The 56,648-nt window shown below is 64.2% G+C and carries 52 protein-coding genes and 1 pseudogene (1 of these 53 running past the window's edge); 25 read left to right on the plus strand and 28 right to left on the minus strand.

Features of this window, described 5'->3' with window-relative positions:
- The 6 genes and pseudogenes from AC1DX0_RS00005 to AC1DX0_RS00030 all read left to right on the plus strand — a co-directional run.
- A pseudogene (locus AC1DX0_RS00005) lies at positions 1 to 225 on the plus strand (hydroxymethylbilane synthase); the annotation flags it as partial.
- Between the two features lie 2 nt (positions 226 to 227).
- Positions 228 to 944: a uroporphyrinogen-III synthase gene (locus AC1DX0_RS00010; protein ID WP_477221518.1), complete on the plus strand. Its 717-nt coding sequence runs from the start codon at positions 228 to 230 to the stop codon at positions 942 to 944.
- Positions 945 to 1,055: 111 nt separating this feature from the next.
- A complete protein-coding gene (locus tag AC1DX0_RS00015) occupies positions 1,056 to 2,516 on the plus strand; it encodes a COG4223 family protein (RefSeq protein ID WP_477221519.1) in 1,461 nt (486 codons plus the stop codon).
- Between the two features lie 10 nt (positions 2,517 to 2,526).
- Positions 2,527 to 4,128, plus strand: a complete 1,602-nt coding sequence (locus AC1DX0_RS00020; protein ID WP_477221520.1) for a heme biosynthesis HemY N-terminal domain-containing protein — start codon at positions 2,527 to 2,529, stop codon at positions 4,126 to 4,128.
- A 37-nt stretch (positions 4,129 to 4,165) separates the two neighbouring features.
- A complete protein-coding gene (locus AC1DX0_RS00025; RefSeq protein WP_477221521.1) occupies positions 4,166 to 4,645 on the plus strand; it encodes a tellurite resistance TerB family protein in 480 nt (159 codons plus the stop codon).
- An 18-nt stretch (positions 4,646 to 4,663) separates the two neighbouring features.
- Positions 4,664 to 5,380, plus strand: a complete 717-nt coding sequence (locus AC1DX0_RS00030; RefSeq protein WP_477221522.1) for a glutamine amidotransferase — start codon at positions 4,664 to 4,666, stop codon at positions 5,378 to 5,380.
- 41 nt (positions 5,381 to 5,421) lie between these two features.
- Here the strand turns inward: AC1DX0_RS00030 and AC1DX0_RS00035 are convergent, their stop codons facing one another.
- From AC1DX0_RS00035 to AC1DX0_RS00070, 8 genes are all read right to left on the minus strand, one after another.
- Complete coding sequence (locus tag AC1DX0_RS00035; RefSeq protein ID WP_477221523.1) at positions 5,422 to 5,730, minus strand: NIPSNAP family protein; 309 nt, start codon at positions 5,728 to 5,730, stop codon at positions 5,422 to 5,424.
- Between the two features lie 44 nt (positions 5,731 to 5,774).
- Positions 5,775 to 7,013, minus strand: coding sequence for an MFS transporter (locus AC1DX0_RS00040; RefSeq protein WP_477221524.1), 1,239 nt, complete (start codon positions 7,011 to 7,013; stop codon positions 5,775 to 5,777).
- 161 nt (positions 7,014 to 7,174) lie between these two features.
- Positions 7,175 to 8,275 carry an aminotransferase class I/II-fold pyridoxal phosphate-dependent enzyme gene (locus tag AC1DX0_RS00045; protein ID WP_477221525.1) on the minus strand — a complete coding sequence of 367 codons (1,101 nt, stop codon included), beginning with the start codon at positions 8,273 to 8,275 and terminating at the stop codon, positions 7,175 to 7,177.
- A gap of 125 nt (positions 8,276 to 8,400) precedes the next feature.
- On the minus strand, positions 8,401 to 8,859 hold the full coding sequence (locus AC1DX0_RS00050; protein WP_477221526.1) for a Ros/MucR family transcriptional regulator: 459 nt from the start codon (positions 8,857 to 8,859) through the stop codon (positions 8,401 to 8,403).
- Between the two features lie 213 nt (positions 8,860 to 9,072).
- Positions 9,073 to 9,777 carry an ROK family protein gene (locus tag AC1DX0_RS00055; RefSeq protein ID WP_477221811.1) on the minus strand — a complete coding sequence of 235 codons (705 nt, stop codon included), beginning with the start codon at positions 9,775 to 9,777 and terminating at the stop codon, positions 9,073 to 9,075.
- A gap of 14 nt (positions 9,778 to 9,791) precedes the next feature.
- Entirely contained in the window at positions 9,792 to 11,168 is a 1,377-nt protein-coding gene (gene zwf, locus AC1DX0_RS00060; RefSeq protein WP_477221527.1) for a glucose-6-phosphate dehydrogenase, read from the minus strand.
- Between the two features lie 22 nt (positions 11,169 to 11,190).
- Positions 11,191 to 12,210 (minus strand): phosphogluconate dehydrogenase (NAD(+)-dependent, decarboxylating), encoded by a 1,020-nt coding sequence (gene gnd, locus AC1DX0_RS00065; protein ID WP_477221528.1) that lies wholly within the window; start codon positions 12,208 to 12,210, stop codon positions 11,191 to 11,193.
- A gap of 55 nt (positions 12,211 to 12,265) precedes the next feature.
- Positions 12,266 to 14,674, minus strand: a complete 2,409-nt coding sequence (locus AC1DX0_RS00070; RefSeq protein ID WP_477221529.1) for a glucan 1,4-alpha-glucosidase — start codon at positions 14,672 to 14,674, stop codon at positions 12,266 to 12,268.
- Between the two features lie 197 nt (positions 14,675 to 14,871).
- Here AC1DX0_RS00070 and AC1DX0_RS00075 point away from each other — a divergent pair, with 197 nt between their 5' ends.
- From AC1DX0_RS00075 to AC1DX0_RS00095, 5 genes are all read left to right on the plus strand, one after another.
- Positions 14,872 to 15,885 (plus strand): substrate-binding domain-containing protein, encoded by a 1,014-nt coding sequence (locus tag AC1DX0_RS00075; RefSeq protein WP_477221530.1) that lies wholly within the window; start codon positions 14,872 to 14,874, stop codon positions 15,883 to 15,885.
- Positions 15,886 to 15,934: 49 nt separating this feature from the next.
- The gene (locus tag AC1DX0_RS00080) at positions 15,935 to 17,404 is read left to right on the plus strand and encodes a sugar ABC transporter ATP-binding protein (protein WP_477221531.1); all 1,470 of its coding nucleotides are present in this window, start codon (positions 15,935 to 15,937) and stop codon (positions 17,402 to 17,404) included.
- A gap of 1 nt (position 17,405) precedes the next feature.
- Positions 17,406 to 18,386 (plus strand): ABC transporter permease, encoded by a 981-nt coding sequence (locus AC1DX0_RS00085; RefSeq protein WP_477221532.1) that lies wholly within the window; start codon positions 17,406 to 17,408, stop codon positions 18,384 to 18,386.
- Positions 18,387 to 18,389: 3 nt separating this feature from the next.
- On the plus strand, positions 18,390 to 19,337 hold the full coding sequence (locus AC1DX0_RS00090; protein WP_477221533.1) for an ABC transporter permease: 948 nt from the start codon (positions 18,390 to 18,392) through the stop codon (positions 19,335 to 19,337).
- Positions 19,338 to 19,503: 166 nt separating this feature from the next.
- Positions 19,504 to 21,573, plus strand: coding sequence for a 3-hydroxyacyl-CoA dehydrogenase NAD-binding domain-containing protein (locus tag AC1DX0_RS00095; RefSeq protein WP_477221534.1), 2,070 nt, complete (start codon positions 19,504 to 19,506; stop codon positions 21,571 to 21,573).
- A gap of 26 nt (positions 21,574 to 21,599) precedes the next feature.
- Here the strand turns inward: AC1DX0_RS00095 and AC1DX0_RS00100 are convergent, their stop codons facing one another.
- The 5 genes from AC1DX0_RS00100 to AC1DX0_RS00120 form a co-directional block, all read right to left on the minus strand.
- Positions 21,600 to 22,001: a Fur family transcriptional regulator gene (locus tag AC1DX0_RS00100; protein ID WP_477221535.1), complete on the minus strand. Its 402-nt coding sequence runs from the start codon at positions 21,999 to 22,001 to the stop codon at positions 21,600 to 21,602.
- Positions 21,988 to 22,827 carry a metal ABC transporter permease gene (locus AC1DX0_RS00105; protein WP_477221536.1) on the minus strand — a complete coding sequence of 280 codons (840 nt, stop codon included), beginning with the start codon at positions 22,825 to 22,827 and terminating at the stop codon, positions 21,988 to 21,990. The genes AC1DX0_RS00100 and AC1DX0_RS00105 overlap by 14 nt, the downstream gene beginning before the upstream one ends.
- On the minus strand, positions 22,811 to 23,605 hold the full coding sequence (locus AC1DX0_RS00110) for a metal ABC transporter ATP-binding protein (RefSeq protein ID WP_477221537.1): 795 nt from the start codon (positions 23,603 to 23,605) through the stop codon (positions 22,811 to 22,813). Before AC1DX0_RS00110 ends, AC1DX0_RS00105 begins: the two co-directional genes overlap by 17 nt.
- Positions 23,602 to 24,483 (minus strand): metal ABC transporter solute-binding protein, Zn/Mn family, encoded by an 882-nt coding sequence (locus AC1DX0_RS00115; RefSeq protein WP_477221538.1) that lies wholly within the window; start codon positions 24,481 to 24,483, stop codon positions 23,602 to 23,604. The genes AC1DX0_RS00110 and AC1DX0_RS00115 overlap by 4 nt, the downstream gene beginning before the upstream one ends.
- Positions 24,484 to 24,767: 284 nt before the next feature.
- Positions 24,768 to 25,658 carry a LysR family transcriptional regulator gene (locus AC1DX0_RS00120; protein WP_477221539.1) on the minus strand — a complete coding sequence of 297 codons (891 nt, stop codon included), beginning with the start codon at positions 25,656 to 25,658 and terminating at the stop codon, positions 24,768 to 24,770.
- A 141-nt stretch (positions 25,659 to 25,799) separates the two neighbouring features.
- Between AC1DX0_RS00120 and bla the strand changes: the two genes are divergently transcribed.
- Entirely contained in the window at positions 25,800 to 26,657 is an 858-nt protein-coding gene (bla, locus tag AC1DX0_RS00125; protein ID WP_477221812.1) for a class A beta-lactamase, read from the plus strand.
- A 43-nt stretch (positions 26,658 to 26,700) separates the two neighbouring features.
- On the opposite strand, the gene AC1DX0_RS00130 is transcribed toward bla, so the two are convergent.
- The 9 genes from AC1DX0_RS00130 to AC1DX0_RS00170 form a co-directional block, all read right to left on the minus strand.
- On the minus strand, positions 26,701 to 28,209 hold the full coding sequence (locus tag AC1DX0_RS00130) for an aldehyde dehydrogenase family protein (protein ID WP_477221540.1): 1,509 nt from the start codon (positions 28,207 to 28,209) through the stop codon (positions 26,701 to 26,703).
- Positions 28,210 to 28,229: 20 nt separating this feature from the next.
- Positions 28,230 to 28,574: a cupin domain-containing protein gene (locus AC1DX0_RS00135; RefSeq protein ID WP_183464266.1), complete on the minus strand. Its 345-nt coding sequence runs from the start codon at positions 28,572 to 28,574 to the stop codon at positions 28,230 to 28,232.
- 22 nt (positions 28,575 to 28,596) lie between these two features.
- Entirely contained in the window at positions 28,597 to 28,938 is a 342-nt protein-coding gene (locus AC1DX0_RS00140; protein WP_477221541.1) for a cupin domain-containing protein, read from the minus strand.
- 17 nt (positions 28,939 to 28,955) lie between these two features.
- Positions 28,956 to 29,306, minus strand: coding sequence for a cupin domain-containing protein (locus AC1DX0_RS00145; protein ID WP_477221542.1), 351 nt, complete (start codon positions 29,304 to 29,306; stop codon positions 28,956 to 28,958).
- Positions 29,303 to 30,577, minus strand: a complete 1,275-nt coding sequence (locus tag AC1DX0_RS00150; protein ID WP_477221543.1) for a glycosyltransferase — start codon at positions 30,575 to 30,577, stop codon at positions 29,303 to 29,305. Before AC1DX0_RS00150 ends, AC1DX0_RS00145 begins: the two co-directional genes overlap by 4 nt.
- Before the next feature lie 12 nt (positions 30,578 to 30,589).
- Positions 30,590 to 31,663: an ABC transporter ATP-binding protein gene (locus tag AC1DX0_RS00155; RefSeq protein WP_477221544.1), complete on the minus strand. Its 1,074-nt coding sequence runs from the start codon at positions 31,661 to 31,663 to the stop codon at positions 30,590 to 30,592.
- Entirely contained in the window at positions 31,660 to 32,454 is a 795-nt protein-coding gene (locus tag AC1DX0_RS00160) for an ABC transporter permease (RefSeq protein WP_477221545.1), read from the minus strand. Before AC1DX0_RS00160 ends, AC1DX0_RS00155 begins: the two co-directional genes overlap by 4 nt.
- On the minus strand, positions 32,447 to 33,289 hold the full coding sequence (locus tag AC1DX0_RS00165; protein WP_477221813.1) for an ABC transporter permease: 843 nt from the start codon (positions 33,287 to 33,289) through the stop codon (positions 32,447 to 32,449). The genes AC1DX0_RS00160 and AC1DX0_RS00165 overlap by 8 nt, the downstream gene beginning before the upstream one ends.
- Positions 33,290 to 33,659: 370 nt before the next feature.
- A complete protein-coding gene (locus AC1DX0_RS00170; RefSeq protein ID WP_477221546.1) occupies positions 33,660 to 34,724 on the minus strand; it encodes a polyamine ABC transporter substrate-binding protein in 1,065 nt (354 codons plus the stop codon).
- Positions 34,725 to 34,959: 235 nt separating this feature from the next.
- On the opposite strand from AC1DX0_RS00170, the gene AC1DX0_RS00175 reads away from it, so the two are divergent.
- Genes AC1DX0_RS00175 through AC1DX0_RS00190 form a run of 4 tightly spaced genes read left to right on the plus strand, consistent with a single transcriptional unit; the run spans position 34,960 to position 39,875 of the window.
- The gene (locus AC1DX0_RS00175) at positions 34,960 to 35,898 is read left to right on the plus strand and encodes a GntR family transcriptional regulator (protein ID WP_477221547.1); all 939 of its coding nucleotides are present in this window, start codon (positions 34,960 to 34,962) and stop codon (positions 35,896 to 35,898) included.
- A 10-nt stretch (positions 35,899 to 35,908) separates the two neighbouring features.
- A complete protein-coding gene (locus AC1DX0_RS00180; RefSeq protein ID WP_477221548.1) occupies positions 35,909 to 37,192 on the plus strand; it encodes a nucleotide disphospho-sugar-binding domain-containing protein in 1,284 nt (427 codons plus the stop codon).
- Positions 37,193 to 37,197: 5 nt separating this feature from the next.
- Positions 37,198 to 38,574 carry a glutamine synthetase family protein gene (locus AC1DX0_RS00185; protein WP_477221549.1) on the plus strand — a complete coding sequence of 459 codons (1,377 nt, stop codon included), beginning with the start codon at positions 37,198 to 37,200 and terminating at the stop codon, positions 38,572 to 38,574.
- A gap of 2 nt (positions 38,575 to 38,576) precedes the next feature.
- Positions 38,577 to 39,875, plus strand: coding sequence for an NAD(P)/FAD-dependent oxidoreductase (locus AC1DX0_RS00190; RefSeq protein ID WP_477221550.1), 1,299 nt, complete (start codon positions 38,577 to 38,579; stop codon positions 39,873 to 39,875).
- Positions 39,876 to 39,882: 7 nt separating this feature from the next.
- On the opposite strand, the gene AC1DX0_RS00195 is transcribed toward AC1DX0_RS00190, so the two are convergent.
- A complete protein-coding gene (locus AC1DX0_RS00195) occupies positions 39,883 to 40,653 on the minus strand; it encodes an IclR family transcriptional regulator (protein WP_477221551.1) in 771 nt (256 codons plus the stop codon).
- 118 nt (positions 40,654 to 40,771) lie between these two features.
- On the opposite strand from AC1DX0_RS00195, the gene AC1DX0_RS00200 reads away from it, so the two are divergent.
- The 9 genes from AC1DX0_RS00200 (at position 40,772) to AC1DX0_RS00240 (ending at position 50,084) form a co-directional block, all read left to right on the plus strand.
- Positions 40,772 to 41,629 carry a CoA transferase subunit A gene (locus AC1DX0_RS00200; RefSeq protein ID WP_477221552.1) on the plus strand — a complete coding sequence of 286 codons (858 nt, stop codon included), beginning with the start codon at positions 40,772 to 40,774 and terminating at the stop codon, positions 41,627 to 41,629.
- A complete protein-coding gene (locus AC1DX0_RS00205; protein WP_477221553.1) occupies positions 41,626 to 42,426 on the plus strand; it encodes a CoA-transferase subunit beta in 801 nt (266 codons plus the stop codon). Before AC1DX0_RS00200 ends, AC1DX0_RS00205 begins: the two co-directional genes overlap by 4 nt.
- Before the next feature lies 1 nt (position 42,427).
- The gene (gene pcaF, locus AC1DX0_RS00210; protein ID WP_477221814.1) at positions 42,428 to 43,633 is read left to right on the plus strand and encodes a 3-oxoadipyl-CoA thiolase; all 1,206 of its coding nucleotides are present in this window, start codon (positions 42,428 to 42,430) and stop codon (positions 43,631 to 43,633) included.
- A gap of 119 nt (positions 43,634 to 43,752) precedes the next feature.
- Positions 43,753 to 44,784: a BMP family protein gene (locus tag AC1DX0_RS00215; RefSeq protein ID WP_477221554.1), complete on the plus strand. Its 1,032-nt coding sequence runs from the start codon at positions 43,753 to 43,755 to the stop codon at positions 44,782 to 44,784.
- Positions 44,785 to 45,032: 248 nt separating this feature from the next.
- The gene (locus tag AC1DX0_RS00220) at positions 45,033 to 46,544 is read left to right on the plus strand and encodes an ABC transporter ATP-binding protein (protein ID WP_477221555.1); all 1,512 of its coding nucleotides are present in this window, start codon (positions 45,033 to 45,035) and stop codon (positions 46,542 to 46,544) included.
- On the plus strand, positions 46,544 to 47,599 hold the full coding sequence (locus AC1DX0_RS00225) for an ABC transporter permease (RefSeq protein ID WP_477221556.1): 1,056 nt from the start codon (positions 46,544 to 46,546) through the stop codon (positions 47,597 to 47,599). Before AC1DX0_RS00220 ends, AC1DX0_RS00225 begins: the two co-directional genes overlap by 1 nt.
- Complete coding sequence (locus AC1DX0_RS00230) at positions 47,596 to 48,540, plus strand: ABC transporter permease (protein ID WP_477221557.1); 945 nt, start codon at positions 47,596 to 47,598, stop codon at positions 48,538 to 48,540. The genes AC1DX0_RS00225 and AC1DX0_RS00230 overlap by 4 nt, the downstream gene beginning before the upstream one ends.
- A 291-nt stretch (positions 48,541 to 48,831) precedes the next feature.
- On the plus strand, positions 48,832 to 48,987 hold the full coding sequence (locus AC1DX0_RS00235) for a hypothetical protein (RefSeq protein WP_010912229.1): 156 nt from the start codon (positions 48,832 to 48,834) through the stop codon (positions 48,985 to 48,987).
- Positions 48,988 to 49,142: 155 nt separating this feature from the next.
- Entirely contained in the window at positions 49,143 to 50,084 is a 942-nt protein-coding gene (locus tag AC1DX0_RS00240) for an LLM class flavin-dependent oxidoreductase (RefSeq protein ID WP_477221558.1), read from the plus strand.
- Between the two features lie 7 nt (positions 50,085 to 50,091).
- On the opposite strand, the gene AC1DX0_RS00245 is transcribed toward AC1DX0_RS00240, so the two are convergent.
- The 5 genes from AC1DX0_RS00245 to AC1DX0_RS00265 form a co-directional block, all read right to left on the minus strand.
- On the minus strand, positions 50,092 to 50,775 hold the full coding sequence (locus tag AC1DX0_RS00245) for a cysteine hydrolase family protein (RefSeq protein WP_477221559.1): 684 nt from the start codon (positions 50,773 to 50,775) through the stop codon (positions 50,092 to 50,094).
- A 33-nt stretch (positions 50,776 to 50,808) separates the two neighbouring features.
- The gene (locus AC1DX0_RS00250) at positions 50,809 to 52,533 is read right to left on the minus strand and encodes an ABC transporter ATP-binding protein (RefSeq protein WP_477221560.1); all 1,725 of its coding nucleotides are present in this window, start codon (positions 52,531 to 52,533) and stop codon (positions 50,809 to 50,811) included.
- 100 nt (positions 52,534 to 52,633) lie between these two features.
- Entirely contained in the window at positions 52,634 to 54,637 is a 2,004-nt protein-coding gene (gene fhuB / locus AC1DX0_RS00255) for a Fe(3+)-hydroxamate ABC transporter permease FhuB (RefSeq protein WP_477221561.1), read from the minus strand.
- Positions 54,634 to 55,500 (minus strand): ABC transporter substrate-binding protein, encoded by an 867-nt coding sequence (locus AC1DX0_RS00260; RefSeq protein ID WP_477221562.1) that lies wholly within the window; start codon positions 55,498 to 55,500, stop codon positions 54,634 to 54,636. Before AC1DX0_RS00260 ends, fhuB begins: the two co-directional genes overlap by 4 nt.
- A gap of 25 nt (positions 55,501 to 55,525) precedes the next feature.
- On the minus strand, positions 55,526 to 56,648 hold the 3' portion of the coding sequence (locus AC1DX0_RS00265) for a TonB-dependent siderophore receptor (RefSeq protein WP_477221563.1). Its footprint extends 1,085 nt past the window's final position; only the last 1,123 of its 2,208 coding nucleotides appear in the window; its start codon lies off the right edge, out of view; it ends in the stop codon at positions 55,526 to 55,528.

A 56,648-nucleotide genomic window follows, 5' to 3' on the forward strand; every position in this document is an offset into this window, starting at 1 on the left:
TTCCTGGCCGCACTCGACGGCTCCTGCCGCACGCCGATCGCCGGCTATGCGGCGATCGAGGCCGGAAAGCTCTCTTTCGCCGGCCTGATCATCTCGCCCGATGGCACGCAGTCGCACACGGTCGAGCTTCAGGGGCCGGCACAGGATGCCGCCCGCATCGGCGACGAGGCGGCGCGGACGGTGCGGGCCAAGGCCGGCGAAAAATTCTTCGACGGCTGGCTCTGAAGATGCTTCGCGTCCTGGTGACCAGACCGGAACCGGGCGCGTCGCGCACGGCGCGGCGGCTTCAGGACATGGGATTCCAGCCGATTCTCCTGCCGCTTACCGAAACGGTGGCGCTGCCGGTCGATGCCGGGCTTATTCCAGATGAGGCTGTCGCCGTTGCTGTCACCAGTGCCAATGCGGTGCGCCATGCGTCAAAAGAGGTGATCGCGGCGCTTGCTGCTCTGCCTTGCCATGCCGTGGGCGCGAGAACCGCCGAAGCGGCGCGCAAGATGGGCTTTTTGTCGGTCATTGAAGGTTCTGGCGATGCCGAGACGCTGGCCGGCAGCATTGCGTCCGCGCTTCCCGGCAAGGCAATCGTCTATCTCTGCGGGCGCGTGCGGTTTCCGGTGTTTGAGCAGAGGCTGGAAGCGGTTGGTGTCCAGGTCTCCGCCGTGGAGACATATGACACACTCCCGGTGCCTTATTCCGACGAGGCCATCCTTGCACTGCTGTCCGACCAACCGGTCGATGCGATGCTGCTCTATTCGGCCAAGGCGGCGGCCGCGATGCAAGCCTTGGCCAAACGTCCGGCTCTGCAGGCGACCTTTGAAAAAACACGGGTTTTCGCGCTTTCCGCCCGCATCGCCGCTGCTTTCGACGAGAGTGCCGGCAAAGCAATCGGCATTGCCGCACAGCCCGACGAGGAGGCGCTGCTGGCACTTTTGCGGGTGCTGCCCTGAGCCGCGTCATCACACCGCCCCTTTTCACCGCTTGGTGATGTGCTAGACCCTTTCTGAACCATCACGCGCCGCCAGGCGTTGAGACGAAGCGAATTTTTGCGGAGCCCCGGCATGGTCAAGACGCCGAAGATGCGACACTCGAAAAGCCGCCGCGAGCCGGTGACCATCGATCTCGAACCCGGTGCTGTTTCGCGCATCGTCGACGAGGATGCCGCCAAGCCGGAGCCTGGCGCCGAAGAAGCGCTGGTAGAGACCACTTCTCAAGCCGAGATACCTGAAGAGCCGGTGCATGCCGACCAAGCCGATCTTGAGCCTTGGGAGCATGCCGATGCCGCCGCGGTGTCGCCCGAAGCAAACACATCCGCGGCGGCCAAAGCCGCTGAGCCGGAGCTGCCCTATCCCGGTTCAGATGCGCCCCCCAGCCGCGCCAAGGCCTCCGATTACAATTTCGAGGATGCATCGGCGAAGCGCACCGACGACAGCAAGGCGAAAACTCAGACGCGGGACGAAAAGATGGCGCCGCCTCCGGCAAAGCGTGGCGGCCTCAACGGCATTGCCGCCGGCATTATCGGTGGTGTCATCGCGCTGGTCGGCGCCGGCGGCCTGCAATTTGCCGGTCTGCTCGGCGCACCGGGTTCCGGTTCGGGCGTGTCGCTCGATGGCGTCAATGGCGAGATTGCGTCGCTGAAGAGCGACATCGCCGGCCTGAAGGAGGGCGGCGGCAACAATGATGCAGAGGCCAAGGTGGTCGGGCTTTCCTCGGGCCTGGAGCAGGTAAAGGCCGATATAGCGGCGCTGAAATCGGCGGTAGGACAAGGTGGCGCCGGCGACAATGCCGGGCTTGCCGCCCTTGGCGACAAGGTCAAGCAGATCGAAACCGCGGTCGCCGCCCTCGGCAAGGCCGGCAGCGCGGCCCCGGTCGATCTTGGCCCGCTCAACGAAAAGCTGGCCGACCTCGATGCGCTGGTGAAATCGACAGGCGAGGCGGCGAAGGCGCAGGATGGTCGGCTCACCGCGCTGGAACAATCGGTGTCGCAGCTTTCCGGCAAGGTCGAGGCGGCGGCAGGACAGCCGAAGATCGCGCTCGCCATCGCCGCGTCGGCTTTGAAGTCGGCGCTCGAACGCGGCGCGCCGTTCTCGGCGGAACTCGATACGCTGGCTGCGATTTCACCCAATGCACCTGAGATCGCGACCTTGCGGCCCTATGCCGAAAAGGGCGTGCCCACCCGTACCGAGATCGCCTCGCAAATGGATGCCGCCGCCAATGCCATGGTCGCTGCCGCAACGCCGGTCGATCAGAATGCCGGCTTCCTGCAGAACCTGATGTCGAGCGCCGAATCGCTGGTCAAGGTCCGGCCGATCGGCGCCGTCGAAGGTCCTGGCGCGCCGGAAACTGTGGCGCGCATGGAGGTGGCGGTCACGCAGGGCGACTATGCCAAGGCGCTCAGCGAATATGACAAGCTGCCCGAAGCGGTGAAGGCGGCAGGCGCCGACTTTGCCGGCAAACTGAAGGCGCGCATCGAGGTCGAAACCCAGGTCGACGCACTGATCTCCGGCGCGATGAAGGCATGAGGGCAACAATATGATCCGCCTGCTCGCCTTCCTCATCGTCGTCTTCGCGCTCGGGCTGGGCTTTGCCTGGCTGGCCGACCGGCCGGGCGACATGGTCGTCACCTTCAATGGCTATCAGTACCAGGTCAGCCTGATGGTGGCTGCGGTGGCCGTTGTCACCGTCGTTGCCGCGGTGATGATCCTGTGGTGGCTGGTCAAGTCGCTGTGGAACAGCCCTTACACCATCTCGCGCTATTTCCGCGTGCGCCGCCGCGACCGTGGCTATCAGGCGCTGTCGACCGGCATGATCGCCGCCGGCGCCGGTGACGGCGCGCTGGCCCGCAAGAAGACCAAGGAAGCTGCCAAGCTGATCCGTTCCGACCAGGAGCCGCTGATCCACCTGCTCGAAGCGCAGGCGTCGCTGCTCGAAGGCGACCATGAAGGCGCGCGGCAAAAGTTCGAGAGCATGCTCGACGATCCCGAAATGCGGCTGCTCGGCCTGCGCGGGCTCTATCTCGAAGCCGAACGTCTGGGCGACCGCAACGCCGCCAGGCACTATGCCGGCCGTGCCGCCGCCGTGGCGCCGCAACTGGCCTGGGCTGCCGAATCGACGCTGGAAGAGCTGACCGCGCGCGGCGATTGGGACGGCGCGCTGAAACTCGTCGATGCGCAGAAATCGACGCGGCAGATCGAACGCGATGCCGCCAACCGCCGCCGCGCCGTGCTGTTGACCGCCAAGGCGCAGGCGCTCGCCGGCAGCGATCCCACGGCCGCCAGGACAGCGGCGCTGGAGGCGAACAAGCTGCAGCCGGATTTCGCGCCTGCCGCCGTTGCCGCCGCCGCCGCGCTGTTCAAGCAGAACGATGTGCGCAAGGGCTCGAAGATCCTCGAGGCCGCATGGAAGGCCGAGCCGCATCCGGAGATCGCTGAGCTCTATACCCATGCAAGGCCGGGCGATGCCGTGCTCGACCGGCTCAACAGAGCCAAGAAGCTGCAGGAGATGAAGAAGAACCACGCCGAATCGTCGATGACGGTGGCGCGTGCCGCGCTCGACGCCCAGGATCTTTCGACCGCCCGGCGCGAGGCTGAGGCGGCTATCCGGATGGACCGCCGCGAGGGTGCCTATTTGCTGCTGGCCGATATCGAGGAGGCCGAGACCGGCGACCAGGGCAAGGTGCGGCAGCTGCTGTCCAAGGCTGTGCGGGCGCCGCGCGATCCGGCCTGGGTGGCCGATGGCGTGGTGTCGGAGCGCTGGGCGCCGGTATCGCCGGTCAGCGGACGGCTGGACGCTTTCGAATGGCGTGCGCCGATGGAACGGCTTGGCCAGTTGATCGACAGCCGTGACGATGCGCCTGACGCCGCAGTTGTAGCTATCGAAGCGCCGGCTAGACCGGTGTCGGAAAAGCCGATCGACGCGATCGATCATGCCACGGCGGGCAGCGAGGCAACGGGCAAGGGAACCGATAGAAGCGAAGACCAGGTCACGCCGGTCACGGCGGCCGCGTTTGCGGCGGTGCCGGCCGATGCCGAGGCGGTGGAGCCGGCGGAAGAACTGGCGCGCTTGCCGGACGACCCGGGCGTCGATCCGGACGAGGAAGCGGAAAAGTCGCCGCGCCGGTTCCGGCTGTTTTGATTTTGGGCCGGCCATGGGGCCGTTTGGGAATGGATTGATGTTCGAACGCGTTCTGTCGTTTCTCAGGGATTTGCCGGCCGCGTCCAGCGCGCATGCCAGCACGGACGATCCGCGCGTCGCAGCCTCGGCGCTGCTCTACCATGTGATGAACGCCGACGGCGTGCGCCAGGATGTCGAGTGGGAGCGGTTCAAGGCGGTGCTCTCCGAGAGCTACTCGATCAGCGGCGCCGAACTCGAAGCGCTCGCCGCCGCCGGTGAGCGTGCCGACAATGAGGCGATCGATCTCTATGCCTTCACCAGCGTGCTCAAGCGCCACCTCGACGCGGACGGGCGCAAGGCCTTCATCGGCCTGATGTGGGAGATCGTCTATGCCGATGGCGAGCTGCACGAGCTCGAGGACAATACGGTGTGGCGCGTTGCCGAGCTGATCGGCGTCGAGCGTCACGACCGGGTCGAGGCGCGCCGCAAGGCGGCGGCGCAGGCGCCGGGTGCCCGTGGAACGTCGAGCGACGAATAGACGGGATCTCGCCTACCGATGCCGCGCCAAACGAGTTCGAAGCCCAAAATCCTGGTCGTGCTGCATCAGGAGAATTCAAGCCCCGGACGCGTCGGCCATATGCTGCTCGAAGAGGGGTTTGAGCTCGACATCCGCCGGCCGCCGCTCGGCGACGCCTTGCCGGAGACGCTGGATGGCCATGCCGGCACGGTGGTGTTCGGCGGGCCGATGAGCGCCAATGACGACGACGAGTTCGTCCGCCGCGAGACCAACTGGCTGGAAATTCCGCTCAGGGAAAACCGTCCATGCCTTGGCATCTGCCTCGGCGCGCAGATGCTGGTCAACCATCTCGGCGGCAAGGTCGAGGGTCACGGCGAAGGGCTGGTCGAGATCGGCTGGTATCCGCTCAAGGCGACCGAGGCCGGCAGGAAACTGATGCACTGGCCAGATATGGTCTACCAGTTCCACCGCGAAGGCTTTTCATTGCCGAGGGACGCGACGCTGCTGGCGACGGCCGATACCTATCCCAACCAAGCCTTCCGCTACGGCGACAATGCCTGGGGCATCCAGTTCCATGGCGAACTGACAAGGGTGATGATGCAGCGCTGGGTGGTGCGCGGCGAGCATCGCTTCGAATTGCCGGGCGCGCAGCCCGGCCGCGACCATCTCGGCGGCCGGCTGATCTGGGACATGCATCTGAAGCGCTGGCTGGACGAGTTTTTGCGGATGGTGTTTGGGACGCCGGCGGTGCGATAGCTTCATCACAATTCCGGAAGGAGAAGCCGTTTCGCGTCTCTCTAGGGTTCGAGCACCGGCCGCAGGAAGCTGCGCTCATAGCTGAGAATGCTGCGATTGCGCTTTTCCGTTTCGAACACCTCCTGGCATTCCGGGTCGGCAGCCATCCGCTTGCGATACTCCTCGTAATCGGCAAGGCTCGGAAAGCTGAACATGGCATAGGCGATATTGTTCGCTCCTTCGCTCGGAAGGAAATAGCCATGGTGGTTTCCGCCCAGGCGATTGACCAGACCGATCCAGCGACGGCCATAGTCTTCAAACTCGGCAAGCTTGTAAGGGTCGATGACATATTTCAGGTAACAGGTGATCATGGGAATTCCTGTGACAGGGTGATGTAGCTTGCTGACCGTCAGCGTCAGTTTCGCGAGTTGAGATGGCGAACTCTACGCAATTGTGGGAACAGATACGCCCACAGCCCGGCAACCGCGATGGCGCCGACGCCGCCGATCACCACGGCTGGCACGGTGCCGATCAGCGCCGCCATGGTGCCGGCGCGGAATTCGCCGACTTCGTTGGAGGCGCCGACGAAAACCTGGTTGACGGCGTTGACGCGGCCGCGCACCTCGTCCGGCGTCCACAGCTGGATCAGCGTTTCCCTGATATAAACGCTGAACATGTCGGTGGCGCCGAGGAGGGCCAATGCGACGATCGACAACCATGTGATCGTCGACAGGCCGAACAATACGGTGCAGGCGCCGAATGCCGCGACGAAGCCGAGCATGATCTTGCCGGCATTGTCGCGAAGCGGGTGCCCGGCCAGCCAGACCGCAACGCAGATGGCGCCGATGCCGGGCGCCGAGCGCAGCAGGCCGAGGCCCCAGGGGCCGAGTTCAAGAATATCGCGCGCATAGACCGGCAGCAGCGCCGAGGCGCCGGACAGGAGAACGGCGAAGAGATCGAGCGAGATGGCGCCCAGCACGATCTTCTCGCTCCAGATATAGCGGAAGCCGGCAAACAGCGTCTCCATCGTCGGCTTGTCGGTGGCGGTCTGCTGGGCGGGCTTGGGAATGGTGAAGATCAGCAGGCCGGCCACCAGCATCAGCACAGCGGCGACGGCATATGCGGCCTCCGGCGAAACACCGTAGAGCAGGCCGCCGGCGACGGGCCCAACGATGGTCGCCGTCTGCCAGGCGGACGAGTTCCAGGCAATCGCATTGCCGAAATCCTCCGGCGGCACGAGATTGGCGAACAGCGACGACGAGGCCGGTCCGTAGAAGGCGCGCGCCATGCCGAACAGCGCTAGAACGACGAAGATCGGCAGCGGACTGACGAGGCCGCGCAGTGTGAAGTACAGGAGAACGAGCGCACAGGCTGCCTCGACCACCGTTGCCAGCGCCATGATCAGGCGTCGGCCGAAGCGGTCGGCGACGACGCCGGTGACCAGCACCAGCAGCAGCGACGGCAGGAACTGGACGATGCCGACAATGCCGAGATCGAAGGGATCGCGCGTCAGATCATAGATCTGCCAGCCGACCGCGACGGACACGATCATGGTGGCGAAAGTGGTGAGGAAACGCGCCGTCCAGTAGCTGAGGAAGGCTTTGTGCCGGAAGGCGGCGTAACGCTGCTCCGGCGATATTTGTACTGATGTCATGGAGAGAGGCCCCGTTGCGAGTGCATTGGCCGGCGGGGCACTTCCCGGATGGGCGCTGGTCCGACCAATAGAACGTCTAACAAAGTTCGCGGCGGGATGTGCGTTAAAATCAGGCCTGGATCAAGGGATTTTCAGCCTGTTCCTTCGATCGCACAAGGAAGTTACTGTCTCAGCGCGGCCGAAATGGCGTCGAGCCCGCCCCGCAATTCGGCTTCCGTCGGCCAGCCGAAGCCGACGCGGAAGAAGCGTTTTTCCATTTCGAACCAGTGGCCGGGCCCGACATAGGTGCCGTGGTTTTCCAGCAGATCGACATAGAACCGGTTGAGGTCGAAACCGGGTTCGACATTGAGGCGCGGGAAGCCGACGACACCGCCTTCGGGCCTGATCCAGTCGACCAGCGGTTCGCGGTCGATCCAGGCCTGGACGATGTCGCGGCGATTGGCCATTTCGGGCAGCAGCACGCCCAAGAAGGCATCCCGGCGCTCCAGCATGCCGCGCGCGATGCCTTCATCGATGACACTGCCGCAGATGCCGATCTGCTCCTTGGCGGCGAGGAATGTCTCCTGAAGAACCGCATCCGTGGTGATCAGCCAGCCGATGCGGATGCCGGGTATGCCGAAGGCCTTGGACAGCGATGAAACGCTGATCGCCTTCTTGCTCAGCGAGGCCGCCGACGGCAGGCGCCTGCCATAGGAGAGGTCGCGATAGGTCTCGTCGACCAGCAGATGGCAGTTGCTGCTTTCCGCGAGCGCCACCAGTGCGTCGAGATTGGCGCGGCTCATCATCGTGCCGGTCGGGTTGTGCGGGCAGGTAACGCTGATCAGTTTCGTGTTCGGCTGCATCGCCGCCTTGACGCGCTCGACATCGATGGCAAAGCCGTCCTCAAAGGCGAGGTCGACGAAGCTGATGGCGCAGCCGATCGCCCGCGGCGTTTCGATGTTGGTGGCGTAGTTGGGCCTGATGACGACGAGATGATCGCTGGCCGACAAAAGCGAGGTCGAGATGATGAACAGCGCGCCTGCGGCCCCGGCGGTGACCAGGACATCACCGGGCGAAACGCCGGCATCCTGCGCCGCGATCAGCGCACGCAATTCCTTGTCGCCGCGATGCTCGCCATAGAAGAGCGTCAGATCTGGCAGCGACAAGCCGATGTCGGAGAGTTTCTGGTCGGCGATCGAACTTTCGGAGAGATTGTAGCGGATACGGTCATAACCGTATTCTTCCGGCGCATCTTTCTCGATCACCATCCTGGTGTAGTTCATGGCTTTCCCCCAGATCACCTTTTGTCTGGTCTATCCAAGCCACAAAAACAGGAAGCCTGCCAAGGCAGTTTCGCCGGCAGGCTTCTGTTCCAGTCGTCCTAACTATTGGCTCAGGACTGAATTGCTCAGGCTGAAACCTTGACCTTGCGGCCCTTGGCCTTGACGGGCACCACTTCGACGGCCTTGCGGCCGAGGCCGATCGACTTCGCCAGCTGCGAGCGCGAGGCGGCGTAGTTGGGGGCAACCATCGGATAGTCCGACGGCAGGCCCCATTTGGCGCGGTAGGCGTCCGGGGTCAGGTTGAAATGCACGCCGAGATGGCGCTTCAGCGATTTGAATTTCTTGCCGTCTTCGAGGCAGATGATGAAGTCCGGCGTCACCGACTTCTTCGGGTTGACCGCGGGAACCAGGGGTGCTGCCACCGGCACGGCCGGCTTGCCGAGGCCGCCGATCGAGGTGGCGACGCTGGCGATGAGGTCGGCCAGGCCGGAGACGGGCAGGCGGTTCTTTTCAACGTAAGCGGATACGATGTGGGCGGTCAGCTCGAGAAGGTCGATGCGAGCGTCGTTGCTATCGTCGGTCAATGATTCCTCCGTCTATGGCGCGCGGCCTCGAAAATCGGGATCGTTTTCGAAAGGTCAGGGCGCAAAATCAAAAAATGCTGAAGCGTCTTCAAGCGTATCCAGTGGAGCACGCCGGGCGGTGCGCGAAATTCCTAGTCGGCAAATCTGCACAACGCAATGATTAAGCGCGGCGTCACACGTTATTTTGAACGACTATACTAAACTGTAATAATATCAGACGATCAGGGCCTTGTCTCGCCACAGACGAAATCCGCCTTCGAAGGCACGTGTGTTGTCACCGCGCCTGGAGTCGGCCGGCAATTCGTCGAGCTTGTCGACATTGCCGCCGCCAATGACGACATAGTCTGGCTGCAGGGCGGCGCGCAGCCGGTTGACGACGTCGAAGACAGATTCGCGCCATTTCTTCTTGCCGCGCCGTTCCAGGCCGCGCTCACCGACATAATCCTCGAAGCTCTTGGTCTTCTTGTAAGGCAGGTGGGCGAGTTCCATGGGCAGGCCGACATGGTCGGCGATCATCGCCGCGCCGAGGCCGGTTCCGAGGCCGAGGAACAGCATGCGCCCGCCTTCATAACTGCCGATGGCCTGCATCAATGCATCATTGACCAGCTTGACCGGCTTGCCGAACTGCGCGGCGAAATCGAAGCCGGCCCAACCCTTGCCGAGGTTCATCGGGTCGAGCACGGGCTTGTTCTGACGCACCGGGCCGGGATAGCCCATCGAGATGACGTCATAGGACAAGCCTTCGGCGAGTTTCTTCACCGTAGCGATCATCTGCTGCGGCGTGAGGTCAGGGCCGGAATCGGCCCGGCGCTCGGCGCCACCGTTGCTGGTCAGGATCTTGACGTGCGAGCCGCCAATATCGATCGCCAGCACGATCTGCTCGGTGTCGGATGCTGTCTGCTTGACCGCCTTGGCCATCGCGTCCCCTCCGCTCATGCTACCGGATCGATCCAGCCATTGGGCGGCCCGAAGCCGGCCATGGCGTCCGCCGGCCCCCATGTTTTCGGCTCGTAGAGATGCGGCGGCGTGGTGTCGCCAAGCACTGGCCCGACAATGCGCCAGGCGAGCTCTGCCGCGTCCTGGCGGGTGAACAACTGGCCATTGCCATTCATGGCGTCGCCAATCAGCCGTTCGTAAGGCGGCATATCGCTCTTGCTGTCGTCGAGCGCGGTGAGTTCCACCTGCTCGCCGACCATGTCGTCGCCGGGCGCCTTGCGCTGGGCGCCGATGGCGATCACCACCTGCGGATCGATGCGGAAGCGCACGTAATTCTGGTCGGCGGGCTTGATCGGATCGAAGACGTCGAGCGGCGGCCGCTTCAGCCGCACCACCACCTCGGTGACATGCACCGGCATGTTCTTGCCGGCGCGGATGAAGAACGGCACGTCCTGCCAGCGCCAGGTGTCGACGAAGAAGCGCACCGCCGCGAAGGTCTCGACCGGCGAGTTCGGCTTAACGCCGGGCTCGGCGAGATAGCCGGTGAACTGGCCGCGCACGACGTCGTCCCTGGTCAAGGTGCGGATTGCCCGCAGCACTTGCACCTTCTCGTCGATCAAATCGTCGGCCGAGCGACCGACCGGCGGCTCCATGGCCAGCAGCAACAGGATGTTGAGCAGGTGGTTCTCGATGACGTCCCGGATGCAGCCGACATCGTCATAAAATTTACCGCGGCCCTCGACGCCGAAATCCTCGGCCATGGTGATCTGCACGCTCTCGACGTAATTGCGGTTCCAGATCGGCTCGAGGAAAGAATTGGCGAAGCGGAAATAGAGCAGATTCTGGATCGCTTCCTTGCCGAGATAATGGTCGATGCGGAAGATCGACTGTTCGTCGAATACCAGATGCAGCACCCTGTTCAGCCAGCGCGCCGACTGCAAATCATGGCCGAAGGGCTTTTCCACCATCAGCCGCGCGCCATGTGCGGTGCCCGACTGCTCCAATCCTTGCACGACAGTCTCGAACATGGTCGGCGGCACCGCCATGTAGTGCAGCGGCCGCTGGGCACTGCCGAGCGCGGTCTTCAGCTTCTCGAACGTGGCCCCATCGCGATAGTCGCCGCTGACATAGCGCAGCAGCGAGGCGAATTTGGCGAACACCGTCTCGTCGATGGCGCTGAGCGCATGGACGATGCCGTCGCGGGCGCGGTCCTGCAACTGCTTCAAATCCCAGGCATCGAAGGCGACGCCGATCACCGGTTCGGTGAGCGTGCCCTTGGCGACCATCTGGTAAAGCGCCGGAAATATCTTCTTGTGGGCGAGGTCGCCGGTCGCCCCGAAGAGCACCAGCGTATCGGACCGTTCCTGGCTCATGCGTGCGTCTCCCGCTGTGGCGTCACTTGCCGGCCTTCGGCTTTTCGAGATGGCCGCCGAAGGCATAGCGCATGGCGGACAACAGCTTGTCGGCGAATTCGGATTCGCCTTGCGAGGAGAAGCGGTCGAACAGCGCCGAGGACAGCACCGGCGCCGGTACGCCGGTGTCGATCGCCGCCTTCAGCGTCCAGCGTCCTTCGCCGGAATCCGAAACCCGGCCGCCAAACTGTGCCAGGCCCGGATCGCTCTTCAGCGCGCCGGCGGTGAGATCGAGCAGCCAGGAGCCGATGACGCTGCCATGGCGCCAGACCTCGGCCACTTGGGGAAGGTCGATGTCGAATTGGTAGTATTGTGGGTTTTCCAGCGGGCTGGTCTCGGCGTCGGCCGTGCGTTGCCGCTTGCCGGCATTGGCCGATTTCAGGATGTTCATGCCTTCGGCGTAGGCGGCCATGACGCCATATTCGATGCCGTTGTGCACCATCTTGACGAAATGGCCGGCGCCGCTCGGACCGCAATGCAGGTAGCCGAACGGTGCAGTGCCGGCGGTAGCCTTGTCCGGAGCAGGCGCGCCTGCATCGGCGCCCGGTGCGAGCGTGGCAAAGACCGAGTCGAGGTGCTGCACCGCCACGTCGGGACCGCCGATCATCAGGCAGTAGCCCCGCTCCAGGCCCCAGACACCGCCGCTGGTGCCGACATCGACGAGGTGGATGCCCTTGGTGGCCAGTTTCGCGGCCTGGTCGACAGCGTCGTGATAGTAGGAATTGCCGCCGTCGATGACGATGTCGCCGGGCTCCATCAGGGCCGCGACCTGGTCGATGATCTTGCCGGTGATCGCTGCCGGCAGCATCAGCCAGACACAGCGCGGCTTGGCGAGCTTGCCGACGAATTCCGTCAGGGATGCCGCTCCGAGCGCACCGTCGCTCACCAGAGCCGCGACGCTTGCCGCGTTGATGTCGTAGACGACGCATTCGTGGCCGTCGCGCATCAGGCGCCGCACCATGTTGGCGCCCATCCGGCCCAGTCCCATCATTCCGATCTGCATGGTTTCGTCCCGATTGCTTGAGGAAAGAAAAAATCTATCGGCCCGGCTGCTTTCATCATGATGCGTCAATGCCGACGCTGAAGTCGACATTCTCCCAACGCATCGCATCGGGCCAGAAAAAAGTGAAGACGAGGGTGCTCCCCTGCTTCAGTTCGGCGACCGGCAGGTCGACCAGATGAACGCCGAAAGCGTTTTCCCTGGTCTTGTGGTCCTCGATCGTCAGCCATTTGTCGCTGCTCCAATGGACAACGCCCGGCGCCGCAAGCTCGACGCGCAAAACCTTGCCTGCGGGGATGGAGCGGATCTTGTTGTTGAAGCGCCATATCCTGAGCGGCGAGCCTGTCTTGCCCTGGATGTAGCGCTCGACGCCTTGCGGCGGCATGTCGAAAACCGCGCCGTCGCGCAGCGATCGCAACAGCTTGATGTGCTCGGCATGCGCCCAGACCAGCGGCATGGCGCTGCCGGACGGTTTGCCCAGCCACAGCTCGCGGTCCGGCACATCCGGGCTGTCCCAGACCTGTTCCGGCAGCAGCCCGCCGATGCCCGCCGAGCGCTCGAAGGTTTCGAGAAGCTCCGCGGCTTTCTCCTTGCGGCCAGCCGCCAGCTCGTAATGCGCCCGCTCGCCGGTGAGCAGGGGCCAGGCTCGTCCCCGGCCGGTGCCGTCAAAAGGCGTGCCATCCTCGTGCTCGCCATAGCCGTCACTGGTGTAGCGGTACCAGACCGGGCCTTGCGGCAGATCGCAACGCAAAAGGGCATCGACGGCCTTGACGGTATCGACGATGCGCGGATCGTCGGCTGCCCTGAGGCCAAAGCGAACCAGGGCCAGAGCGTCGGGGCTGATTATGGCTTCCGCCGGCTTGTCGGTGTCGCCTGGCGGCCGGTTCTTGATCGGCACGAAGCCGTCCTTCGGCGCAGCCGCGCCCGCATCGTCCGGCGGCGCGATGCGGACATAGTAGCCGCTGACGCCCGCCTCGATGCAGAGCTGAGTGCCGGTGACGTAGGTCCAGCGTTCGACCTGATCGTTCCAGCAATCAGCGGTTTCGCGCAGGTAGTTTGCCGGCTCACTCTTTCCGACGACATCCAGCATGTCGGCGGCGGCAAGCAGTGCGGCGATCTCGACGGCCAGCGTGAACGGGCTGTATCCGGCGTCTTCCTCCCAGCGATCCTCGCCAGTGACGGGGCCGTTGCGCACGACGTAGGAGGCGGCGCTTTCGATCATCGGCAGGAAATCGGCGAGCCTGGCGCGCGGCAGATGGCCTGCGCGGCGCAAGGCGTCGGCCAGAAGCAGCGGAAAGGCGCATTCATCCATCTGGATGCCGGGCCAATAGGCGGTGCCGTCGGACCAGACATTCTGCGGCCAGTGACCGTCCGGCTGCTGGATCGAGCGCAGATAGGTCAAGATCTGCAGCGCCTGCTTGCCGTCGCCGGCGGCAAGGAAACCGCCAGCGGTCTCGACCAGATCGCGCGGCCAGACCAGATGGTAGCCGCCGAGATCGTCGTCGCCCTTGTTGAAGCCCCATGGGATCGACAGGCTGGCAACGGCGGCACCCGGTCTCGCGACCGAGAGATGCGAGGCCAGAACCGCTGTGCTCACACGATAGGTGTTCAGCCCGGAGGCAGTGTGGCGGTCGAGCTTCTCGAGCCCGGCCTGAAATGTCCGCCAGTTCTCGACATAGGTTTGCGCGGCGGCGTCGAAACCCTGCTTGAGACTGGCCAGCGCCAGGTCGGCGGCTGCTTCCGGCGAGGCGCCGAAGCCGAGTGCCAGCAAGGCCGTGATGTTGCCAGCGGAAAAGCCGATCTCGCCGGTTAGGGCGACATTGCCGTCTTCCGCCCGTTGGCAGGAGGGATCGAGCGCACCGCCGTTCTGCAATTGCTGCCATCCGTCGGAGAAACCGACGTAGCCGGCCGAACAGCTATGCCAGGGCAGTGAGGAGACCAACGCCAGGGATACGCCGCGCCCGGTGGCGAAGAGCATCCGCTGGCCCTTGTGTTCACCGGCCCAGGCCGTGTTGCCCATGCCGGCGTTGACGAGGTGCGGCGCGAGCAGCGCGTAGACATGGTAGTCGGCCGCCGAGGCTTTCAGCGGCACGAAGGCAATCTCCTGCAACAGGACGGGCCGTTTCGGATCCGTAATGATGCGCTTTTCGATACGGTAGGCGCCGTCTGTCGCGGTGTTGGTCAGCCTGTAGCCCGGAACGCCATCCTCGAACGGCGCGATGCTGTGCGCGGCGTCGCGCTTCTCTTCCGAGAAATAGCCAGCGGGGCCGGTGACGATCAGCTCCATGTCGCGCGTGCAGGCGCTGTCGAGACGCGGATAGTAGATCTCGTTCAAGATGCCGTGGCTGATGGTGAACCAGAGTGGGCTCTTGGCTGAAAACGCGGTGCCGACGCCACTCTTGGCGCTTGATGTCCAGCGGGCGGGTATCCCGGGCGCGCCTTTGGCGACGGTCGGCGTTACTGCCATCAATTGGCCTCCTGTCGTGCTCCTAGACCATGTGCCGGCAGCTTTTTCAATCATCGCACCGCAAGTTGATCGAAGGCATGCCAAGCTTTGCAGTTGACAGCTTGCGGTTCGTCTGCATTTTGTCTGACAATAGATAAAAAACAGGGACTGCGCGTAACGACCATCAGGCAAAACTAGCAACTTTGGGAGGAAATCACATGAAGAAACTGCTCGTTCTGGGTGCGCTGACGGCTATGTTGGCCTCGGGCACAGCGCTTGCCGACACCAGCGGCAAGAAGATCGCATTCTCCAACAATTACGCCGGCAATTCGTGGCGGCAGGCGATGCTCGACAGCTATGGCATCGTCACCAAGAAGGCGGTCGACGACAAGATCGTCGGCGCAGCCGACATCTTCACCACCGCCGACAAGGAAGTACCGACACAGGCCGCGCAGGTGCAGAACCTGATCCTGCAGGGCTATGACGCCATCGTCATCAACGCTGCCTCGCCGGATGCGCTCAATGGCGCCATCAAGCAGGCCTGCGATGCCGGCATCGTCGTCGTCTCCTTCGACGGCACCGTCACCGAGCCCTGCGCCTACCGCGTCGTCGTCGACTTCAAGGACATGGGCAAGCAGGAAGTCGAGCAGATGGCCAAGTTCCAGCCCAAGGGCGGGAACCTTCTGGAAATCCGTGGCCTGGCCGGCACCTCGATCGACGATGCCATCCATGCCGGTATCCTCGAAGGCGTCGCCGCCCATCCCGAATTCAAGATCGTCGGCTCGGTGACCGGCGACTGGGACCAGACGACGGCGCAGAAGGCCGTCGCGACCATCCTGCCCTCGCTGCCCGATGTCGTCGGCATCGTCGACCAGGGCGGTGACGGCTATGGTGCCGCACAGGCCTTCGCCGCGGCCGGCAAGCCGCGCCCGACCATCATCATGGGCAACCGCCAGGACGAGCTGAAGTGGTGGAAGGAACAGAAGGACAAGGACGGCTACAAGACCTGGTCGGCTTCGATCGCGCCTGGCGTGTCGTCGCTCGCCTTCTGGGTGGCGCAGCAGGTGCTCGACGGCCGCAAGGACATCCCGCACGATCTGCTGGTGCCGTATCTCGCCTTCACCCAGGACGATTTCGAGGCAGCGCTGCCGAAGATCAAGGAAGGCGGCGTCGCCACCCACGAATACACGCAGGAAGACGCCCTCGCGGCGATCAAGGCCAACATCAAGTGAATGTCGCGCCAGCATTGCCCTTCGTACCATCGCGCGGATATCTCTAGGCATGCCTGAAGGGAATGCTGACATCATCAGACTGAACGGCGCCGAAAAACATTTCGGCGCCGTTCGCGCGCTGGGCGGGGTGGATTTCCATGTCGGGCCCGGCGAATGCGTCGGCCTGGTCGGCCACAATGGCGCCGGCAAATCGACGCTGATGCACATGGTGGCGGGCACGCTGACGCCCGACAGCGGCACGATCGGCGTGCATGGCGCCATTGTGGACAGCTACTCGGTGTCGCGGGCGCAAAAGCTCGGCATACGCTGCGTGTTCCAGGAACTGTCGCTGTGCCCCAATCTCAGCGTTGCCGAGAACACGCGCATCAATCACGCGTCGCTCTCAGGCTTCGGCTGGCGGCGCAAGGCGGCGGCACTGATCACCGCCAAGCTTGACGAAATCTTTCCGGATCATGGCATATCGGCTTGGGATATTGTCGGCGACCTGTCGATCGGCCGACGCCAGATGGTCGAGGTGGCGCGCGCCTTCACGGTTACCCAGGATCGGCTCGATCTCGTCATCCTCGACGAGCCGACCTCGTCGCTCGACGCGCATACGGCCGGGCAGTTGCTGGCCTTCGTCCGCCGCTTCGTCGCCGGCGGCAAAAGCTGCATCCTGATCTCGCATGTGCTGGGCGAGGTGCTGAAGAACGCCGACCGCATCGTGGTGATGCGCGACGGCAAGGTGGTCGTTGCCGACGCGGCAAATGCCTTCGACCGCGACCGGCTGGTGACGGCGATGGGCGGCGCGGAAGCACGCCAGAAGATCGCGGCGGCGATTGCCGCCGCCAAGCCGACGGCCAGCCCGTTGCGGGTTCGGGCGCGTCCTGCCGCGCAAAGGGATGGCACCGACCTCGTCGCCTGTGCCGGCGAGATCATTGGGCTTGCTGGTCTTGCAGGCCATGGCCAGACCGATCTGCTGCTGGCGATCTTCAGCGGGGCCTCGCGCGCCAAGGCAGGCATCGAGGTGACAGCACCTGTGGCGCTGGTCGCCGGTGACCGTCAGTCGGACGGCATCTTCCCGCAATGGTCGATCGCGCAAAATATCGGCATCCGCTCGCTGGCGAGGCTGCGCAACGGGCTGCTGATCTCGCCGCAACGAGAGGCCGAACTTGCCGAGGTCTGGCAGAAGAAGATCGGCATCCGCACGCCCGACATGAACAACAACATTTTTTCGCTGTCGGGCGGCAACCAGCAGAAGGCGCTGTTTGCCCGCGCGCTCGGCTCGGATGCGGAAATCGTGCTGATGGACGATCCGATGCGCGGCGTCGATATCGGCACCAAGCTCGAGGTCTATGACCTTGTTCGCGAAGAGGCGCGCAATGGCCGCACCTTCCTCTGGTATACGACGGAAACCGAAGAGCTCGACAATTGCGACCATGTCTATGTCTTCAAGAACGGCCGCATCGTCGCCAATCTGCGACGCGACGAATTGACCGAAGAGAAGATCATCCAGTCCTCCTTCGGCGACGCGGCCTGAGATGACGGCAGCCAGCCTCGAGACCGGCCGAAAGAACTCCGCCGAGCGTGGCGCACTGGCCCGCGCCCGCCTGCTGCGCGGGCTGCTGCCGGCGCTGTCGCTGGCGCTGGTGCTGCTCGCCATCGCCTGGCTCAATCCGCGTGCCATCAGTTATTTCGGCTTCAGCCTGATGCTGAACCTGGCGATCCCGATCGCGCTGGCGACGATCGCGCAGATGTTCGTCATTGCAGGCAATGAACTCGACCTGTCGATCGGCACCTTCGTCGGTTTCGTTGGCTGTGTCACCGCGACCTGGTTGAAGGACGCACCGCTGATCGGGGTCGTTATCTTGCTCGGGTCGATCGGCATCTATGCGCTGCTCGGCGCACTGATCCATTTGCGCAATCTGCCGTCGATCGTGGTGACGCTTGGCATGAGCTTCGTCTGGCAGGGGCTCGCCATCCTCGTCCTGCCCAAGCCCGGCGGCAAGGCACCGGACTGGCTGCTTGGGCTCATGTCCTTCAAGCCGCCTTTCGTGCCGTTCCCGATCATCGCGGCGCTGCTGATCGGCCTCGTCGTCCATTTCGGCCTGATGCGCACCTCCTATGGCGTGATCCTGCGCGGCTCCGGCGGCAATCCGGCGGCACTCAAGCGCGCCGGCTGGTCGCTGCTGAAGACGAAGATCGTGCTGTTTGCGCTGGCCGGCCTGTTCGGCGTGCTGTCGGGCATGGCGCTGATCGGTATCACCACCTCGGCCGACGCCAATATCGGCAATGGCTACACGCTGCTGGCGGTCGCCGGCGTCATCCTCGGCGGCGGTGAGTTCGTCGGCGGCCGAGTGTCGCCGATCGGCGCGGTGATCGGCGCGCTGACACTGGCGCTGGCGGCTTCGCCGCTACTCACCTTCATGCACATCCCGCCCGACTGGCAGGTGGCGGCCAATGGCGCCATCCTGATCATCGTGCTGGCGGCGCGGGTGCTGATCAGCCGCAGGGAGAGGTGAGCGATGGTTTTGGTGAAATCGCTGTCCGGCAAACCATGGATCTGGTCGTTCGTCGGCGCGCTGCTGGTGTGGCTGGCAACGATTGCCTTCACCGGCGGCTATGGCGCCGGCGGCATGGTGACGGCAGCACTTTCGCTGGCCGTGTTCACGGTCATCGTCGGCGTCGGGCAGATGTTCGTCATCACGCTCGGGCCGGGCAATGTCGATCTGTCGCTGCCGGCCAATATCGGCCTGGCCAGCGCCGTCGCCATGAAGGTGATGGCCGGCAGCGATTCCATGATCGTCGTCGGGCTGCTGGCCGCGCTCGCCTGCGGCGCGGTGATCGGTGCGGTCAACTATCTGCTGATCTGGGCACTGCGCATTCCGCCGATCATCGCCACCTTGTCGGCGAGCTTCATCATCCAGTCGATCGACATCAGCTATGGGCGCGGGCTGCAGATCAAGCCGCCGCCCGGCTTCGCCGATTTCGCCAATTGGCAGATCCTGGGCATTCCGGTGCTGGCAATCCTCACCGTGCTGTTCACCATCGGGGCGGCCATCGCCTTGCAACGCATGATCTATGGCCGCTCGGTGCTGGCGATCGGCCAGAACATCCGCGCCGCCTGGCTCGCCGGCGTCAATGTCGGCCGCATACGATTCCTCACCTACACGCTGTCGGGCGCGCTCGGCGGCATCGATGGCGCCCTGCTCGCCGGCTATTTCCGCGGCGCCAATGTCGATATCGGCAATGAGTATCTGCTGGCCTCGATCGCTGTCGTCGTCATCGGCGGCACATCGGTCGCCGGCGGCAAGGCCAATGTGCCGGGGGTTTGGGGCGCGGCGTTGTTTTTGGTGCTGCTTTTGACCATGCTCAACACGTTCGGCGTCAGCGCCGGGGTGCGGCTGCTGCTGACGGGGCTGATCATCGTTGGGGTCATTACGGCGGCGGGTGGCGAGAAGGCGGTGCGGTAGCTTTCGCGATGCAGAACGTTGGACGCCGGCGGGGGCGGTGAATGATCGCGATGCGTCGACGCTGAGGCCCTGGACAATCGTTGGGCCAGCCTAACATCGGGTTCCCATTCGCGGCGCGGCCTAGTAAACCCTTCCGCGATCGCAGTTGGCCTCGGGAGGGCTCCGCTTGTCCAGTTCTGTCAGCGTCGTGAACGAGAATGGCGTTGCCCTCGTCACCATCGACAATCCGCCGGTCAACGCGCTGAGTTTTCATGTTCGCGAGCCGCTGATGCAGGCGCTTGTCGCCTTGCGCGATGACGCGTCGGTGACAGCCATTGTTATCGCTTGCGCCGGGCGGACTTTTGTCGCCGGCGCCGACATCACCGAATTCGGCAAGCCGGTGCAGCAGCCCGATCTGCGCGCCATCGTGGCCATGCTGGAAACCATCGCCAAGCCGACGGTCGCCGCCATCCACGGTACCGCGCTCGGCGGCGGGCTGGAACTGGCGCTCGGCTGCCATTTCCGCGTTGCCGATGTCGGCGCCAAGCTCGGCTTACCGGAGGTGAAGCTCGGCATCCTTCCCGGCGGCGGCGGCACGGTGCGGCTGCCGCGCCTGGTCGGCGCGGTGAAGGCCCTGAAGATGATTGTCTCGGGCACGCCGATCGGCGCTGCCGAAGCGCATGGAGCGGGCCTCGTCGACGCTGTCTTCGAAGGCGATCTGACCACGCATGCCGTGAACTTTGTCCGAGAAATTGCCCGCAAGGGTGGTCCCTTCACATCGGTGCGTGATCGCGATGACTTGCTTGGGGAAACCGACCTGGCGGCCTTCGACGTCGAGGCGGCCGATCTTGCCAAGAAAGCGCGCGGGCTCGAAGCGCCGATCGCCTGCGCGCAAGCTGTGCGCAATGCCGTCACGCTGCCCTTCGACGAAGCACTGGCGGCGGAGCGTGCGCTGTTCGTGACGCTTGTCGCCAGCGACCAGTCGCGGGCGCAGCGTCATCTGTTCTTCGCCGAGCGTGAGGCGGCTAAGGCTCCCGGCAAGGATATCGTCAAGCGCCGGATCGCACGCGTTGGCGTCATCGGCGCCGGCACGATGGGGGGCGGCATCGCCATGGCTTTCGCCAATGGTGGCTATCCCGTCTCCTTGCTGGAAACCAGCGAGGCGGCGCTGCAGCGCGGGCTCGGCACGATCGAGAAGAACTATGCCGTTTCCGTCTCGCGCGGCTCCCTGACCGAAGACGCCAAGCATCAGCGGCTGGCCCAGTTCAAGGGCTCCACCGACTATGCCGACCTTGCCGACTGCGACCTGATCGTCGAGGCGGTGTTCGAGGACATGGCGGTCAAGAAGGAGGTGTTTGGTAAGCTCGAAGCGATAGCCAAGCCGGGCGCCATCCTTGCCACCAACACCTCCTATCTCGACATCAACGAGATCGCCGCCTCGATCTCGCGGCCGCAGGATGTGCTCGGCCTGCATTTCTTCTCACCGGCCAATGTCATGAAGCTGCTGGAGATCGTGCGCGCCGACAAGACCGCGCCGGATGCGTTGGCGACTGTGGTCGACATGGCGCGGCGGATCGGCAAGGTGGCTGTCGTTGTCGGCGTCTGCCACGGCTTCGTCGGCAACCGCATGCTGGCAGCGCGTGGTTCGGAATCGGAGGCGCTTCTGCTGGAGGGCGCGACTCCCAGCCAGATCGACAAGGCGTTCGCCGATTTCGGCTGGCCGATGGGACCGTTCCAGATGGGCGATCTCGCCGGCCTGGACATTGGCTGGCGCAATCGCAAGGCGCGCGGCCTGACGGCTGTCATCGCCGATACGCTGTGCGAACAGGGGCGTTTCGGCCAGAAGACTGGCCGGGGTTTCTACCTCTACGAGGCCGGCGCGCGGGCGGGCGTTGCCGATCCCGAGGTCGAGGCGCTGATCCGCGACAAGGCAGCCGAGAAGGGCATCGCGCCGCGCGCGATCGGTGCGGAAGAAATCATCGAGCGTACGCTCTACCCTCTGGTCAATGAGGGGGCGAAAATCCTCGAAGAAAAGATCGCGGCCCGCGCCTCCGATATCGATGTCGTCTGGGTCAATGGCTACGGTTTCCCGATCGGCAAGGGCGGGCCGATGTTCTGGGCTGGTCTCGAAGGCGTGGCCAAGATCATTGAGCGGCTCGATCACTGGCACCAACGGACCGGCAAGGATGTGTTCAAGCCGGCACCGCTGCTGAAGCGGATGGCCGAAACCGGCTCGTGGGAGACCGGCGCGGCCTGACCGCGATCCCAAAGGCCGAGGCCCGGCTAATTTTGTCCGGGAGTGCAGTCGGCGCAGCGGCCATTGACCTCTATGCTCGTCGCTTCGATGTGAAAGCGCTCGCGCGCTGCCCATTCGGCGAGCCGGCGATCGATGATGCCGTCGCTGAATTCGGTGACCTGGCCGCATTGTTCGCAGACCGCGAGGATCGTGGTTCTCAGGCCATGGGCATGCCGACCGGCGCAGGGCACGAAAGCATTGAGGCTTTCAACCTTGTGAACCGCGCCATTCTCGATGAGTTTCTTGACCGCCCGGTAAACCTGTACCGGCGATTTGATGCCATGCGGCCTGATGTCATCAAGGATGTCGTAGGCGCTGACCGGTCTGCCGGCGCGGGAAATGGCCGCCAGCACCAGCTTCTGGTTTCGGGTCAGGTCAGGGGGTGTCATTGGCGGCTGTACCTTGGGCGGCTGTACTTTGGATCGTCGAGCGCTGCACCACGCCGCTGAGCAGATAGGCTGATGTACCCAAGGCGGTGATCCAGAAACTCGTCGGCCAGTCCGTCAGGAAGGCGAGCGACAGGCTGATACAGGCAATTGCGACGGCCAGCGCCATCGAGACGACGATGCCGGCGAGCACGCCTTGTGTCAGCCGAAGCGCGGTCGCCGCTGGCGCCACCATCAGCGCGAAGACAAGCAGCACGCCGACGATCTGGATCGCCTCCGAGGTCGCGACGGCGACAAGCACCATGAACAGGGTCGAGACGAGGTTGAGCGGCACGCCCCGTGCCTCGGCGAGCTCCGGCTGCAGGCTGGCGAAGAGAAGCGGCCGGGCGATCAGCATCAGCGCGACCAGGATAACCACCGCCAGCACGGCAAGGACGATAACGGTGCGCAGGCTGATGCCGAGCACATTGCCGAACAGTACGGTTGTCGCCTGCGAAGCGAAGGCGGTGTAGAAATGCAGGAACAACAGGCCAAGGCCGAGAGACAGTGTCAGCACAATGCCGATGGCGACATCGCGATGCGCACGCTCGCCGAGCAGCCCGATGCAGATGCCGCCGAGAATGGTGAATACGGCCAGCCCCAAAAATGGCGGCAGGCCGATGAGACCGGCACCCGTGGCGCCGGGAAAACCGACATGGGCAAGCGCGTGGCCTGCGAAGGTCTGCCCCCTCAGCACGAGGAAATAGCCGACAGCGCCGGCGACGATGCCGACCACCGTGCAGGCATAGAAGGCGTTGCGCATGAATTCATAGTCAAACATCGTGGACATGCGCCCCAGCCTCCAGTTCGACGTCATCGGCCATGACGAAGATGCGGCCACCGACCCGCACCACATTGATAGATGTGCCGTAGAGTTTCGACAGAACCGGCCCGCTGATGACTTCGCCGACGCTGCCGATCGCAGCCTTGCCGTTGCCGAGATAGAGCACGCAATCGACGGCGCGCAGCAGCGGGTTGATCTCGTGCGAGCAGAACAGCACCGCGATGCCTAGCCGCTGCGCGACCTCGTGGACAAGATCGATGATGGCGCGCTGGTGCGCCGCGTCGAGGCTGATCAGCGGCTCGTCAAGCAGCAGGAGTTTGGGATCGCCGATCAGCGATTGCGCGATCAGGATGCGCTGGCGCTCGCCGCCGGAAAGCTCGGCCAGCGGGCGCCGGGCGAGGTCGGTTGCCCCGACTTCCTCGAGCGCCTTCCAGGCGGCCTCCTTCTCGGCGGCGGACGCAACCGGCCAGCCCCAGCGATGGCCGCCGGCCGCTGTCAGCACGAAGTCCAGGCCGCTGATCCCCATATGAGGCAAAGTGCGCCGCGCTTGCGGCATATAGCCGATATCAGCATTGCCGCGCGTCGGCGCTTTGCCGAGCACCGAGATGGTCCCGCCCGACGGCTTTATGAGACCGAGGATGGCGCGCAGCATTGTCGTCTTGCCGGCGCCGTTGGCACCGAGAAGACCGACAAAGGCGCCTTGCGGAACGGAAAAGGAGACGTCGGAAAGGACCCGGCGTCCCCCATAGGTCAGGGTGACCCGTTCGAAGGCGACTGCGCTCATTGCGTGCGGTCTGCAAGCGCCTTTTGGACCGCCTCAAGCTGTCCGCCGAACCAGGTCTGGATCGTCTGACCGGCTGGCTCCGTCTCGGTGACGCCGATGACGGTGACCTTGTTCTGTTTGGCGAGGTCGAGCAGCCGCGTCGTCGCCTCGTCGGTCACCTGCGAATTGTAGAACAGGATCTTGGCCGAACCGTCCTTCAGGCTGTTTTCGAACGCGGCAACCTGCGTCGGGCTCGGCTCGGCGTCGTTCATCACCGTCACCTGAAAATCATAGTTCAGCATCTTGAGGCCGAGCGCCTCGGCCATGTAGCCGAACACCGGCTCGGTGGCGGTCACCTCGGTGCCGGCATAGGTTCTCTTGACCTCGGCGATTTCCTTGTCGATGCCGTCGAGCGAGGCCTGGAATTGCTTAAGATTGGCCTCGTAGTGCACCGCGTTGGCGGGATCGCGCTTTGACAGGTCGGCGGCAAGCGCCTTGGCGACCGCCGGCAGTGTCGCCGGATTGTACCAGAGATGCGGGTTGTCGCCCGACTTCTTGCCGATCAGGTCGGCGGCGACGATGGTCGTACGGTCCGGCTTGGTCGATGCGGCAAGCAGCTTGTCCATCCACGGATCGTAGTCGGCGCCGTTGTAGATAATGACCTTGGCATCGGCGATGGTGCGCGCCGTCGACGGGCTGGTCTCGAAGAGATGCGGGTCGTCGTCGGGATTGGACAGGATGCTGGTGACCTCGACATGGCTGCCGCCGATCTGGCGGGCGAGATCGCCATAGAAATTCTCGGCCGCCACAACGTTCAATTTGTCTGCGGCCCGGGCGATGGTGCTGGTCAGCAGCGGCGCTGCGACCAGCAGCGCGGCCAGCAATGGAAGGGAACGCATCCTTGATCTCCTTTGGGATTTGGGCGGAACGGCCCGCCGCCAGGGTTTGACGTCATGTTATAGTGTAACCGTAACAGTATAACATTTATGTCGAAAATGCGGCACGATCGATGACCCGCGCCAACGCGGCGGTTCCTGGCGAACACAAGACCGTGACAAGGCTTGCCGACGCCTAGCGCCGAGGCGATCCTGTTTCTCGTCTCCGACCGCTCATCCCTGATGACCGGCCAGGCTGGTGATCGACGGCGGCGAAGGCATCGGCTGAAATTCCGGATGGGAAACCGCTACACACTTTTGCTGGAATTGTTCTCGGCCGCCTCGGCCCTCAGCCAATCCGCGAAGGTGGCCATCGCCTGCGAGTTCTGCCGCCGGCGCCGCGCCGACAGCCAGTAACGGCCGACATCGACCGTGCTGCCAAAGGGCTGCACCAGTTGGCCGGAGCCAAGCTCGCGGCTGAACATCGAGACCGGCAGCAGCGCCACACCGGCACCCTGGACGGCGGCGTTGGCCATGGTGACGGAGGAATCGAAAACGATGCCCTTGATCGACGGGCAATGGCGGCCGGCCGCCTCGAACCAGCGCAGCCATTCGTCTTCCCGATACGAGCACAGCAGCGTTTCGCGAGCGAGATCGGAGGGATCGCTCAGACGCACGGCAATGTCAGGCGTACAAGCGGGCGAGAACGAGCCCGGCAGCAACGGCGTGTTGTCCGTCCCTTGCCAGGACCCGTCGCCGAAGCGGATGGCGAAGTCGAGACCGTCGGCGGCGAGATTGACCCGGTTGTTGTTGGTCGAGATGCGCAGTTCGATGTCCGGATTGGCCTGGTGGAACAGCGGCAACCGGGGAATCAGCCAGCCCGAAGCGAAGGTGCCGACAACGCCAACGGTGACGATGTCGTGGAAGCGGCCACCCTCGAAGCGATCGAGCGTGACGCCGATCCTGTTGAAGGCATCGCTCAGCACCGGCAGCAAGGCCTCGCCTTCCTCGCTCAGGGCAAGCCCGTGCGGCAACCGGCGGAAAAGCCTGACGCCAAGCACCTCTTCAAGGCCCTTGACCTGATGGCTGACGGCGGCCTGGGTGACGCGCAGTTCGAGGCCGGCGCCGGTGAAGCTGAGATGCCGTGCGGCGGCCTCGAAGGCGCGCAAGCCGTTCAGCGGGAGGTGCGATCGCTTCATCGGTCCCAGCCCTAGTTTTTCTTATGACGCAGGGGACGTTTACTCGTTTGCGGATGCGCTGGATCGGGTCCAGTCCTGCGGCGCGGGGCAACAGAGAGTGTGGACATGACAAGCAGACGCAGTTTCATCAGTGGCCTCGCAATGGTCTTGACGGCGCCGGTCACGCTTGGCGCGATGGCGAAGGCGGCGACGAGCCCGACAAAATTTGATGGCCTGACGCCGAAAATAAGGCGGATCGAAGCAGAAAGCGGTGGTCGGCTGGGCGTAGCCTGTCGGATCTCCGGAACGACGATGCAATTCGGCTATCGCGAGAACGAACTGTTTCCGATGTGCAGCACGTTCAAATTGTTGGCGGCCGCGCTGGTCCTGCACCGTGTCGATGGCGGCATTGAGCAGCTGGATCGGCGCATCAAGGTTCCGGACAATGCCGTGGTCGCGAACTCACCGGTCACGAAGAAGCATATCGGCACCGAGATGACGATGGCCGACATCTGCGAGGCAGCGGTGACGGTCAGCGACAACGGTGCCGGCAATCTCATGCTGGAGTCCTTTGGCGGACCGGCGCAGCTGACTGCCTACCTGCGGTCTCTGGGCGACGATGTGGGCAGGCTGGACCGAACCGAACCGGATCTGAACGAGTCACTGCCCGATGACAAGCGCGACACGATTTCTCCGCTTGCGATGGTCAACGATCTCGAGCGTCTGACGATCGGCAACAGCCTCTCGGACAAAGGTCGGGCGCAGCTTGTGGAATGGCTGGTGGCCAACAAGACCGGCGACGAGCGCATCAGGGCCGGACTGCCGAAAGGCTGGAAATGCGGCGACAAGACCGGCACCGGAGATCGCGGCAGCACCAACGACGCGGCTGTCATCTGGCCGACATCTGGCAATCCGATCCTGATGTCGGTTTACCTGACCGGCACGAAGCAGAACCTGGCCAAGCGCAATGCGGTCATTGCTTCCGTCTCGCGGGCACTCGTCGAGGCGATCGAGGCGTAAATGATGGGTCGCGTGGAGCAGCGCGGCTGTGCCGCGCTGCTCCTCATACGTGCTTGCGGCCGCCGGTCTCGCGGAACCAGCTGTCGGGATAGGGATACCACCAGTCCTGGATTGCCGGCTTGTGGTCGATGATGACCATCTTCGAGCGGCGGAAAGCGTCGAGCCCCTGCCGTCCGAGCTCGCGGCCGAGGCCGGATGCCTTCCAGCCGCCGAAGGGCAGAGCGTCATTGTCGATGAGGGGATTGTTGACCCAGACCATGCCGGCCTCGAGCCGTTCGGCCGCTTCATGTGCTTCGGCGAGATCCGTGGTGAACACCGAAGCGCCGAGGCCGAACGGGCTGTCATTGGCAAGGCGGATCGCCTCGTCGAAATCCTTGACGCGGCAGATCGCGGCGACCGGGCCGAAGCACTCTTCGCGCACGATCGCCATGTCAGGCGTGACACCGGTGAGGATGGTCGGTTCGTAAAACCAGCCGACATTGTGCGCGGGCGGGATGCGCCCGCCGGTGACCGCCCTGGCGCCATTGGCAATCGCATCGTCGACCAGCCGCATCACTTTCGCCCGAGCCGCCTCGCTGACCAGCGGTCCGATCTCGGTCTTGTCCATGCCGTTGCCAATGCGCAGCGCGCGTGTCCTTTCGGCAAACAGTTCCACAAAGCGGTCATGCACGGAATCGACGACAAAGAAGCGCTCGGCCGAGGTGCAGACCTGGCCGGTGAGATGGAAGGCGGCAGTGACGCTGCCGGCTGCGGCGACTTCAAGCGGCGCGTGCTCGCTGATAATCAGCGGATCGCTGCCGCCGGCCTCGATGACGCATGGCTTCATGCGTTCGGCGCAAGCCACCGCCACCGCCTTGCCGGCGGCGACCGAGCCGGTGAAGGCGACGGCGTGCGTGCGATCGGAGGTGATCAGCGCCTGCGCCGTGGCCGCGCCGCCCGGCAGGCAGGAAACCAGCCCTTCCGGCAGGGAGCGGAATACGGTCATGTAGTCCAACGTCGACAACGTCGTCGCTTCGGCCGGCTTGATGATGCAGGCATTGCCGGCGGCGAGCGAGGCCGCGACGGTCCAGCACATGAGCAGGATCGGGAAGTTGTAGGGCATGATGTGAACGGAGACGCCGTAGGGCTCGTAGCGCGCGTACTGGAACGAGCCGGCCTGCGTCGTGCCGGCGATCTTGCCAGCATCGTCGCGCGCCATCTCGGCATAGTAGCGGAAGATCGGCGCGCAATTGGCGATCTCGCCGATGGCTTCCGGATAGGGCTTGCCCATCTCGCGCACCATCAGCTCGGCACAGCGGGTGAAGTCGGCCGCCTCGATGGCGTTGGCGACGGCATGCAGATGCTTGGCCCGGCTCTTGGCGTCGAGTTTTTTCCACGCGGCTTGCGCTATGGTCGCGGCGGTGAGCACGGCGTCGATCTCGCCGTCGCTGGCCGCAGCGATGGCGCCGACGGTTTCCAGCGTCGCCGGATCGATCACTGGCTTGGTCGTGCCAGCCATCGGCCGGTAGTCCGGGTTGATGAAGAAGGTCGGCCGGTCAGGGGCGAAATGCATGGTCGTCCTTTCAGGTCCGCTCAGCGGATCATGTAGACCTTCTTGATCGTCTCATGGACGGTGCAGACGCCCTTCCAGTCCTGTGGAAAGAAGGCTGCCGTGTCGGGCTCGATCTCGATCACCTCGCCGGATTCATGGACATAGGTGCAGCGGCCTTCGAGGAAGTGGCAGAACTCGTCGCGGGTGACGTGGCAGTGCCATTTGCCTGGGGTGCAAACCCACAGGCCGCATTCGGAACGGCCTTCCGGTCCCTTGTACAGCAGCTTGCCCGAGGTGTGGGACTGGCCCTCGATCATGGTCGGGATGACGCCCCAGTCGACGAGGTCGGTGACAGCGAGCGGCGATTGCATGATTGGCGTGGTCATATCGATTTCCTTGAAATGAGGCTCACCGGCACATGAAGGCCTTGGTCAGCGTTTGCGTGATGATGGAGATGCCGGTCCAGCCGGCGGGGAAGAACACCAGCGTGCCGGCCTCGACCGGGATCTGTTCGCCATTGTCATGGACATAGCTGCCTTGCCCCGACACGAAATGGCAGAACTCGTCAGCGGCAAAGGCAACCTTGCGCGTGCCCGGTGTGCACGACCACAGGCCGCATTCGCTCGATCCGTCCGGGTTCTGCGACAGGATCCGGCCCGAAGCACGCGGCGCGCCGGCAAGTGTGTTGCTGCCCGCGCCCCAATCCTCCAGTTCTACGCTCGCGGCCTGCGGCCAATGCGGTGTCGACATGTGGTTAGCTCCGTTGTTCAGGCCAGCATGTAGACGTTGCGCATGGTCTCATGCACCGTGCATTCGCCCGTCCAGCCCGCGGGGAACATGACCACGGTCCCGGCCGACACTTCTATCACCTCGCCGACATCCGACCGGTAGGTCGCGCGCCCGGCGACGAAATGGCACAATTCATCGCGCGGGATCGAGAGCCGCCAGCGGCCTGATGTGCACACCCAGATGCCGGATTCCGGCTGGTTGTTCGGACCCTTGTGCACGAGTTTGCCGGTGGAATGCGAGGCGCCGCCCAGTGCGTCAGGCTGGGCGCCCCAGTCGACGAGATCGGTGCGGGTTGAGGCCTGGTGGAGATGGGGTGCGGAGGAGGTCACAGCAGCGCCTCCAACAAACCCGCCGCCTTCTCAGGCCCGTTCTGCGCGTGCATCTGTGCCGAGGTCTTCGCCAGCTTGGCCTTCATCTTCGGGTCGGTCAGGCAGGTTTCGATTTTCGCGACCAGCTCGGCATCGTTCCAGTCGTAGCGCGGCATGCCGAAACCGTGGCCGGTTTCCTCGACGCGGGTGGCATTGTCATGGCCGTCCCAGACATAGGGCATGATGATCGCCGGCTTGCCGAAATAGAGGCACTCGGTGAACGAGTTGTTGCCGCCATGGTGGATGACGGCGTCGACCTGCGGGATCACCGAAGGCTGCGGGAACCAGCTCTCGACGATTACGTTGCCGGGCACGTCGGTGTACTGGTCCTTGTAGCCGCCGACATTGACCAGCGCGCGGTAGCGGGTCTTGCCCAGCGTGGCGATGATGCGCTTCAACAAGTCGACATCGCCGGCACCGAGGCTGCCGAAGGAGACATAGAGCAGCGGGCCGTCATTGTTCTCAGCGAAGGTCGGCACCGTGTACGGCTTCTCCTGCCGCACGCAGCCTTCGAGATACTGGAATTGTGCCGGATCGAGCGGATGGCGACGCTTGAACTTTGCTGCCTCGGGATAAAGTAGCAGGTTCAGGTAAGGCGAGGCCTCGAAGAACTGGCCGATCGGATAGGGCGCCTCGTTGTTGGCGGTGAGGAACGCGTTGAAATCGTCATGGATCGGCTTGATCACCGCGTTGAAGTGATCGCGGTAGCGCTGATGCCCGGCATGGTCGTTCTCGCCGCAGCCGGACAGATGCGGCGGGATGTCCTCGTCCTCGATCTCGTTTTCCGAGCAGGAGATGACGCGCACCCACGGCTTGCCGTACTGCTTGATCGCCGGGAACAGGATGACGTTGTCGACGCAGATCACGTCGGGCTTGATGGCAGCCAGAACACGCGGCAGGTCCTTCTGCGCCCATTTGGCGCTGTCGACGATCGCCGTCCAGCAATCCTTCACATAGTTGTCGACCTGGTCGTAGGGCGATTTGCGGAAGTTCGGGATGTGGCCGTTGATGAAGTCTTCCCAGAACTTGGCCATCTGCTCGGGCGGCATCGGCTCCGACAGGTTTACCGGATGCGCCTCGAAGCCGTAGCCCCTGTAGACTTCGACGAAGCCGGGGTCCGACAGGAACACAGCCTTGTGGCCGCGCGCCTCGACGGCTTGCGCGATGCCGACGGAATTGAGCGCCGGGCCATAGGCCGCTTCGGGAAAAAACGCGATCGTCTTCTGCGCCATCAAGCTTCTCCTCTATTCCTCAAAAATTCTGACATCGGCGGCATCCCAGCCGAGTTCGACCTGGTCGCCCGATGACACCGGCCGGCGGTCGGCGGCATCAGCCGTGACGCGCACCAGGAACGGTTTTGGCGACAGCGGCGTGCGGACATGCAGCTGCAGGTCTAGCCCGTGGTACGCCAGTGCCTCGACCGTGCCGGTGGTGCGGTTGGCGGTGTCGGCTGAAGGGAACAGCCGGATGCGTTCGGGCCGCACCGACGCGACAGCGGAAGCACCGGGCGAAAGCACTACGGGAACCTTGCCGGCAATGCGCGCACCATTCGCGGCCATCACGCCATCCGCGACGGCCTTGCCCGGGATAAAATTCATCACGCCGATGAAGTCGGCGACGAAGCGGTCGGCGGGATGTTCATAGATTGCATGCGGCGTGTCGCACTGCAGCAGCTTGCCGTCCTTCAGCACCGCCATCCGGTCGGCCATCACAAGCGATTCTTCCTGGTCGTGGGTGACGATGACGAAGGTGATGCCGACCTCGTGCTGCAGGCGCTTCAATTCGAGCTGCATGGCGCCACGCAATTTCTTGTCGAGGGCGCCGAGCGGCTCGTCGAGCAGTAGCAGGCGCGGGCGCTTGACCAGGGCGCGGGCGAGCGCAACGCGCTGCTTCTGGCCACCCGACAATTGCTCCGGCTTGCGGTCGGCGAAGGGGACAAGTTCGGTGGTCGCCAGGATGGCGTCGACGCGGGAGCGGATTTCTTTGGCCGGCAGACGCTCCATCTCCAAGCCGTAGGAGACGTTGGCGCGCACGCTCATATGCGGGAAAAGCGCATAGGACTGGAACATCAGATTGACCGGCCGCTTGTTGGGTGGGGTCCTGGCGATGTCCTTGCCATCAAGCAGGATGCGCCCGTCGTTCGGCGTCTCGAAGCCGGCCAGCATCCGCAACAGCGTGGTCTTGCCGCAGCCGGACGGGCCGAGCAGCGCAAAGAATTCATTTTCGCGAATATCGAGCGAGATGCCGTCGACGGCGGTGACCCGGCCGAAAGTCTTCGACACATGATCGATGGCCAGCAGCGTGCGTGGTTCGCTCATTGGCCGATGATCCCACGGTTAAGCCGCTGCGACAGGGTCAGCGCGGTGATCGAGACGGCCATGACGATGGTCGCCAGCGCGTTGATCTCCGGTGTGATGCCAAAGCGGATCATTGCGTAGATCTGCATCGGCAGCGTGGTCGAGGCGCGCCCGGCTCCAGCGGTGAAGAAGGCGATGATGAACTCGTCGACCGAGAGCGTGAAGGCAAGCAGCGCGCCGGCGATCACCGCCGGCAGGATCACCGGCAAGGTCACCCGCCGGAAAGTGGTCAGCGCGGAGGCGCCGAGATCGGCCGAGGCCTCGACGATCGACCAGTCGAAGCTCTTCAGTCTTGCGCGCACCACCGAGCAGACGAAGGCCAGGTTGAAGACGACATGGGCGAGGATGATGGTGTGCAGGCCCATGGTCAGGTTGAGCATGGAGAAGAACGACAGCAGGGCGATCGCCAGCACGATGTCGGGAATGATCATCGGCGCGAAGATCAGGGCTTCGAGCCCCTTGCCATACTGCCGGCGCATCTCCACGCCGATTGCCAGCAAAGTGCCAAGCAATGTGGCGATCGCGGTCGAGACCAGCGCCACGATCAGCGTGTTGAGCGCGGCGGAGAGGATCGCGGAATTGTGGGCCAGCGAGACATACCATTTCAGCGAAAAGCCCGACCATGCCGTGGGTAGTCCGCCTTCGTTGAAGGACAGTGCGACCAGAACTGCGATCGGGATGTAGAGGAAGGCAAAGACGAGACCGAGCACGAGCCAGAGCGTGCGCCGCGTGGCAGGGGAGCGCTCAGCCATCGGCGTTGCCTTTGGCCTCAGCCGCACGCCCAGCGGCCCGGTCAGCGGCAAGCGCCTGCGCCATAAGCACCAGAAGCATGATGGCGATCAGCGCCATCGCCAGGGCCGCGCCGAAGGGCCAGTCATTGGCGGTCAGGAACTGGTCGTAGACGAGATTGCCGATCATCTGGAAGCGGCCGCCGCCGAGCAGCGCTGGCGTGACGAAATTGCCGATCGACAGCACGAAGACGAACACCGCGCCGGCGGCGATGCCGGGCACGGTCAGCGGCAGGATGACACGGCGGAATGTGGTGGCGGCGGAAGCGCCGAGGTCGCGCGAGGCTTCGGCGAGTTCGGGGTTGAGGCGCGACAGCGGCGCGTAGCAGGCGAGGATGACGAAGGGCAGATAGTTGTAGACGAGGCCGGCGATGACCGCGCCCTCGGTGTAGAGCATCGACGGCGGCTCGCCGGTATAGCCGAACCAGCGTAGCAGCTGCGTGATCAGGCCCTCGCGGTTGAGCAGCACAATCCAGGCATAGGTGCGGATCAGATAGTTCGACCAGAACGGCAGCACGGCAAAAAACAGGAACACCGGCTGCCACCGGCGCGGTGCCGCCGCGATGGCATAGGCGGCGGCATAGCCGATCACCACCGCGATCAGCGTGGCGGTGCCGGCGATGCGCGCGGACTTCAGGAAAATGCCGGCGTAGAGCGGGTCGAAGACCAGCCCGAAATTCTCCAGCGTGAAGGTGTAGTCGATGCCGCCATAGATACCGCGCCGGAAGAAGGCGAGCGCCAGCACCAGCGCACACGGCACCACCATGAGCGCGGTCAGCCAGACCAGCGCCGGGGCCATTAAGAGGGAGGAGCGGGAGGTTCGCGTCACGCCGCTCGCCTCTCCGACCGACCGGTCATCTCATGGGCATCGAAATGGTGTCTCGGCAGATGCCCCCTCACCCGGATTGCCAACCGAATTGCGAAGGGCAATTCGGGGCAATCCGACCTCTCCCCTAGGGGAGAGGAGGTCGCCAGCGTTGATGCCAGTCTCTTCTCCCCCACGGGGAGAAGGTGGCCGCGAAGCGGCCGGATGAGGGGGCGCTGCGCCGACGATTGGCGAAAAGCCGCAAGCCGGCGAATCTCCCCCGCTAAAGGGGAGATGGCCGGCAGGCCAGAGAGGGGCACGAAGGAATGCAAGCTTGCTTCCAGTAATCGAAGTGGCAGGCCGCTTACTGCGCGGCCTTGATCTCGCTGACGATCTTCGAATAGTCGCGCTGGGCTTCGCCGACGTCGCGCAGCTGCTCGAACTTGACGAGGTCGGCCACCGGCATCGCCATGTTGGGGAATTTGGCCAGGAAGTCGGCCGGCAGGCTTTCCATCGCCGGCTTGTTCGGCACCTTGTAGTCGATGTTCTGTGCTGCCCAGGCGTGGTTCTTGGCGTCGAGCATGAAGTTGATGAACTTGAAGGCGTCGTCCTTGTGTTCGGATACCTTCATCACCACCATCGTGTCGACCCACAAATCCGAGCCTTCTTTCGGGATGACGTATTTGATCTCGGGTTTTTCGGCGATGCCGTAATTGCACCAGCCGTCCCAGGCCTGCACCATCAGCGCCTCGCCGGACACCAGCTTCGAATAGAAGGTGGTGTCGTCATAGGCGAGCAAGGTCTTCTTGGCTGAGATCAGCAGATCCTTGACCTCGGCCATCTTGGCCGGATCGGTCTCGTTGACGGAAAAACCCTTGTCGAGCTGGCCGGCGGCGAGCAGCCAGCGATCGGTCGCCAGCATGGTGGTCTTGCCCTTCAGCTCGTCGGAAGGCGCAAGCAGGTCGCTCCAGCTCGTCGGCGCTACTTTCACCAGATCCGAGCGATAGCAGAGGCCGGTCGTGCCCCAGGTGTAGGGCACGGAGAAGGCGTTGCCGACATCGTGCGGCAGCTTGGTCGCTTCGGGGTAGAGGTTGGCGAGGTTGGGGATCTTGGCGTGATCCACCGGCTCGGTCAGGCCGAGCTTGTTCAGCACCTCGGCGAAGGGCGAGGAGACGAAGACCACGTCATAGCCCTTGCCGCCGGCGGCAATCAGCTTGCCCATGATCTCCTCATTGGTGGCGTGCACCACCACTTCGCCGGAGACGCCGGTCGCGGTCTTGAACGCGGCCATGGCATCGGGCGCCATGTAGCCGTCCCAGTTGGAGATGACGAGGTCGGCAGCGGTTGCGGGCGCCGATAGCGCCAGGGCAAGGCCGAGAGCGATTGAAGATACCTTGAGCGCACGGCGCCGCGGGCTGGTAGCGGTCATGGCAGACTCCCATTCCGGTTGATCGTCGAATTCTGTCTTTGGACCCGGCGCGACCCATGCCGCTGCTCTGATCCCGTTCCCTCGGTCTTTTTGTTGCCGATTGCAATGACAGTACTATTGCAGAAAAAAGTACGTCAATCCATAATTTGTCAACTGACCGAGGAATCTGGCCGATTGCGCTTGTGCCGGCGATCGGCCAAACCAATAAGGCTCCATCCATCCGCTGAGACCAGTCATGCAAGCCGCAGCCCGACGACCTCGCACCAACCATCTCGATCTGGCGCAGCGCATCCTGGATGTGGCGCGACAGCGCGGTTTCGAGCCCGGCACGCGTCTCCCGGAGCAGCAGATCGCCTCGCTGTGCAATGTCTCGCGCACGCCAGTGCGGGCCGCACTCAGCCTGCTGGCGGAACGGGGCGTCGTGCGCTGGGAGGCCGATACCGGCTATCATCTGGCGGTCGACCTTACCGCGCAGTCGGCCCTATCAGCCGAATTGCCCGCCAAGGAGGAAGACGAGCTCGCCGAAGCGATCCTGCGCGACCGGTCGGCACGGCGATTGGACCAGACGGTGACCGCCGCGGGATTGATGCGGCGGTACAGTGCCGAGAGAAAGACGGTACTAAAAGCGCTTAATAAACTGACGGAAGAGAATCTTCTGGACCGCGCGCCGGGCCAGTCCTGGCTTTTCCGCCGCACGCCGGACGATCCGGAAGCGCAAGGCGAAAGCTACGAGTTCCGTCTGCTCCTGGAACCCGCCGCGGTCCTGACGCCTGGCTTTCGGCTGGACGGCGCACGCGCGGCGGCGTTGCGGCAAGGCATGGACGCGCTGTCGGCGCTGCCGGATGCTGCGTTCGACACGCGCGAATTCCAGCGGCTGGACATGGATTTTCACGGCATGATCGCCGAGGGTTCCGCCAACCGTTTCGTCACTGACGCGCTGGCCGATCATCTCAGGCTGCGCCGGCTGCCCGGCATCTATGCCGGCGTCAACGTCTTCCGGCTGCGGCAATCGCTGCTGGAACACCTGAACATACTCGACCATCTCGAAAGCCGGCAGTATGAGGTGGCTGCCGATCTGCTTCGCATTCATCTGCGGCTCTCCCGCAACCAGCGACCGCAAGCGGCCAGCCGCGGCGCCCCCGCGCTGTTCGGCATGATCAGCCGGCCGGAATGACGAGGATTAATTGACGCGTAAAGCCAGCCCGACCATCGCGCTGTTTCCCGAAGCAAGCTTCGGCGCCGCTTTGAATTGCGTCGGTATCGCGCAGGCGTTGCGTGCGAAGGGGGCGCGGCCCGTCTTCATCTGCCATGCCGGCTTCTCCGGTGTCTTTGCCGACTATGGTTTCCAGGAATACCAGCTGCCGACCGACGAGCCGCTGAGCGACAGCGAGCGCCAGAGTTATTGGCAGGCCTTCGTGCGCCGGCATCTGCCGCATTTCCGGCTGAGCCCGATCGACCAGCTGGAGACCTATGTCGCGCCGACCTGGCAGGCGATCGTCGACACGGCGGTCAATGCCGAGGCGCCTTTGCGCCAATTGCTGGCGCGGCTGAAGCCCGACGCGGCGGTGCTCGACAACGTCATCATGTTCCCGGCGATCGCCGCCGCCGGCTGCCCGTGGGTGCGTGTCGTCTCCTGCGCCGAGACGGAATTGCCCGATGCTGAAGTGCCGCCCTATCTCTCAGGAATGGGTGCGGATGACCCGCGACGCGCGGCATTCGAGGCGCGTTATCTCTCGGCCTCGGCGCCGGCGCATGACCGTTTCAACCGTTTTCGCGTCGATGCCGGACTGGCGCCACTGCCCAAGGGCCTGTTCCTGGAAAGCTCGCCCGACCTCAATCTGCTGCTGACGCCGGCGATCGTGCGGCGCGAACGGGCCGAGCCGCTTGATCCGCAGCGCTTCGTCTATCTTGAAGGCTGCGTGCGCTCGGAAGGGCCGTTCGAGGTGCCGGTGTTTCCGCGCAATGGCGGACCGCTGGTCTATGTCGCCTTCGGCAGCCTTGGCGCCATGGATGTCGGGTTGATCGAGCGCATGCTTGCCGTTTTCGACAGGCTGCCGGCGCGCTTCATCGTCAATGTCGGCGGCCTGCGCGATGCCTATCGGGCGGTTCCGGACAATGTCTATCTCGACGCCTGGTTTCCACAGCCCTCGGTGGTGGCGAAGTCCGATCTGTTCATCCACCACGGCGGCAACAACAGTTTTTGCGAGGCGCTGCGTTTCGGCGTGCCGTCGCTGATCATGCCCTATTGCTGGGACGGACACGACAATGCGCGCCGCGCCGAAGAGACCGGCACCGGCGACCATATCGGCCGTGACGGCTGGACCGAAGGAGTATTGGAGAGAGCCATTCTCGGCCTGCTGGCCGATGACGCCATGCGCGCCCGCCTCAAGGACAATGCAGCCCATATGGCGCTGAAACCCGGAACGGAAATGGCCGCGCAAGCCATACTCTCTCTGATACGGATTTGAACGAAATGCCTGACAAAAACACGAATACCACTGCGATCTCCAACGACCCCAAGGCCTGGCTGGCACAGCACGGAATCAACGAGGTCGAATGCCTGGTGCCCGACATGAACGGCGTGCTGCGCGGCAAGGCGCTGCCGACGGCCAAATTTCTCAAGGCGCTGGAAGACCGCGCGCTCTATCTGCCGAGCAGCGCCTTCCTGGTCAGCATCGATGGCCGTTATTCCGGCTCGATCGACGAGGGTTTTGCCTATTCGGACCCGGATATGCGCATGGTGCCTGATGTCTCGACGCTGTGCCTGGCCCCTGGTGCGGGCGCTGGCAAGGCCTATGTTTTCGCCGACGCCTTCCACATGGACGGCAGGCCATGGATGGCCTCGCCGCGCCATGTGCTGCGCGCCGTGCTCGATCTCTACGGCAAACGCGGCTGGCGGGCGGTGGTGGCGCCGGAGCTCGAATTCTATCTCACCGCGCCAAACCCCGATCCGGACAGGCAGCTGACCGCGCCGGTCGGCGCCAACGGCCGTGCCGAGGGCGTGCAGCATCCCTATGACATGGCGGCGCTGGAAGAATTCGAGCCGGTCATCCGCCGCGTCTATGACTATGCCGCGGCCGCCGGGCTGCCGCTCGACACGCTGATCCATGAATCGGGCACGGGGCAGTTGGAGATCAATCTCCTGCATGGCGACGCGCTGCCGCTGGCCGACCAGGTGCTGCTGTTCAAGCGGCTGACGCGCCAAGCAGCGCAGCAATGCGGCATGCACGCCACCTTCATGGCCAAGCCGATCGCCGCCCAGGCAGGCAGCTCGATGCATCTGCACATGTCTGTCGTCGATGGGGCGGGCAATGCGCTGTTTGCCAGCAATGACGATGCCGACACCGAGATGTTCGGTCATTTCATCGGCGGCCTGCAGAAATATGTGCCCGAGATCATGCCGCTGTTTGCACCGAACGTGAATTCGTTCCGCCGCATAAGGCCGAACCACAGCGCGCCGGCCAACATCGAGTGGTCGCATGACAACCGCTCCTGCGGGCTGCGCGTGCCTGCCGGAGGCCGCGCCGCGCGGCGGGTGGAGAACCGCCTGCCGGGCGCCGATTCCAATCCCTATCTGGCGATCGCCGGTTCGCTGCTTGCCGGCTATCTCGGCGTCGAGCAGAAACTGGCGCGCTCGGCCGAGGCTTCGGGCAACGCCTACAAGATCAAGAGCACGCTGCCGAAAACCATGGAGGAGGCGCTCGATCGGTTCACGGCCTGCGACCCGGTGCGCAAACTGCTCGGCGAGGATTTCTTCCAGACCTATCTGCGCGTCAAGAGCGTCGAGCTCGACCTGTTCCAGAGCGTGGTGACGAGCTGGGAACGCGACCACCTGCTGTTGAAGGTGTGATCATGGCATCTTCAACGGGTTTCAATTCCGGTCTCGATATCGGCAAATCCTACTATGTCGCCACCGCCAATCCGGCGCCGGACCATCCGGCGCTTCTCGGCGATGTCGAGGCCGACCTGGTGGTCGTCGGCGGCGGCTGCACCGGCCTGTCCGCCGCCCTTCACGCCGCCGAGCGTGGCCTGACGGTGGTGCTGCTCGAAGGCGGCAAGATCGGCTGGGGCGCATCGGGCCGCAATGGCGGCCAGATGATCCCCGGCCTGCGCAAGGGCGCCAAGGGCCTGGTCAAGCTTTACGGGCCGGAGCGGGCGAAGGTGCTGTTCGACCTTGCCTTCGAAGCGCGCGGCCTGGTGCTCGACATCATCGAGCGTCACGCCATCGACTGCGATCTCAGGCAAACCGGCCATCTGGTCGGCGCTGTCAACGGCTCCGATCTCAGGGATTTGGAAGAAGAGGCCAAATGCCTCGAAAGCGTGATGAAGTTCCGCGATGTCGAGATCCTGTCGGCGGCGGACGCCCGCGCCAAGGTCGACACGCCCTATCATGGCGCGATGTATGAGCCGCTTGGCGGCCACATGCATCCGCTGAACTACACGCTCGGCCTTGCCCGCGCGGCAGTGGCCGCCGGCGTCGTCATCCACGAGAATTCCGTGGCGGTGAAGCTGGAGCGCGAGCCTTCGATCCGGGTCTCGACAGCAAAGGGTTCGGTCCGGGCCAAGCATGTCGTGCTGGCGGGTGATGCGTTGCTGCATGGGCTTGAGCCGCGCGTCAACAGCCGCATCATGCCGGTCGGCAACTACATCGTTGCCACCGAGCCGCTAGAGGGCAAGCGCAACGTCATCCCGGCCAATGTCGCGGTGTCGGACACACGCTTCGTCGTCAACTATTACCGCATGTCGGCGGATGGGCGGCTGCTGTTCGGCGGCGGCGAGCGCTACACGCCATCGCCGCCGGCCGACATTGCCGGCTTCGTGCGGCCGCACATGGAAGCGACGTTTCCGCAGCTTAAGGGCTGCCGCATCGATCACGCCTGGGGCGGGCTGGTGTCGGTGACGACCTCGCGGCTGCCGCATGTCGGGCACTATGGCGAGGTCTATTTCGCGCATGGCTATTCCGGCAAGGGCGTCATCCTGTCGACGCTGTCGGGTAAGCTGCTGGCGGAAGCGATCACCGGCGATGCTTCACGGTTAGACCTGTTCTCGACGCTGACGCCGATGCCGTTCCCCGGCGGCACGGCGCTGCGTGGGCCGCTCTATGTGCTGGGCATGCTTTGGTATGCGATGCGAGATCGGATCAAGCATTGACGATGGCCTAAACAACGAAGAAATCCTCGATGCGCTGCCTGGCCTCAAGCAGCGCGGGCAGGATCTCCCGCTCCATCTCCGCGACCGAAAATCGCGCCGACTGGGTCGAGACGTTGATGGCCGCGACCGTGCTTCCTGAGCGGTCGCGGATCGGCACGGCGATGGAGCGCAGGCCGAGTTCGAGCTCTTCGTCGACGATGGCAAAGCCATCGGCCTTCGCCTTACCGATGGCGCCGGCCAGCAGCTTGACGTCGGTGATCGTCTTCGGCGTCCGACTCTCGATGGCCGCATGGTGCAGAAATCTGTCGAGTTCCTCTGGCGTCAGGCCAGTGAGCAGCATGCGCCCCATCGAGGTGCAATAGGCGGGCAGCCTGGTGCCGACATCGAGCGACACGCTGAGGATGCGGCGGCCGGGAATGCGGGCGACATAGACGACATCCTGGCCCGACAGGATGGCCGCCGAACAGGCCTCGTTCAACTGCGTTGCCACAGCACGCATGATCGGCGCGGCGAAGCTCCACAGCGAACCGCCACCGAGCCAGGTGCGGGCAACGGTCAGCAGGCGCGGCGACAGCGAGAACACGCGGCCGTCCTGAGTGGCATAGCCGGTGGCGACAAGCGTCAGCAGGAAGCGACGGGCGCCGGCGCGGGTCAGGCCGGCCTCCTCGGCCATTTCGGTCAGAGTCATGCCGGTGGGATGCCGGGCCAGGATCTCCATCACGGCAAGGCCGCGCTCGAGCGAGCCGACGTGGTCACGGGAAGCGGCTTCTTCGTCCATCGAACCTCGCAGAAATGGCATCGTCGTCAGGATTGACTTCGCGACCTCTCTCAGCGTAGAAAGTTCGCATACAAAACATAAGTTCGCAATACGAACTTTTGGACTGGGAGCCGATACAATGGTCAAGTTCCTGCCGCTAAAACAGGCCGTGGCCGAGAATTTGAACAATGGCGATACCGTCGCCTTCGAGGGCTTCACCCATCTGATCCCGACGGCCGCCGCACACGAGGCGATCCGCCAGGGATTTCGCGACCTGACCCTGATCCGCATGACGCCGGACCTGATCTACGATCAGATGATCGGCATGGGCATGGCGAAGAAAATCGTCTTCTCCTATGTCGGCAATCCTGGCGTCGGCCTGCTGCGGCGCGCCCGCGACGCCATCGAAAACGGCTTTCCCCGGTCGATTGAGGTCGAGGAGCACAGCCACGCCGGCATGGCCAACGCCTATGAAGCGGGTGCGTCGGGCCTGCCTTTCGCGGTGTTTCGCGGCTATCGCGGTGCCGGCCTTGCGGCGGTCAATCCGAAGATCAAGTCGGTCACCTGTCCGTTCACTGGCGAGGTGCTGGCCGCCGTTCCCTCGATCCGGCCTGACGTCAGCTTCATCCATGCGCAGAAGGCCGATAAGAAAGGCAATGTGCTGGTCGAAGGCATCATCGGCATCCAGAAGGAAGCAGTGCTGGCGGCCAAACGTGCCGTGGTGACGGTCGAGGAAGTGGTCGACAATTTCGACGATCTGCATCCCAACCTGACCGTGCTGCCGCGCTGGACCATCGCGGCGATATCCGTCGTGCCCGGCGGCTCGCACCCGTCCTATGCTCACGGCTATTATGCGCGCGACAATGCCGCCTACCTTGAATGGGACGACATCGCCGCCGACCGCGAAAAATTCCAGGCCTGGATGCAGGCGAATGTCATAGAAAAGAGCGCCGACGATTTCGCTGGCCGGGTCGAGCATCTGAGGAAAGTGGCATGAGCGACAATCAGCTGGATTTTACCCCCAACGAGATGATGACCATCGCCGCCAGCCGGGCGCTCAGGAATGATGATGTCTGCTTCGTCGGCATCGGCGCGCCGTCTGCCGCCTGCAATGTGGCGCGGCTGACGCATGCGCCTGACATCACATTGATCTATGAAAGCGGCACGATCGGCACAGCACCTGACGTGCTGCCTTTGTCGATCGGCGATGGCGAATTGTGCGAGACCGCGGTCACCACCGTCGCGGTGCCGGAAATGTTCCGCTACTGGCTGCAGGGCGGCCGCATCTCGATCGGCTTCCTCGGTGCGGCCCAACTCGACAAGTTCGGCAACATCAACACCACCGTCATCGGCGACTATCTCCATCCGAAGACCAGGCTGCCCGGTGGCGGCGGCGCGCCGGAGATCGCGACCTCGTCGAGGGAGATCTACATCACCATGGCGCAGACCAAGCGCGGCATGGTCGAGAAGATCGACTTCTTCACCTCCTTCGGCCATGGCGAGGGCGGCGATCATCGAAGGCGCCTGGGCATCGACACCGCCGGCCCGACCTTGCTGATCACCGATCTTGCCATCTGGAAGCCTGATCCGGTGAGTAAGGAATTCACCGTCGTGTCGCTGCATCCTGGTGTTACCCGCCAGCAGGTGCAGGAAACTTGTGGCTGGGTGGTTAAGTTCGCTGAGGCGCTTGACGAAACACCGGCGCCAAGCGAACTCGAACTCAAGACATTGCGCGACCTGCAGGCCCGCACCAAGGCGGCGCATGAAGGAACGGGAAAAGCAAAGGCTGCATGACATGGCCGAGGCCTACATCTGCGACTACATCCGCACGCCGATCGGCCGCTTCGGCGGCTCGCTCTCCTCGGTACGTGCCGACGACCTCGGCGCCATCCCGCTGAAGGCGCTGGCCGAGCGCAATTCAGGCATCGACTGGCAGGCGGTGGATGACGTTGTCTATGGCTGTGCCAACCAGGCCGGCGAGGACAACCGCAACGTGGCGCGCATGGCGCTGCTGCTGGCCGGACTGCCGGAGGAAATCCCGGGCTCGACCGTCAATCGCCTGTGCGGCTCCGGCATGGACGCGCTGACCATCGCCGCCAGGGCCATCAAATCAGGTGAGGCGGAACTGATGATCGCCGGCGGCGTCGAGTCGATGAGCCGCGCGCCGTTCGTCATGCCCAAGGCCGACACGGCGTTTTCGCGCAATGCCGAGATTTACGACACCACCATCGGCTGGCGCTTCGTCAACCCGCTGATGAAGAAGCAGTATGGCGTCGATTCGATGCCCGAGACCGGCGAGAACGTCGCCGAGGATTTTGCCGTGTCGCGCGCCGATCAGGACGCCTTTGCCGTGCGCAGCCAGGACAAGGCGATCGCCGCACAAGCCAATGGCAGGCTGGCCAAGGAGATCACCCCGGTGACGATCCCGCAGCGCAAGGGCGATGCGGTTGTTGTCAGCAAAGATGAACATCCCCGCGCCGGCACCACGGTCGAGGCGTTGGCCAAATTGCCGACGCCGTTCCGGCAGGGCGGTACGGTGACCGCCGGCAATGCGTCCGGCGTCAATGACGGGGCGGCGGCGCTGATCGTTGCCTCTGAGGCAGCCGCGAAGAAATATGGCCTGACACCGATCGCCCGCATCCTTGGCGGTGCCGCCGCCGGCGTTGCGCCGCGCATCATGGGCATCGGCCCGGCGCCGGCGACCGAGAGGCTGTGCGCGCGGCTTGGCCTGACGCCACAACAGTTCGATGTCATCGAGCTCAACGAAGCCTTTGCCTCGCAAGGCATCGCAGTGCTGCGCCAGCTCGGCATTGCCGAGGACGCCGAGCACGTCAACCCCAACGGCGGCGCCATCGCGCTCGGCCATCCCCTGGGCATGTCGGGCGCCCGCATCTCCGGCACGGCGGCGCTGGAGCTGCGTGAACGCGGCGGCCGCTATGCGCTGGCCACCATGTGCATCGGCGTTGGCCAGGGCATCGCCATCGCGCTAGAACGGGTGTGACCATCGGCCTTTGCCAAATTTGACCACGTGGACAAAAGTCCGGCGTCGTTCCATAGTTCCCCGTCTGACATTTCTAGGAACAGCCGGCTCGACACGGCTGTCGAACAGAGGGGAATGCAATGGAAAACCGGAAGAACAAATTCCAGATAAAACGCGAAGGGATTTCGCGGCGCAACGTGCTGGAGCTCGGCGCGCTTGGCCTGGCCGCGGCGATGCTGCCGGGCGCGGCCTTTGGCAAGGACAAGAAGCTGAAGGTGGCGGCGATCTTCGCCACGCCGATCGAGGAGCCATGGGACAACCAGATCCATGTCGCCCTGCAGAAGGCGCAGAAGGAACTCGGCATCGACTACAAATGGTCTGAGAAGGTGCAGACCGCCGATTTCAGCCGCGTCATGCGCGAATATGCACAAGGCGGCTACCAGCTGGTGCTGGGCGACGCCTTTGCCGCCGAGCGTGAATCGCGCCGCACGGCCAAGCAGTTCCCGAAGACCGCCTGGCTGTTCGGCTCGGGTGCTGGTCCCGCAGAACCCAATTTCGGCGTCTTCGACAACTGGATCCACGAGCCCGCCTATCTCTCCGGCATGATCGCCGGCAAGATGTCGAAATCGGGCACGGTCGGCGCCGTGGCGGCGATGGGCATTCCGGAAGTGAACCGGCTGGTCAACGCTTTCTTCGCCGGCGCCAAGGAGGTCAATCCGAACATCAAGAAGAAGGTCGCCTTCATCGGTTCCTTCTTCGATCCGCCCAAGGCCAAGGAAGCGGCGGTGGCGCAGATCGATGCCGGTGTCGACGTCATCTATGCCGAGCGCTTCGGCGTCATCGAGGCGGCGGTCGAAAAGAAGATCTATGCCATCTCCAACATGTCCGACCAGTCGAGCCTCGGCCCCGACACGGTCATCACCGGCCCGGTCTGGGACATGTATCCGACGGTCGAGCAAGCGATCAAGCTGGTCAAGGCCGGCGTCTTCACCGCGCAGGACTACGGCGATTTCTCGCGCATGGCCAAGGGCGGTTCTTTCCTGGCGCCCTACCACAAGTTCGACAAGACGCTGCCGGCGGATGTCAAGGATCTGGTCGAGAAGAAGAAGGCCGAGATCCTGGAAGGCAATTTCCGCGTCGACGTTGATGAGAACACGCCGGTTTCGGATTGATGCTTGATTTGAGGGTTGGTGCGAGGCACCCCCCTCTGTCCTGCCGGACATCTCCCCCGCAAGGGGGGAGATTGGCAGCTTCGTCTATGGCACTTTTCTTCCGACGTTGGTGATTGGCGAAAGCAGGATAGACAGCCGATCTCTCCCCTTGCGGGGGAGATGCCCGGCAGGGCAGAGGGGGGTGCCTCGCGCGTTCCCATAAATCAAAGCCGAATCGTAAGCCATTCTCATCAGGAGTATCCTCGGCCTTGCCCGCCCCACTCATCGAAATGCGCGGCATCACCAAGAGCTTTGGCGCTGTCAAGGCGAACGAGGCTGTCGACCTCAGCGTGGCGCCGGGTGAAATCCTCGGTCTGCTGGGTGAGAACGGTGCCGGCAAGACGACGCTGATGAACGTGCTGTTCGGCGCCTATGCGCCGGATGCCGGGGAAATCCTGATCCAGGGCAGGCCGGTGCGGATCACCAGTTCGGCCGATGCGCTGGCCGCCGGCATCGGCATGGTGCACCAGCATTTTCACCTGGCGCCACGGCTGACGGTGCTGGAAAACCTGCTCATCGGCATCCCGGGCAAATCGGGGCGGCTCGACCGTGCCGGCGGGCTGGTGCGGCTCGCCGAAATCAGCCGCCAACATGGGCTGACGCTTAATCCCGACCAGCCGGTCTCGGCGCTGTCGGTCGGCGAACAGCAGCGGCTCGAAATCGTCAAGGCGCTGTTTCGTGGCGCCAAGCTCTTGATCCTCGACGAACCTACCGCCGTGCTGGCGCCGAGCGAGGTCGACGGGTTGTTTTCGGCGTTGCGCTCGATGGCGGCACAAGGCCTCGGCATTATCTTCATCTCGCACAAGCTCAACGAGGTGCGGGCGCTGACCCATCGCTGCACGGTGCTGCGGCTTGGCCGTGTCGCCGGCCGCGTCGATGACCCCGCCAACACGACATCGGCGGAAATGGCGCAACTGATGTGCGGCCATGAGATCGTACCACCGGCGAGGGGGCCATCGACGCCGGGTGAGGCGGTGCTGACGCTCGACGGCATTTCCACCTCAAAACATTCGGGCACGGTGCTGCGCGACGTATCGCTTGCCGTTCGTGCCGGCGAAATCCTCGGCATTGCCGGCGTGTCGGGCAATGGCCAGCGGGCGCTGGCGGAGGTGATCTCCGGCGTGCGTGCGCCCGATGCCGGTCGGATGACGATCGCAGGCCAGAAGGTCACCCGGTTTTCGCCGCGCGAGGTGCAAGCGCTCGGTCTTGGCCGCATCCCGGAAGACCGCATGACGACAGGGCTGGTCACCAATCTGCCGCTCGCCGATTCCATGGTGCTGCCGCGCATCGGCACCGCCGCGTTCAGCAGCAAGGGCCTGCTCAAGCCGGACGCGATCCGCGCCTTCGCCGAAGAACAAATCAAGGCCTATGATATCAGGTGTCCCGGGCCGATGACGCGCGCAGGCGCGCTGTCCGGCGGCAATCTGCAGAAGGCGCTTCTGGCACGCGAGCTCGCATTCGACCCGAAGGTTTTGATCGTCTCGCAGCCGACGCGCGGCCTCGACATTGGAGCAGCCCGCTTCATCCATGAAAAATTCCTCGACATGCGCACCAAGGGCTGCGGCATCATTGTCATCGGCGAGGATCTGGAAGAGCTGCTGGTGCTCTGCGACCGCATCGCGGTGATGTATGAGGGCCGCATCGTCGGCACGCTCGACAGCGCCGATGCAACGATCGCGCGGCTCGGCCTGCTGATGACCGGGGCGGAGGGGCACGGCTGATGTTTCGCCTGGAAGTCCGGACGTCAACGCCCGCCTGGTTCAATCTGGCTTTGCCGCTGCTGGCGATCGCGGCGACGCTTGTGCTGTGCAGCGGCCTGATCGCGCTGGCCGGCGCCGGTGTGCTCGAATCCTATGGCGTCATGTTCACGGCTTCCCTCGGTGACAGCTACGCGATCACCGAGACACTGGTGCGCGCCGCGCCGATGATCTTCACAGGGTTGGCGGTCGCTGTCGCCTTCCGGGCAAAGTTCTGGAACATCGGCGCCGAGGGGCAGTTGCTGGCCGGTGCGGTCGCCAGTTGCTTTGTCGGTGCCATCCCGATGCCGGGGCCGCTTGCCATGCTGTTGATGGGGCTGGCAGGTGCTGCGGCTGGCGCCGCGGTCGCGCTGGTACCGGCGACGCTCAGGGTCAAATTCAAGGTCGACGATGTCGTCAGTTCGCTGCTGCTCAATTCGGTCATCTACTACGCGCTGATGGCGATTATCGAAGGGCCGTGGAAGGACAGTTTCAGCGGCTATCCGATCTCGCCGCCAATCGAGGATTCGGCCAACTTCCCGGTGCTGATCGAAGGCACGCGGCTGCATCTTGGTGTCATCGTGGCGCTGATCGCCGCACCTTTGATCTGGTTCCTCATCGCGCGCACGACGCTCGGCTTCAAGATCAGGGTCACCGGCGAGAATCCGGAAGCGGCCAGATATGGCGGCATCAACGTTGAACGCGTGCTGCTCTCGACCGCTCTATTGTCCGGTGGGCTGGCGGGTCTCGCCGGCGTCGGCGAAGTCGGCGGCGTGCATTTCCAGGTGATGAGCGACATTTCGCCGGGCTACGGTTATTCCGGCATCGTCGTCGCCATGCTGGCGCGGCTCAACCCGCTCGGCGTCGTGCCGGCGGCCATCTTCCTTGCCGCCGTGATGACCGGCGCCGAGGCGATGTCGCGCGCCACCGGTGTGCCGGCCTTCCTCAGCGACGTCATCCAGGGCACCGCGCTGCTTGCCATGCTGGTGGCGCTGCTGTTCACCGCCTATCGCGTCCGCCGCGTCGGGGCTGCCAGATGAGCGCGGTGTTCGAACAGATTTTTCAGGTCGGCTTCTTGGCCGCCATCATCCGCATCGCCACGCCCTTGGCTTTCGCGACGCTCGGCGAGATGTTCTCCGAACGGGCCGGCGTGCTCAATCTCGGCATCGAAGGCATCATGCTGCTTTGCGCCATGACCGGCTTTACCGCCACCAGCCTCAGCGGCAGCCTGTGGCTCGGCGTGCTGGTGGCGGTGCTGACCGGCATGCTGATGGGCGCGCTGCACGCGCTGTTCACGGTGGCACTGGGGTTGAGCCAGCATGTCTGCGGCATCGGCGTGACTTTGTTCTCGTCGGGCCTTGCCTATTTCCTCTACCGGCTGATCTTCGGCCAGCAATCGGTGCCGCCAAGCATCAAGGGGTTTCAGACGCTGCCGATCCCGGTTCTGTCGGACATTCCGGTGCTGGGGCCGGCGATGTTCAACCAGTTTGCTCTGGTCTACATGGCAATAATCGCCATACCGCTCGCCGCCTTCGTGCTCTACCGCACGCCCTGGGGATTGTCGGTGCGCATGGTCGGCGAGAACCCGCGCGCGGCGGACTCGGCCGGCGTCAGTGTCATTGCCACCCGCTTCCAGGCCGTCATTCTCGGCGGTGCCTTGATGGGGCTGGCCGGCGCCTTCCTGTCGATGGCGCAGTTCAACGCCTTCACCTTCGGTGTCGTCTCGGGGCGCGGCTGGGTGGCGATCGCGCTGGTGGTGTTCGGCCGCTGGGATCCGTGGCGCTCTGCGGGTGCCGCGCTGCTGTTTGCCTTTGTCGATGCGCTGCAGTTGCGCATGCAGGCGAGCGGGCTCGGGCATATCCCCTACGAAGCGTTCCTGATGCTGCCGTTCATCTTCACCATCGTCGCCATGGCTGTGATGTCGCGCAACGCGGTGGCGCCATCGGCGCTGCTCAAGCCGTTTCGCAGGGAGGAGCGGTAGCAAGGCTTGGGTTCCTCGCCCCCGCAAAGCGGGGGGAGAGGTGGCCGCGAAGCGGTCGGAGAGGGGGCTGCGACGCTGGTGAGTTTTTCTCCGATACCTGTAGAGGTCGAGCCATTCCCCCTCTTGCGGCGATGCGAACGGCCCTGCCGATCTATCGCCTAGGCGAGCGTTCCCAGCAATCTGCTACCAATCTAGCGCCAAACAGAAGAAAATTTTTCTGCCTTTGGCCTAAAAATAGCAATCGACAAAGTCTACAAGTTTTATAGATTAACGGCCGAGACGGAGGTCGATATGTCCTATATCCAGAACGCTCAGACTGACAGCAGCGGCCAGAGGCTGGCCAATGCCCAGACCTTTCGCCCGGCCTATGCCGGAGCATTCGCCTATCTCGTCTTTGCCCTTGCGTTTGTGTTCACCGGGGCAGTTGTGCTGGGCCTCATTCCTTGAGGCTTAAGACTGGCCCTGAGGCTCAGGCTGACTGGGGATAGTTACCCCATACTTTCAGGTAATCGGAGTTGAATGAACCGGATCCCGGTGCGCTTGCGCGCGACCGTGGTTCGAATTTCACCGCATCCATGATTCCAGTGATGGAGGAGATGACAATGCCGATCGAATTCACGCATGTCCCCGGCAAGACCGCCGATGCCGCCATTCCGTTTTTCTACGACTTTGCCGAGACGGCGACCAAGCTCGGGCTGATCGAGGACGGCGGCTTCCAGAAGATCGTCGTCGACGATTCGGCCGGCCTGCTGACCAATATGGATCTTGCCACCCAGGTGCTGGATCGGACTGCCTCGCTGGAGGTCGTGCTGACCCACTGGGCGGGCGTCGTCGATCCGACCGTGGCGGCCCGCCAGCTGGCATCGATGGATCGAAAGAGCGGCGGACGGCTGGCGCTCAGGATGATCAGTGAGCCATTGAATGATGACGATGCCGAGTCACGGCCGGTCGGGCACACGGTCATCTGGCAGCGCATCGATGAATATCTGGTGCTTCTGAAGCGGCTGTGGTCGAACGACCGGCCCTTCGATCATGAAGGCGCGTTCTACAGCATCAAGGGCGGCTATGTGCCGCGCAAAGGTCCGCATGGCGCCGACCTGACCATCCGCATGGGTGGACAGTCCGGAACGGCGCTGAAAGTGGCTGGCCGGCATGCCGATGTCTTCGAACTGGCGCCGGGATCGATCGATGAGGTGCGGCAGTTGATGGAGCGGGCGCGCGGTGCCGCCGCCGAACATGGCCGGGCGGGCAAGCTGCGCTTCGCGCTGCCGGTGCGGATTCACCGGGGCGCTGCCGCCTCGGGCCAAAAGGCGGTCGACCTGTCCGGCCCGCCGGCTCAGGTCGCGCTGTCGCTGCTTGCCTATGCTGGGCTCGGAATCGACGAATTCATGATTGTCGGCGTCGACGCACCACGCGAGATCGCCACGGTCGGCCGGGAAACCATCGCCCTGCTGCGCAACTCGCTGGCGCGCCGCGAACATGATGCCTTCCAGCCGGGGGCCTATGCGCCTCACGCCGGGCTGGAGACGCGGGCGACGGGCTGAAGCCCGATCAATCGTCTGCGTGACGCCTGTCGCCAAGCCGCGACAGGCCGTCGATGACGGCGGCGGAATCGGTCAACGCGCCGAAGACGCCGTCCTCGACCGTCACCATGTGAAGCGCCGCCTCGTGGGCTTGTCTGTCGCCGCTGGCGCAGGCATCCGAGATCGTCAGGCACTGGAAATTGCGATCGCAGGCCTCGCGCAGCGTGGTGTGGACGCAGACGTCGGTGGTGCATCCGGAAAACATCAGATGCGTGATGCCTTGCGCGCGCAGCACAAGCTCGAAATCCGTATAGGTGAAGGCGCTGTTGCAGGTCTTGTCGACGATTATGTCATCAGCCGCGACGTCGATCTCTGGAACGATCTGGAATCCGGCGCCCGAGCGCAGCAGGATGTCGGTGCCGTCGAGACCGGAGCGCTTGCGGCGCCATTTTTCGTAGGGCGTCATGTCGGCCATGTCGGCGCGATAACCCTGCCTGGTGTGGATGACCCTCACGCCGGCTTTGCGCGCGGCTGATATCAGCCGGTTCACGGTGGGCAGGATCGCCCGCAGCGGCGAGGGGTCGTATCCCTGTTTGGCGAAATAGCCTGTCGTCGACAGGAAATCCTGCTGCAGGTCGATGACGACAAGTGCGGTGTTTTCAGCCACCAGCCTGCCGTCATAGGGGAAGTCGAAGGGTGTTGCCTTGATCATCGATGGCTCCCTGTTTCGACCAACCATAATCGTTCAATGCGCCGACACCAGATGCTGGGCGTCATGCAGCCGCCGATAGACGCCGTCGGCATGGATCAGCTCCTGGTGCGAGCCCTGCTCGACGATGCCCGATTCCGAGACGACGACGATGCGGTCAGCACCTCGGATCGTCGCCAGCCGGTGCGCGATGACCAGCGTGGTCCGGCCTTCGGCGAGCTCGGCCAGCGCCCTCTGGATCTCGCGCTCGGTCTGCGTGTCGAGCGCCGAAGTCGCCTCGTCGAGGATCAGGATCGGCGGGTTCTTCAGGAACATGCGGGCGATCGCCAGCCGCTGTTTCTGGCCGCCCGACAGCTTGACGCCGCGCTCGCCGATGATCGTGTCATAGCCGGCCGGCAGGCCCGCTATCATGCCGTCGAGCTGCGCCCGCCGCGCGGCATCGGCGATCGCCTCATCGGAGGCGCCGAGCCGGCCATAGGCGATGTTTTCGCGAACCGAACCGCCGAACAGGAACACGTCCTGCTGGACGATACCGATCTGGCCACGCAGCGAGGCGAGCGTCATGTCCCTGATGTCGATGCCATCGATGCTGATCTGGCCGGTGCTGACCTCGTAGAAACGCGGCAACAGCGAGCAGATGGTGGTCTTGCCGGCGCCGGATGGGCCGACGAAGGCGATGGTCTCGCCGGCCTGGATCGTCAGGTCGACTTGTCTCAACACCGGCTTGCCGTCGCCATAGCCGAAGCTGACATTGCGGTATTCGATGTCGCCCTTGAGGCCATTGACGGCGACGGCGTTGGGTCGGTCGGCGATGTCCGGTTCAGTGTCGAGCAGTTCGGTGTAGCGGCGGAAGCCGGCAATGCCCTTGGGATAGGTCTCGATCACCGAATTGATCTTCTCGATCGGCCGCACGAAGACACCGACCAGCAGCAGGAAGCCGACAAAGCCGCCATTGCTCAACCCTCCGGTGATAACGAGATAGCTGCCGGCGATCATCACCACGAGCTGGATCAGCCGGATTCCCATATAGTTCAGCGAGTTCGAGGCCGACATGATGCGGTAGGCGTCGAGCTTGGTCTGGCGGTAGCGCTGGTTGTCATGCGCGAACAAAGCGCGCTCATGCTCCTCATTGGCGAAGGCCTGGACGACGCGCATGCCGCCGACATTCTCCTCGATGCGGACGTTGAAATCGCCGACGCGCCCATAAAGCGCCTGCCAGTTGCGCTCCATGCGGTCGCCATAGCGCATGGTCACCCAGGCGATCACAGGCACGATCACCACCGTGATCAGCGCCAGATGCATGTTGACCGTGAACATCAGCACGAAAGCGCCGGCGAAGGTCATGATGGCGATGAACAGGTCTTCCGGGCCGTGATGGGCGATCTCGCCGATCTCCTCGAGGTCCTTGGTGACGCGGCCGACGAGATGGCCGGTCTTGTGGTTGTCGTAGAAGCGGAACGACAGTTTCTGCAGATGGTCGAAACTCTTGCGCCGCATCTCGGTCTCGATGTTGATGCCGAGCATGTGACCCCAATAGGTGACGACAGCCATCAGCGCGGTGTTGACCAGATAGATCAGCAGCAGGCCGACCGAGGCGATGACGATCAGCGTCCAGTCCTGCTGCGGCAGGAGCTGGTCGACGAAGGTGCGCACCGCCATCGGAAAGCCGAGTTCGAGCAGGCCGGCCAGCACGGCGCAGGAGAAGTCGAGCGCGAACAGGCCCTTCCAGGGCGCGTAATAGGACAGGAAACGTCTGATCATCGAGGGGAACCGCAGGCTGTCTTGAGGGCTGTACCAGCCGTCATCGCTGGGCGCTGCTTACAGGCGGGAGCGCGTGGGCGGCAATATGCCAGCACGAACTTCATTGCCTGCCTTTCCACATCAGCGCCATGAAATAGGGACCGCCGACAAAGGCGGCGATGAGGCCTGCCGGCACCTGCCAGGGGAAGATCAGCGTGCGGCCGGCCCAGTCGGCGGCGACCAGGATCAATCCGCCTGCTATTGCCGAGGCCAGCAACTGCGGTACGGCGCGGCGAAAGCCGATCATGCGGGCAAGATGCGGCGCCATCAGGCCAACGAAGCTCAGCGGCCCGATGACCAATGTCGCGGTCGCGGTGGCAAGCGCGGTGAGCGCGAGCAGAATGGCGCGAACCCGCCCGAGTTGCAGGCCAAGGCCCCGAGCGGTGGTCTCGCCTAGGGGCATGATGTCGAGCCAGCGCGCCGTCAGCGGCGCCAGCGCCAGGACGATGACCGTGACCGTCGCGGCGGTGATGGCATCGGCTGATGTCGCGCGATAGGTCGATCCCGACAACCAGGCGAGCAGGAAATCCATGCGCGGATCGCCGCTGGCCAGAAGCAGTGCGGCGAAGGCCGAGGCGATCGTCGCCACGGCGACGCCGGCCAGCAGCAGCCGCTGCGGCGACAAGGCATTGCGCTGCCCGACCAGCACGACGATCGCCAGCGCCAACAGGGCGCCGGCGAGTGCGGCGCCGAGCATCGCTTTGCGATCAAAGCTGTGGCTCAAGAACAGCAGCGCCAGCACACCAAACGAGGCGCCGCCGGATATGCCGAGCACTTCGGGGGCGGCCATCGGGTTGCCGGTCATGCGCTGCATCAGCGTGCCGGCGACGGCAAGCAGGACGCCCGCCGACAGGGCGACGGCGACGCGGGGCGCGCGCAAGGCAAGCAACTCCGTCGGATCCGCTGATGACACCCAGTGCCAGCCTCCGGCGCCGCGGCCGAAGCCGATGGCGACTACGATGGCGAGGACCAGCACCAGAAGACCTATGATCAACGGCAGTCCGTTTCTCGACAGGCGCGTCGACGACACGATATCCGCCTGCACCTCGGGCGCGCTTCGCATCCGTGGCAACAAGAACAAAAGCAGCGGCGCGCCGAGCAGGGCGGTTGCCGTGCCGGCCGGTATTTCGGCGGCGAGTGGCAGATGCTGCACCAGCCGGTCGGTGAGCCAGAGCAAGGCAACGCCAACAAGCGGCGACAAGAGCATGCGGCGGCCAAGCGTGCGGGCGCCGGCCAGCCGCGCCAGTGCCGGGGCGGCCAGCGCGACAAAACCGATGACGCCGGTCTCGGCGACGACGAGCGCGCTGAGCGCGACGGCGACCGCCATGCCGGCAAGGCGGATGATCGCCGGCCGGGCGCCAAGCGAGGCGGCGCTATCGTCACTGAGATCGAGGAGACGGAGCGGACGCCAGAGCAGAAACGCCGCGCAGATACCGGCGAGCAGCCATGGCGCCAGGCTGATGACGGCGGCATCACCATTCTGCACCAGTGAGCCGCTCTGCCAGATGAACAGCTCTTCGGTGTATTCGCGGTTGAGCGCCATCAGCAGCGCGCCGGCCGAACCGAAGGTGAGGCTGACGATGAGCCCGGCGATGATGATCGACACTGGCGAGAAGCTGCGCCCGCGTGCCAGCGCGAAAACAGCCAGCGTAGCAAGCGCACCGCCGGCCAGCGCCACGCCTTCACGACCTCCCTCCAACAGCCACGGAGCGTAAAGGGTGGCGGCCGCAAGAGCGAGGCTTGCCCCGGCATTGGTGCCGATCGTGGTCGGCTCGGCCAGCGGATTGCGCAGCACATGTTGCATGATGACGCCGGCAAGACCAAGTGCGGCGCCGGCCAGCACGCTGACGGCAAGGCGCGGCAGGAAGGCGTAGCGGTAGAGCAACTGTGCCGGATCGGATGTGTCGGGAGCATTGAGCGCGGTCCACCAGAGTTCGCGCGGCAGCAGATGCGCGAGGTCGAAACCGGTGAACAGCAGCGCCAGGGCCGCCGGTGCGATCACCAGCAGGACAAGCGCCCCGAGCCCATCCCTCGGCTGCGTCAGCGGCAAGGTGGAGGATGTCATGACGTTGCGGCCATGAAGCCGGCGAAGCGCCCGGCAGCAGTGAGGCCGCCAAACGGCCAGACCGGCGGAATGGTCCGCACCTGGCCATTCCTGACGCAAGGCAAATTGGCCCAGAGCGAGCTGCGGGCGATCCGGATTTTTATGTGCGGCGGGATCGGGTCGAGCGAGATCAGTTGTGCCTCGCCGACTGCGACGAGTTCCTCGATGCCGACCGTCGAAAACCCCCATTCATTGGTGGCGCCGGCCCAGGCATTGACGAGGCCGAGCCGGTCGAGAACGTCCTGCAGCAGGCTGCCGGCGCCATAGATGCGGACATGGCGGTCGTCGAACAGGCTGACGACGCAGAGCGGGTTTTGCGGCTTTTGTGCCAGGGAGGTGCGTGCCTCTGCGATCGAGGCGTCGATGCGCTCGACAAGGCCGTTGGCCTGCGCCCCGCGGCCGAGCAATTCGCCAAGCTGTAGCGTCACCTCTCGTGCCTGTGCGTAGGGCGCTGCCTTGCTGCTGTAGAAGGGCACGTTGAAGGTCGGCGCCAGCCTGGTGAAGCTGCTCTCGTCGAGGCCATAGCCATAGGCGCCGAGGATCAGGTCGGGGCGCAATTCCCGGAGCACTTCGAGATTGGGCTCGCTGCGCGATCCCAGGTCGATCGTGGCCTGCGGCAGCGCCGGGCCCTGTACCCAGTCGCCATAGCCGCTGATGTCGCCGACGGCGATTGGCGCCGCGCCGAGCGAGACCACCATTTCGGCTGACGTCCATTCCAGGCAGACGATGCGGGCTGGTGCAGCGGCACGCGCCATGCCGCCCTGCAGGACAAGACCGGTCGTGGCCAGTCCAGCCAGACATTGGCGCCGCGTCAGCGCCGCCATTTTGGCCCGGCCCGCCACATTGCTTCTACCATGTGTATTTCACCGAGCCGTTGATCCTGCGGCCCTCGCCGTAGAAGCAGCCGAAGCCCGAGGAGAAACAGGAGCCGACATAGCGCTTGTCGAACAGATTGCTGACGTTGAGGCTCAGCCTGGCGTTCTGCCAGCTATAATGCACCGCCGCGTCGGCAAGCACGACGGCCGGAACCTTGAAGGAATTGGCGTCGTCGCCATAGGTCGAGCCGACATAGCGGACGCCGGCACCCAGGCCAAGACCTTCGAGCTTGCCGCTGCCGACGGTGTAATTCGCCCACAGCGAGGCCGAATGCTTCGGCACGCCGAAAGGCGTGTTGCCCTGGTTGCTGGTGCCGTCGTCGTTGATGCTGGTCGGGCTGGTGATCTTGGTATCGAGAAAGGTGTAGGCCGCCCTGATATCGAAGCCGGAATCAAGGCTCGCCACAGCTTCCAGCTCAATGCCGCGCGAGCGGATCTCGCCGGTCTGGAAGATGTCGTCGGGGCGACCGGTGCCGCCATAGCGGACGACATTCTGCCGCGTCAGGTCGAAGGCGGAAGCGGTGATGAAGGAATTCCAGCCGACCGGCTGGTATTTCAGGCCAACCTCGTATTGCCGGCCGGTCTCGGGCACGAACAGCGTGCCGTTGCTGTCGGCGCCGGCCACCGGCTGGAACGATTCGGAATAGCTGACATAGGGCGCAAGGCCGTTGTCGGCGAGATAGACAAGGCCCGCCCGGCTGGTGAAGGCGTTGTCTTTCTGCTCGGGAATGTAGCCGCCGGCTAGATTGTCGTAGACTTTGGCGTCAGCCCAGTCCTTACGGCCGCCCAGAGTCAGCCGCCAGTTGCCCAGTTTGATCTGGTCCTGCGCATAGAGGCCGACCTGCTGCTGGGTGGTGTCGGTATCGGTGTAGGGCGTCAGATCACCGATCTTGTAGCCGTAGACCGGATCGAAGATGTTGAACCCATCCTCGACCGTCGCTTCCGATGCATAGTCACGGTAGGTGTAGCGCTTGTAGTCGAGGCCGACGAGCAGCGTGTGGGCGAGCGGGCCGGTGTCGAAATCGGCCTGCGCCTGGTTGTCGATGGTCACGCCGCTGAGCTTGGTGCCACCGGCATCGGCATAGCGGGAATAGTCG

This window comes from Mesorhizobium sp. P3_A9, from assembly GCF_056402975.1.

Bases quoted from the DNA above. Each gene is read 5' to 3' on its own strand.
- AC1DX0_RS00115 (WP_477221538.1), bottom strand. From the start codon at position 24,483: ATGCGTTCCCTTCCATTGCTGGCCGCGCTGCTGGTCGCAGCGCCGCTG.
- fhuB (WP_477221561.1), bottom strand. From the start codon at position 54,637: ATGACATCCTCCACCTTGCCGCTGACGCAGCCGAGGGATGGGCTCGGG.
- bla (WP_477221812.1), top strand. From the start codon at position 25,800: ATGGTCTTGACGGCGCCGGTCACGCTTGGCGCGATGGCGAAGGCGGCG.
- AC1DX0_RS00070 (WP_477221529.1), bottom strand. From the start codon at position 14,674: ATGGCAGTAACGCCGACCGTCGCCAAAGGCGCGCCCGGGATACCCGCC.
- AC1DX0_RS00035 (WP_477221523.1), bottom strand. From the start codon at position 5,730: ATGATCACCTGTTACCTGAAATATGTCATCGACCCTTACAAGCTTGCC.
- AC1DX0_RS00130 (WP_477221540.1), bottom strand. From the start codon at position 28,209: ATGCATTTCGCCCCTGACCGGCCGACCTTCTTCATCAACCCGGACTAC.
- AC1DX0_RS00020 (WP_477221520.1), top strand. From the start codon at position 2,527: ATGATCCGCCTGCTCGCCTTCCTCATCGTCGTCTTCGCGCTCGGGCTG.
- AC1DX0_RS00185 (WP_477221549.1), top strand. From the start codon at position 37,198: ATGCCTGACAAAAACACGAATACCACTGCGATCTCCAACGACCCCAAG.
- AC1DX0_RS00250 (WP_477221560.1), bottom strand. From the start codon at position 52,533: ATGATCAGACGTTTCCTGTCCTATTACGCGCCCTGGAAGGGCCTGTTC.
- gnd (WP_477221528.1), bottom strand. From the start codon at position 12,210: ATGCAGATCGGAATGATGGGACTGGGCCGGATGGGCGCCAACATGGTG.
- AC1DX0_RS00045 (WP_477221525.1), bottom strand. From the start codon at position 8,275: ATGAACTACACCAGGATGGTGATCGAGAAAGATGCGCCGGAAGAATAC.
- AC1DX0_RS00235 (WP_010912229.1), top strand. From the start codon at position 48,832: ATGTCCTATATCCAGAACGCTCAGACTGACAGCAGCGGCCAGAGGCTG.
- AC1DX0_RS00165 (WP_477221813.1), bottom strand. From the start codon at position 33,289: ATGGCCCCGGCGCTGGTCTGGCTGACCGCGCTCATGGTGGTGCCGTGT.
- AC1DX0_RS00205 (WP_477221553.1), top strand. From the start codon at position 41,626: ATGAGCGACAATCAGCTGGATTTTACCCCCAACGAGATGATGACCATC.
- AC1DX0_RS00150 (WP_477221543.1), bottom strand. From the start codon at position 30,577: ATGGCGCAGAAGACGATCGCGTTTTTTCCCGAAGCGGCCTATGGCCCG.
- AC1DX0_RS00085 (WP_477221532.1), top strand. From the start codon at position 17,406: ATGACGGCAGCCAGCCTCGAGACCGGCCGAAAGAACTCCGCCGAGCGT.
- AC1DX0_RS00175 (WP_477221547.1), top strand. From the start codon at position 34,960: ATGCAAGCCGCAGCCCGACGACCTCGCACCAACCATCTCGATCTGGCG.
- AC1DX0_RS00120 (WP_477221539.1), bottom strand. From the start codon at position 25,658: ATGAAGCGATCGCACCTCCCGCTGAACGGCTTGCGCGCCTTCGAGGCC.
- AC1DX0_RS00030 (WP_477221522.1), top strand. From the start codon at position 4,664: ATGCCGCGCCAAACGAGTTCGAAGCCCAAAATCCTGGTCGTGCTGCAT.
- zwf (WP_477221527.1), bottom strand. From the start codon at position 11,168: ATGAGCCAGGAACGGTCCGATACGCTGGTGCTCTTCGGGGCGACCGGC.
- AC1DX0_RS00080 (WP_477221531.1), top strand. From the start codon at position 15,935: ATGCCTGAAGGGAATGCTGACATCATCAGACTGAACGGCGCCGAAAAA.
- AC1DX0_RS00170 (WP_477221546.1), bottom strand. From the start codon at position 34,724: ATGACCGCTACCAGCCCGCGGCGCCGTGCGCTCAAGGTATCTTCAATC.
- pcaF (WP_477221814.1), top strand. From the start codon at position 42,428: ATGGCCGAGGCCTACATCTGCGACTACATCCGCACGCCGATCGGCCGC.
- AC1DX0_RS00140 (WP_477221541.1), bottom strand. From the start codon at position 28,938: ATGTCGACACCGCATTGGCCGCAGGCCGCGAGCGTAGAACTGGAGGAT.
- AC1DX0_RS00230 (WP_477221557.1), top strand. From the start codon at position 47,596: ATGAGCGCGGTGTTCGAACAGATTTTTCAGGTCGGCTTCTTGGCCGCC.
- AC1DX0_RS00240 (WP_477221558.1), top strand. From the start codon at position 49,143: ATGCCGATCGAATTCACGCATGTCCCCGGCAAGACCGCCGATGCCGCC.
- AC1DX0_RS00105 (WP_477221536.1), bottom strand. From the start codon at position 22,827: ATGTCCACGATGTTTGACTATGAATTCATGCGCAACGCCTTCTATGCC.
- AC1DX0_RS00090 (WP_477221533.1), top strand. From the start codon at position 18,390: ATGGTTTTGGTGAAATCGCTGTCCGGCAAACCATGGATCTGGTCGTTC.
- AC1DX0_RS00260 (WP_477221562.1), bottom strand. From the start codon at position 55,500: ATGGCGGCGCTGACGCGGCGCCAATGTCTGGCTGGACTGGCCACGACC.
- AC1DX0_RS00135 (WP_183464266.1), bottom strand. From the start codon at position 28,574: ATGACCACGCCAATCATGCAATCGCCGCTCGCTGTCACCGACCTCGTC.
- AC1DX0_RS00190 (WP_477221550.1), top strand. From the start codon at position 38,577: ATGGCATCTTCAACGGGTTTCAATTCCGGTCTCGATATCGGCAAATCC.
- AC1DX0_RS00195 (WP_477221551.1), bottom strand. From the start codon at position 40,653: ATGGACGAAGAAGCCGCTTCCCGTGACCACGTCGGCTCGCTCGAGCGC.
- AC1DX0_RS00040 (WP_477221524.1), bottom strand. From the start codon at position 7,013: ATGACATCAGTACAAATATCGCCGGAGCAGCGTTACGCCGCCTTCCGG.
- AC1DX0_RS00055 (WP_477221811.1), bottom strand. From the start codon at position 9,777: ATGGCCAAGGCGGTCAAGCAGACAGCATCCGACACCGAGCAGATCGTG.
- AC1DX0_RS00100 (WP_477221535.1), bottom strand. From the start codon at position 22,001: ATGACACCCCCTGACCTGACCCGAAACCAGAAGCTGGTGCTGGCGGCC.
- AC1DX0_RS00215 (WP_477221554.1), top strand. From the start codon at position 43,753: ATGGAAAACCGGAAGAACAAATTCCAGATAAAACGCGAAGGGATTTCG.
- AC1DX0_RS00025 (WP_477221521.1), top strand. From the start codon at position 4,166: ATGTTCGAACGCGTTCTGTCGTTTCTCAGGGATTTGCCGGCCGCGTCC.
- AC1DX0_RS00075 (WP_477221530.1), top strand. From the start codon at position 14,872: ATGAAGAAACTGCTCGTTCTGGGTGCGCTGACGGCTATGTTGGCCTCG.
- AC1DX0_RS00245 (WP_477221559.1), bottom strand. From the start codon at position 50,775: ATGATCAAGGCAACACCCTTCGACTTCCCCTATGACGGCAGGCTGGTG.
- AC1DX0_RS00160 (WP_477221545.1), bottom strand. From the start codon at position 32,454: ATGGCTGAGCGCTCCCCTGCCACGCGGCGCACGCTCTGGCTCGTGCTC.
- AC1DX0_RS00010 (WP_477221518.1), top strand. From the start codon at position 228: ATGCTTCGCGTCCTGGTGACCAGACCGGAACCGGGCGCGTCGCGCACG.
- AC1DX0_RS00225 (WP_477221556.1), top strand. From the start codon at position 46,544: ATGTTTCGCCTGGAAGTCCGGACGTCAACGCCCGCCTGGTTCAATCTG.
- AC1DX0_RS00110 (WP_477221537.1), bottom strand. From the start codon at position 23,605: ATGAGCGCAGTCGCCTTCGAACGGGTCACCCTGACCTATGGGGGACGC.
- AC1DX0_RS00015 (WP_477221519.1), top strand. From the start codon at position 1,056: ATGGTCAAGACGCCGAAGATGCGACACTCGAAAAGCCGCCGCGAGCCG.
- AC1DX0_RS00155 (WP_477221544.1), bottom strand. From the start codon at position 31,663: ATGAGCGAACCACGCACGCTGCTGGCCATCGATCATGTGTCGAAGACT.
- AC1DX0_RS00200 (WP_477221552.1), top strand. From the start codon at position 40,772: ATGGTCAAGTTCCTGCCGCTAAAACAGGCCGTGGCCGAGAATTTGAAC.